The organism is Catenulispora subtropica (assembly GCF_039531675.1).
Taxonomy (GTDB): Bacteria; Actinomycetota; Actinomycetes; order Streptomycetales; family Catenulisporaceae; genus Catenulispora; species Catenulispora subtropica.
Genome location: NZ_BAAAQM010000029.1, coordinates 56251 through 113921, shown reverse-complemented (window position 1 = coordinate 113921; position 57671 = coordinate 56251). Strand labels below are relative to the sequence as shown.

General features: G+C 70.1%; 43 protein-coding genes and 1 pseudogene (1 of these 44 running past the window's edge). 28 read left to right on the top strand and 16 right to left on the bottom strand.

Annotated elements, in window-relative coordinates; all coding sequences use genetic code 11:
* Window positions 1–4 precede the first annotated feature (4 nt).
* Window positions 5–1300 carry an ATP-grasp domain-containing protein gene (locus tag ABD466_RS24565; protein ID WP_344659511.1) on the bottom strand — a complete coding sequence of 432 codons (1296 nt, stop codon included), beginning with the start codon at window positions 1298–1300 and terminating at the stop codon, window positions 5–7.
* A 302-nt stretch (window positions 1301–1602) separates the two neighbouring features.
* Between ABD466_RS24565 and ABD466_RS24560 the strand changes: the two genes are divergently transcribed.
* From ABD466_RS24560 to ABD466_RS24550, 3 genes are all read left to right on the top strand, one after another.
* Window positions 1603–2364 (top strand): aspartyl/asparaginyl beta-hydroxylase domain-containing protein, encoded by a 762-nt coding sequence (locus ABD466_RS24560; protein ID WP_344659510.1) that lies wholly within the window; start codon window positions 1603–1605, stop codon window positions 2362–2364.
* The gene (locus ABD466_RS24555) at window positions 2361–3617 is read left to right on the top strand and encodes a cytochrome P450 (RefSeq protein WP_344659509.1); all 1257 of its coding nucleotides are present in this window, start codon (window positions 2361–2363) and stop codon (window positions 3615–3617) included. The genes ABD466_RS24560 and ABD466_RS24555 overlap by 4 nt, the downstream gene beginning before the upstream one ends.
* A 132-nt stretch (window positions 3618–3749) precedes the next feature.
* Window positions 3750–6815 (top strand): AfsR/SARP family transcriptional regulator, encoded by a 3066-nt coding sequence (locus ABD466_RS24550; RefSeq protein WP_344659508.1) that lies wholly within the window; start codon window positions 3750–3752, stop codon window positions 6813–6815.
* A gap of 101 nt (window positions 6816–6916) precedes the next feature.
* On the opposite strand, the gene ABD466_RS24545 is transcribed toward ABD466_RS24550, so the two are convergent.
* From ABD466_RS24545 to ABD466_RS24505, 9 genes are all read right to left on the bottom strand, one after another.
* Window positions 6917–8062 carry a helix-turn-helix transcriptional regulator gene (locus ABD466_RS24545; protein ID WP_344659507.1) on the bottom strand — a complete coding sequence of 382 codons (1146 nt, stop codon included), beginning with the start codon at window positions 8060–8062 and terminating at the stop codon, window positions 6917–6919.
* Window positions 8059–8820 carry a thioesterase II family protein gene (locus tag ABD466_RS24540; RefSeq protein WP_344659506.1) on the bottom strand — a complete coding sequence of 254 codons (762 nt, stop codon included), beginning with the start codon at window positions 8818–8820 and terminating at the stop codon, window positions 8059–8061. Before ABD466_RS24540 ends, ABD466_RS24545 begins: the two co-directional genes overlap by 4 nt.
* 34 nt (window positions 8821–8854) lie before the next feature.
* Window positions 8855–9892 (bottom strand): MDR/zinc-dependent alcohol dehydrogenase-like family protein, encoded by a 1038-nt coding sequence (locus tag ABD466_RS24535; RefSeq protein ID WP_344659505.1) that lies wholly within the window; start codon window positions 9890–9892, stop codon window positions 8855–8857.
* Between the two features lie 12 nt (window positions 9893–9904).
* Window positions 9905–10060: a hypothetical protein gene (locus tag ABD466_RS24530; RefSeq protein ID WP_344659504.1), complete on the bottom strand. Its 156-nt coding sequence runs from the start codon at window positions 10058–10060 to the stop codon at window positions 9905–9907.
* A gap of 152 nt (window positions 10061–10212) precedes the next feature.
* Complete coding sequence (locus ABD466_RS24525) at window positions 10213–13428, bottom strand: non-ribosomal peptide synthetase (RefSeq protein WP_344659503.1); 3216 nt, start codon at window positions 13426–13428, stop codon at window positions 10213–10215.
* Window positions 13429–13478: 50 nt separating this feature from the next.
* The gene (locus ABD466_RS24520; RefSeq protein WP_344659502.1) at window positions 13479–15908 is read right to left on the bottom strand and encodes a non-ribosomal peptide synthetase; all 2430 of its coding nucleotides are present in this window, start codon (window positions 15906–15908) and stop codon (window positions 13479–13481) included.
* A gap of 25 nt (window positions 15909–15933) precedes the next feature.
* The gene (locus tag ABD466_RS24515) at window positions 15934–19155 is read right to left on the bottom strand and encodes an AMP-binding protein (protein ID WP_344659501.1); all 3222 of its coding nucleotides are present in this window, start codon (window positions 19153–19155) and stop codon (window positions 15934–15936) included.
* A gap of 30 nt (window positions 19156–19185) precedes the next feature.
* The gene (locus ABD466_RS24510; protein WP_344659500.1) at window positions 19186–20148 is read right to left on the bottom strand and encodes a fatty acid desaturase family protein; all 963 of its coding nucleotides are present in this window, start codon (window positions 20146–20148) and stop codon (window positions 19186–19188) included.
* Between the two features lie 55 nt (window positions 20149–20203).
* Window positions 20204–21541, bottom strand: coding sequence for an MFS transporter (locus ABD466_RS24505; protein WP_344659499.1), 1338 nt, complete (start codon window positions 21539–21541; stop codon window positions 20204–20206).
* Between the two features lie 255 nt (window positions 21542–21796).
* On the opposite strand from ABD466_RS24505, the gene ABD466_RS24500 reads away from it, so the two are divergent.
* The 7 genes from ABD466_RS24500 to ABD466_RS24470 all read left to right on the top strand — a co-directional run bounded on the left by ABD466_RS24500 (window position 21797) and on the right by ABD466_RS24470 (window position 35286).
* Window positions 21797–29458: a non-ribosomal peptide synthetase gene (locus ABD466_RS24500; RefSeq protein ID WP_344659498.1), complete on the top strand. Its 7662-nt coding sequence runs from the start codon at window positions 21797–21799 to the stop codon at window positions 29456–29458.
* Between the two features lie 157 nt (window positions 29459–29615).
* Window positions 29616–29831: an MbtH family protein gene (locus ABD466_RS24495; RefSeq protein WP_344659497.1), complete on the top strand. Its 216-nt coding sequence runs from the start codon at window positions 29616–29618 to the stop codon at window positions 29829–29831.
* 100 nt (window positions 29832–29931) lie between these two features.
* Window positions 29932–31152 (top strand): helix-turn-helix domain-containing protein, encoded by a 1221-nt coding sequence (locus ABD466_RS24490; RefSeq protein ID WP_344659496.1) that lies wholly within the window; start codon window positions 29932–29934, stop codon window positions 31150–31152.
* A 318-nt stretch (window positions 31153–31470) separates the two neighbouring features.
* A complete protein-coding gene (locus ABD466_RS24485) occupies window positions 31471–32310 on the top strand; it encodes a DUF6202 family protein (RefSeq protein ID WP_344659495.1) in 840 nt (279 codons plus the stop codon).
* Window positions 32304–33461, top strand: a complete 1158-nt coding sequence (locus tag ABD466_RS24480; RefSeq protein ID WP_344659494.1) for a DUF6421 family protein — start codon at window positions 32304–32306, stop codon at window positions 33459–33461. The genes ABD466_RS24485 and ABD466_RS24480 overlap by 7 nt, the downstream gene beginning before the upstream one ends.
* 50 nt (window positions 33462–33511) lie before the next feature.
* The gene (locus ABD466_RS24475; RefSeq protein ID WP_344659493.1) at window positions 33512–34384 is read left to right on the top strand and encodes a PhzF family phenazine biosynthesis protein; all 873 of its coding nucleotides are present in this window, start codon (window positions 33512–33514) and stop codon (window positions 34382–34384) included.
* Window positions 34385–34392: 8 nt separating this feature from the next.
* A complete protein-coding gene (locus ABD466_RS24470) occupies window positions 34393–35286 on the top strand; it encodes an aspartyl/asparaginyl beta-hydroxylase domain-containing protein (RefSeq protein ID WP_344659492.1) in 894 nt (297 codons plus the stop codon).
* Between the two features lie 984 nt (window positions 35287–36270).
* Here the strand turns inward: ABD466_RS24470 and ABD466_RS24465 are convergent.
* Window positions 36271–37731 (bottom strand): SMI1/KNR4 family protein, encoded by a 1461-nt coding sequence (locus ABD466_RS24465; protein ID WP_344659491.1) that lies wholly within the window; start codon window positions 37729–37731, stop codon window positions 36271–36273.
* A gap of 140 nt (window positions 37732–37871) precedes the next feature.
* On the opposite strand from ABD466_RS24465, the gene ABD466_RS24460 reads away from it, so the two are divergent.
* Together ABD466_RS24460 and ABD466_RS24455 are read left to right on the top strand one after the other, a co-directional pair.
* Window positions 37872–38222 carry a PadR family transcriptional regulator gene (locus tag ABD466_RS24460; protein ID WP_344659490.1) on the top strand — a complete coding sequence of 117 codons (351 nt, stop codon included), beginning with the start codon at window positions 37872–37874 and terminating at the stop codon, window positions 38220–38222.
* The gene (locus ABD466_RS24455) at window positions 38219–39154 is read left to right on the top strand and encodes a hypothetical protein (protein WP_344659489.1); all 936 of its coding nucleotides are present in this window, start codon (window positions 38219–38221) and stop codon (window positions 39152–39154) included. The genes ABD466_RS24460 and ABD466_RS24455 overlap by 4 nt, the downstream gene beginning before the upstream one ends.
* A gap of 143 nt (window positions 39155–39297) precedes the next feature.
* Here ABD466_RS24455 and ABD466_RS44450 read toward each other — a convergent pair whose 3' ends face one another.
* A complete protein-coding gene (locus ABD466_RS44450; protein WP_425558726.1) occupies window positions 39298–39540 on the bottom strand; it encodes a transposase family protein in 243 nt (80 codons plus the stop codon).
* A 26-nt stretch (window positions 39541–39566) separates the two neighbouring features.
* Window positions 39567–39947: a DUF2255 family protein gene (locus ABD466_RS24445; protein ID WP_344659488.1), complete on the bottom strand. Its 381-nt coding sequence runs from the start codon at window positions 39945–39947 to the stop codon at window positions 39567–39569.
* Window positions 39948–40085: 138 nt separating this feature from the next.
* Here ABD466_RS24445 and ABD466_RS24440 point away from each other — a divergent pair, with 138 nt between their 5' ends.
* Window positions 40086–41009 (top strand): alpha/beta hydrolase, encoded by a 924-nt coding sequence (locus tag ABD466_RS24440; protein ID WP_344659487.1) that lies wholly within the window; start codon window positions 40086–40088, stop codon window positions 41007–41009.
* 657 nt (window positions 41010–41666) lie between these two features.
* Here the strand turns inward: ABD466_RS24440 and ABD466_RS24435 are convergent.
* A complete protein-coding gene (locus ABD466_RS24435; protein WP_344659486.1) occupies window positions 41667–42041 on the bottom strand; it encodes a cupin domain-containing protein in 375 nt (124 codons plus the stop codon).
* A gap of 102 nt (window positions 42042–42143) precedes the next feature.
* Here ABD466_RS24435 and ABD466_RS24430 point away from each other — a divergent pair, with 102 nt between their 5' ends.
* The 4 genes and pseudogenes from ABD466_RS24430 to ABD466_RS24415 form a co-directional block, all read left to right on the top strand.
* A complete protein-coding gene (locus tag ABD466_RS24430) occupies window positions 42144–42629 on the top strand; it encodes a MarR family winged helix-turn-helix transcriptional regulator (protein ID WP_344659485.1) in 486 nt (161 codons plus the stop codon).
* Between the two features lie 203 nt (window positions 42630–42832).
* On the top strand, window positions 42833–43165 hold the full coding sequence (locus ABD466_RS24425; RefSeq protein ID WP_344659484.1) for a PadR family transcriptional regulator: 333 nt from the start codon (window positions 42833–42835) through the stop codon (window positions 43163–43165).
* Window positions 43162–43674 (top strand): hypothetical protein, encoded by a 513-nt coding sequence (locus ABD466_RS24420; RefSeq protein ID WP_344659483.1) that lies wholly within the window; start codon window positions 43162–43164, stop codon window positions 43672–43674. The genes ABD466_RS24425 and ABD466_RS24420 overlap by 4 nt, the downstream gene beginning before the upstream one ends.
* A 76-nt stretch (window positions 43675–43750) precedes the next feature.
* Window positions 43751–43894, top strand: a pseudogene (locus ABD466_RS24415) (WhiB family transcriptional regulator); the annotation flags it as partial.
* A 226-nt stretch (window positions 43895–44120) separates the two neighbouring features.
* Here the strand turns inward: ABD466_RS24415 and ABD466_RS24410 are convergent.
* The gene (locus ABD466_RS24410) at window positions 44121–46112 is read right to left on the bottom strand and encodes a cell wall-binding repeat-containing protein (RefSeq protein ID WP_344659482.1); all 1992 of its coding nucleotides are present in this window, start codon (window positions 46110–46112) and stop codon (window positions 44121–44123) included.
* A 547-nt stretch (window positions 46113–46659) separates the two neighbouring features.
* On the opposite strand from ABD466_RS24410, the gene ABD466_RS24405 reads away from it, so the two are divergent.
* The 6 genes from ABD466_RS24405 (at window position 46660) to ABD466_RS24380 (ending at window position 52587) form a co-directional block, all read left to right on the top strand.
* Complete coding sequence (locus ABD466_RS24405; RefSeq protein WP_344659481.1) at window positions 46660–48618, top strand: ATP-binding protein; 1959 nt, start codon at window positions 46660–46662, stop codon at window positions 48616–48618.
* Window positions 48615–49088 carry a roadblock/LC7 domain-containing protein gene (locus tag ABD466_RS24400; RefSeq protein ID WP_344659480.1) on the top strand — a complete coding sequence of 158 codons (474 nt, stop codon included), beginning with the start codon at window positions 48615–48617 and terminating at the stop codon, window positions 49086–49088. The genes ABD466_RS24405 and ABD466_RS24400 overlap by 4 nt, the downstream gene beginning before the upstream one ends.
* Window positions 49089–49101: 13 nt before the next feature.
* Window positions 49102–49473 carry a DUF742 domain-containing protein gene (locus ABD466_RS24395; RefSeq protein ID WP_344659479.1) on the top strand — a complete coding sequence of 124 codons (372 nt, stop codon included), beginning with the start codon at window positions 49102–49104 and terminating at the stop codon, window positions 49471–49473.
* A complete protein-coding gene (locus ABD466_RS24390) occupies window positions 49454–50074 on the top strand; it encodes a GTP-binding protein (protein ID WP_344659478.1) in 621 nt (206 codons plus the stop codon). The genes ABD466_RS24395 and ABD466_RS24390 overlap by 20 nt, the downstream gene beginning before the upstream one ends.
* A complete protein-coding gene (locus ABD466_RS24385; protein WP_344659477.1) occupies window positions 50071–51036 on the top strand; it encodes a GAF domain-containing protein in 966 nt (321 codons plus the stop codon). Before ABD466_RS24390 ends, ABD466_RS24385 begins: the two co-directional genes overlap by 4 nt.
* A 186-nt stretch (window positions 51037–51222) precedes the next feature.
* Window positions 51223–52587 (top strand): acyl-CoA dehydrogenase family protein, encoded by a 1365-nt coding sequence (locus tag ABD466_RS24380; protein ID WP_344659525.1) that lies wholly within the window; start codon window positions 51223–51225, stop codon window positions 52585–52587.
* A 54-nt stretch (window positions 52588–52641) separates the two neighbouring features.
* Here ABD466_RS24380 and ABD466_RS24375 read toward each other — a convergent pair whose 3' ends face one another.
* Window positions 52642–53157 (bottom strand): MarR family winged helix-turn-helix transcriptional regulator, encoded by a 516-nt coding sequence (locus tag ABD466_RS24375; protein ID WP_344659476.1) that lies wholly within the window; start codon window positions 53155–53157, stop codon window positions 52642–52644.
* A gap of 62 nt (window positions 53158–53219) precedes the next feature.
* On the opposite strand from ABD466_RS24375, the gene ABD466_RS24370 reads away from it, so the two are divergent.
* From ABD466_RS24370 to ABD466_RS24350, 5 genes are all read left to right on the top strand, one after another.
* Window positions 53220–54518, top strand: coding sequence for an amidohydrolase family protein (locus ABD466_RS24370; protein ID WP_344659475.1), 1299 nt, complete (start codon window positions 53220–53222; stop codon window positions 54516–54518).
* Window positions 54519–54593: 75 nt separating this feature from the next.
* On the top strand, window positions 54594–54881 hold the full coding sequence (locus tag ABD466_RS24365; protein WP_344659474.1) for a hypothetical protein: 288 nt from the start codon (window positions 54594–54596) through the stop codon (window positions 54879–54881).
* A 95-nt stretch (window positions 54882–54976) separates the two neighbouring features.
* Window positions 54977–55387 carry a hypothetical protein gene (locus tag ABD466_RS24360; RefSeq protein WP_344659473.1) on the top strand — a complete coding sequence of 137 codons (411 nt, stop codon included), beginning with the start codon at window positions 54977–54979 and terminating at the stop codon, window positions 55385–55387.
* Window positions 55388–55478: 91 nt separating this feature from the next.
* On the top strand, window positions 55479–56477 hold the full coding sequence (locus ABD466_RS24355; protein WP_344659472.1) for a LacI family DNA-binding transcriptional regulator: 999 nt from the start codon (window positions 55479–55481) through the stop codon (window positions 56475–56477).
* A 185-nt stretch (window positions 56478–56662) separates the two neighbouring features.
* Window positions 56663–57671 carry the 5' portion of an ABC transporter substrate-binding protein gene (locus ABD466_RS24350; RefSeq protein WP_344659471.1) on the top strand. 314 nt of this gene lie beyond the right edge of the window, so only the first 1009 of its 1323 coding nucleotides appear in the window; its start codon is at window positions 56663–56665; its stop codon lies beyond the right edge, outside the window.

Below are 57671 nucleotides of genomic sequence, written 5' to 3'. Positions count from 1 at the left end.
ACTTTTAGCACAGAGACAGCTCGTGCCCGGTCAGTCGCCGGGCACCGTCTTCGAAACGTAGGTCGAAGGACAGCGCGGTCCGCGCCGCGTCGATGGTGGCCAGCACCTCGTCGTGGTCGCCGCCGAACCCGGAGACGGTGTCCAGCGTTCGCGTGGTGGTTCCGCCCGGGAGGTCGGTGCCGGGACGGACGAAGGCACGGTAGGCCGTGACCCCCGGCAGGGCGCGCACCGTGTCGGTGCCCGTCACGCCTTCCAGCCGGCACGGACGCAATGGCGCGAGGTTGTTGTACTGGAAGTGGACCTTGCCCCCGAAGTCGAACGGAACGACATCCGGGTCGTGCCCGAGGGCCACGAGCGCGGCGGCCCGGACCAGATCCACCCCGCAGGACTCCCGAGCCATCATATTGACGTAGCCTGATATACGGCCATTGACTTCAATGATGCGCGGCCCGTCCACCGTGAGTTTGACCTCGGTGTGGGTCAGCCCGCGGTCGGCGCCGACGGCCTGCAGCGCCCGCGAAACCAGCTCCAGGATTTCCCGCTGCTCGTCGGCGGGCAGATGGCTCGGCCAGATCCGGCCGGTGCCCCGGAACGGAGGGAGGACCGGGGTCTTGTCGGTGATCACCAAGTGGGTGATCCCCCTGGGGGTGCACACGCTCTCCACGGAGACGTAGTCGCCGAACGGTTGACTGGGTCGGCCCTGCAAGAACTCCTCGGTGATGAAAGGCGTCCACCGGCCCGCCGAGTGGAGGTTCTGGAGCAGACGGAACACCTCGGCGCGCTCCTCGGGGGTGTGTACGGCGAACGTGTTCAGGCTCAGCGTCCCCGACGCGGGCTTCACGATGGCCGGAAGACCGACAGCGGTCGTCGCGGCGTCCCAATCGGCGAGTGAAGCGATCGGCGCCGTCCGAATCAGTTCCACCCCGGACTCGCGTAGCGCCTTCCGTTGGCTGACCTTGTCCGTGAACAGCCGCGCGGTCCGTTCACCGGGCCCGGGTACGCCAGCGGACGCGGACAGGACGGCCGCCTGGCGGACTAGGGCGTCGCAGAACGTCAGCACTGCGTCGGGTGCGATGCGGCGGATCAACTCGCCGTCCGCCTCGGGGTGCCCGGACAACGTGTGGACCGCTCCGAGCATCTCCATCACCGGCCGCAACTGCTCGACGTGGACGGATCCGGCGGGCACCAGGAAGACGACGTCCCCCAGGTCGGCCAGGCCGGCGCCGATCTCCCCGGCGGGGACGGCGCCGAGGTCGTAGAGGACCGCGAAACGAAGCGCGGCGGAGCGAGGTGCGTTCATCAGCCGACGGCCCTTCTGCGATGCGAGATGCGACACCCCTGATTGGCATGACGCGACAGGGGGTGCGTGGCCCACTATGTCGGTCCGGTAGCCAGCGGTGGTGCCCTGTTCTAGCAAACTGCCTGCTTGGTGCCGCTGTGGCAGCGGCACCCGCCAGCGGAACTACCGTCGATCTGCCGCCGGTAGTGCCCGCCCCGACCGGGCTGGCGGTCCTAGCGTGGCGGTGGGGTTCTGCCCAGGGCGTCGATCTCCGGCGGCCGCACCCCGTAATCGCCGAGATCGGAAGGAAACGGAGGACAACCGTGACACCGGAGATAGACGAGGCCTTTGCCAAGATCAAGGCAGAATACGGCACTGACTCGCTGGATCGGGTGGAGGAGATGTTGGAGCCCCGACGGCGCTCCACACAACGGCATCCGCTGCAACAGGCGGCCAAGTGGATCCTGCCGGACATCCCGCAGACTCCCTGGCACAGCCCGTACGCCTACCCCGAGCTGCTGCCCGTGGTGCGAGGGCTCGAGGCGAACCACTCCGCCATCAAGTCCGAGTTCGAGAACGCCTGGCTGGGCGAGCCGGATCGCTTCACCGACTACGAGCACTACCTCGTGCGGCAGCGGAACTGGCAGGCCCTTTACCTCTATCGCGACGGCGCCATGGTGAAGGACTCCGCCACATTGGCCCCGACCGCGTACCGGGTGCTTGAGGAGGCCGCCGTCGAGCCCGGGGTCATCTGCCCCCTGCTGGAATCACACTTCTCCACCTTGTTGCCCGGTGCGTCCATCCGGCCGCACTGCGACCTGTGGAACTTCAGTATCAATCTGCACCTCGCGATCGACATCCCGGACGGGTGCACCATCCGGGTCGCCGAGGAGACCCGGGGCTGGGTCGAGGGCGAGTGCCTGTTGTTCGACTACTCCTTCGAGCATGAGGCGCACAACGGCGGCGACCGGGTGCGGACCTGCCTGCTGGTCGATCTCTGGCACCCGGACACCACAGTGGCCGAGCGGGTGGGGCTGACCGTGCTGATGACCGAGATCCAGAAGATGATGCAGGACATGTCGTGAACGCCGTTCTCAGCGGGCCGCTCGTCCCCGCCATCGTCCAGGAATCGCTCGGCCAGATCGACCTCGCCGACCCGCTCTTCCATACCTCGTCGAACCAGCACCGGGTGTTCAAGCTGCTCCGTGACTTCGACCCGGTGCACTGGAACGAGGACGGGACCGAACCGGGGTTCTGGTCCGTGACCCGGTACGAGGACTACGTCGCCGTGCAGAAGGATGGCAAGTCGTTCAGCTCGGCTTATACCAACGTGCTGGGACCGCAGCGCCGGACCGGCGACGAGGGTTCGGGGCGAATGCTCACGCACACCGACCCGCCTCGGCACACGGACCTGCGGCAGTTGGTCAACAAGGCATTCACGCCTCGAGCCGTCGCAGGGCTCGAGCCCTATGTGCGCTCGGTCGTCGGCCGGGCGCTGGACGAGGCGGTCGAGGTCGGCGAATGCGACTTCGTCGAGGTCGTCTCGCTGCTGCCGGTGGCGTCGATCGCGGCCCTGCTCGGCGTGCCGGAGTCGGACTGGCGCCTGCTGCTGACCCTGACGACGGCCGCGTTCGGCTCGGCCGACCAGGAGTTCCGGGCCGCAGCGAACGCAGACGCCCGGGCCACCGCCGCGCAGGCGCACGCGCAGCTCCTGCTGTACTGCCAGGACCTGATGCGGCAGCGTGGTTGCGATCCGAAGGACGATCTCGTCACCGCTCTGGTGCAGGCCCGCGACGCGGGCCGGCTCAGCGAGGAGGACGCCATGCTGTTCTTCGACCTGCTTCTGCTCGGCGGCAACGAGACGACCCGGCACGGAGCGGTCGGATCGCTGCTGGCGCTCGTGGAGTTCCCGCAGGAATGGGAACGGCTGAGGGCAGACCGCGACCTGCTGCCCGGAGCTGTGAACGAGTTGCTGCGCTGGGTGTCCCCGAGCAAACACGTTCTGCGGCGCGCCGTCCGCGACGTGGAACTCAAGGGCCGGTTGATCGAGACCGGCCAGGACGTAGTGGTCTGGCACCACTCCGCCAACCGGGACGAGCGGGTCTTCGACGCGCCCGACCGTCTGGATCTCGGCCGCTCTCCGAACCCGCATCTGGCTCTCGGAGCCGGAGCACACTTCTGCCTCGGCTCAGCGCTGGCGACGCTGGAACTCCGGGCCTTCCTCGACGAGCTCTGCGACCGGGTGGCCGCGGCCACGGTGACGGAGGAACCGGAGCGGCTTGCTTCGTCCGTGATCAACGGATTCAAGCGGGTGCGGGTCGAGCTCAAGCCCCTTTGAACTCACCGAGTCCTGCCGGGCGGTCGGTGGTTCTGCAAGGTCAGGGGATTGATAACTGTTCGTGCGTGATCGCCTACGTCATACTGTCCGGGGGGGGAGTACGGGGAGGACGCGAAGGCGAGGGGGGCTCGCATGCACCATGACGGCCTATCCGAATCGATCTACTTCGGCGTGCTCGGCTCGCTGGAGTGCTTCGATTCGGGCCGTCCGAAAGCGCTGCGCGGTCCGGCTCAGGAGCGGATGGTCGCCTACCTGCTCCTGAGCCGCGGGACCGTGGCGCCGATATCACGGCTGATCGAGGCAGTGTGGGACGAGGACCAGCCGGACACGGCCGCACATCAGGTCCGGAAGATGATCTCGGATCTGCGCCAGCGGCTGCCCGGGCTCCAGGACCGGCTCAGCACGGTCGGTCCCGGGTACCGGCTCACGATCGACGAGAGCGAGATTGACCACGGACGGTTCCTCGCCGGACTGCGGTCGGCCCGGGAGGTGCTCGGAGGGAGCGGGAACCAGATGCGCCGGGCGATCGGCCATCTGACCACCTCGCTCGCGCTGTGGCGCGGCCCACTGCTCGACGGTCAGGGCGGAATCCTCCTGCAGTCCATCGCGAACACGATCGAGGAGCGCAGGATCGCCGCGTTGGAGCAGCTTTTCGACCTTCACATCACACTCGGCGACGAGGGACCAGTCCTGGCCGGGCTGCGAGAGGCCGTGAGCGTGTACCCGACCCGGGAGACGCTGCGCGGCCAACTGATGCTCGCGCTCTACCGGGCCGGCTGTCAGGTCGAGGCGCTGGAGGAGTTCCACCGGTTGCGGCGGGTCCTGGACGATTCGTATGGGGTGGAGCCGGGCCACGATCTGGGCGAACTCTATCAACGAATCTTGAGGGCCGACCCGGCCTTGTCGGCTAGCCGGTCTCCTGCGGTGCTGTCCGGAATCCCGGCGCCGGTCGCCGAGGAAAGCCGTATCGAGGCGCTGAACGATCTCGTCCCGGTGAACATCCTTCCCTACGATCTTCATGACTTCACAGGCCGAACACAGACGCTGGAGCTCATCCTTTCCCTCGCGACCCATCCGGGATCCGGGCCTCGGCCCGTCGTCGTCACCGGAATGGGCGGCTCGGGCAAGTCGGCACTCGTCATCCACGCCGGGCACCAGCTCGCCAGCCGCTACCCCGACGCCCAGCTCTATCTGGATCTTCAGGGTTTCACCCCTGGCGCATCGCCGATGTCCGTACACGCGGCCCTGGCGGTGCTGCTGGGAGCCTTAGGGATTCCCGACGGATCCATTCCGGCTGACCTCCAGACCCGGGCGGCACTATGGCGGAGCACGACACAGCGCATGCGCTTCCTCCTGGTCCTGGACAACGTGGCGGATGCGAATCAGGTGCGTCCCCTGTTTCCGAACTCATCGCACTGCCTTGTCCTGATCACCAGCCGCCGCCTCCTGCCCGACCTCGACGGGGCGGTGCCCGTCAGTCTCGGGATGTTCAGTGGTGCAGAGAGCAAGGAACTGCTGGGGCGGATCCTTGGTCCGGACCGGGTGCGCGCTGAGGCCACCGTCGCGGAGGAACTGGCCGGGCTATGCGGTCACCTGCCACTGGCCATCCGGCTGAGCGCGGCGCGCCTGCAGCGCCGGACCCACTGGAGTCTGCAGCAGCTGGTCGACAAGCTCGTTGAACGTTCCCGGGCACTCACCGAGCTGGCCATCGGAGACCGGAGTGTGCAGGCGTGTCTGAGCATGTCCTTCGAGGTGCTCTCGGCAGGGCAGCAGTCCGCTCTGTTGATGCTGGCGGCTGTGCCCGGCCCCGAGATCGGCGAACACGCGGTGGGCGTGGTGCTGGGAGTGGACCAGTCCGAGGCTGAGGAGTTGTTGGAGACACTGCTCGACGCGCATCTGATTACGCAGCACGCGCCGGACCGGTACTCGTTGCACGATCTGGTGCGGGCCTTCGCTGTCGCGCGCGCTGAGGCGCATAACCCCGGTCTGGCCGAGGATGCGATGGCCCGGGCCATGGGGTACTACGCGCGGGCCAGCGAACAAGCCTGCGCCCTGCTGTTCCCGGGCCGCGCCGGACACCCGGTCCCGATGGAGAGTGCTTCAGCCTCGACACTGCGCCTGATCGACGATACCGCCGCGCTGGCGTGGTTCGACACCGAGTTTCGAGCCATGGCTGCAGCGCTGGCGTTGGCACCGCCGTCCGTCGCACCCGCCGACGTTTATCGACTCGCCCGCAATCTGGTGTTCTACCAGCACATGAAGGGGCTGACCGACGGGCTGACCGAGGTCGCCGAGATTGGGTTAGAGGCGGCCCGCGGGCTCCCCGACGGCCGGTTCGTCCGCATCGCGCTGGCGAATCTGGCCACCGCGCAGTGGTCGGCCGGCCGCCTCACGGAGTCGCTGGTCCCGCTGCGGGAAGCGTTGCAGCTGGCCGAAGCGGTCGGCGACGAGCCCACCCAGATCAGTATCCTCAACCGGCTGAACGCCTGTCACGAACGACTCGGCGAATACGATTACTGCGAGAAGCTGCTGGCCCGGGCGCTGGATCTGCTGGCCGAGAACCCGGCTCCGCAGGAGGAGGCGACGACCCGCAACGCATTGGGCGTGCTGCACCTGGTCCGCGGCGACACTGCCGAGGCCGTCCGCCAGTGCGGGCTGGCCCGCGCGCTCGGCGCGGGGGTCGACGTCGGTACCCGGATCAACGTGCTCAACACGCTGGCCGAGGCCAATCTGGCGGCGTCCGATCTGGACGTCGCGCAGGACTGTCTCACTGAGGCTGCGGATCTGGACACCCGGGCGGGCCAGATCCAGGCCGGTACGAACACCTTGTGCCAGCTGGCCGAGCTCAGTCTGGCGCGAGGTTCTACGGCCGACGCCGAGCGTTACGCCGACTTGGCGATACGTCGGCTCGACAAGGGGGCCACGCTTTCGGTGCACTGGTGCCTCACCTACTCCACCGCTGCCCGGGTCGCGCTGGCCGCGGGCGACCTGGACAGGGCGCGGGACTGCTACGCGACCGCGGCGCAGGCGGCTCAGCAGAGCTCGTACCGTTTCGAGGAGGCCCGCGCGCTGCGTGGTCTGGCCGCGGTCGCCGACGCGGTCGGCGACCGCTCGACGGCCGACGCGCGCCGGGCCAGTGCCGAGCGGATCCTCGCCGAGCTTGGTATCCAGCCGGTCCGACGGGCTCAGTCCTGGTAGGCAGGACCCGTGAACGGACCGCCCCTCAGACGGTTTCGTCTTCGGGGCGGTCTTATGTTGTCTTGTCCGGGCCGCAACGGTCCATGCGGTCCGCGACCGGTTCACAATGACGCCGCTTCCACTTCCACCGGCCCCGGCGGGATCAGCCCGGCTCGCAGAGCATTGACGCCAGCTTGGAACCGGCTCGACGCCTTCAGATCCGTCATGATCTCGGCGATGTGGCGCCTGCAGGTCCGTACCGAGATGCTGAGACGGCGGGCGATGAACTCATCTTTGGCGCCGGTCGCTAGCAGCAGCGCGATCGACTTCTTAAGGACCTCCTCGGCTTCGCCGTACTCCAGCGAATTCGTGGCGCCCGCTTCGTAGGGGACCGCCGTCGACCACAGCTGCTCGGTGGCCCGGTGGATGAAGTCCACTGTCGTCGGCTCGCGGATCACGACGGTCGCGCTGGGGTCGGCCCGGTCCGGCAGGAACACCGTCTCCCGGTCGAACAACAGGATCCTGTCGCTGGCCACGTCGCAGGTCCGCACCTCGCAGCCGGCCTCGCTGAGCCGGTCCAACAGATCCCGGGCGCCGCGCTGCACCCGGGCCGGGTGCTGGAAAAGCAGCCGGACGCGTACCCCGCGCTTGAGCGGTTCGAAACCGAGCACCGCCAGCTCCAGGACCCGGTCGCCCTCGAGCTGACCGGGGAACACCCCCAGGATCTCGGCCGAGCTGCGGCGCCGGCACCCGGCCAGTACGCTGCGCAGCGGTTCGCCGGCCTGGACGACGTCCACGGCCTCGCGTCGGTTCCGCTTGCGCCGGCTGGCGAAGTACACGTCCTTGACCGACAGCACCTGGGCCTTGACCTCGCCGATCCGGTGCTCAAGCTCCTGGATCCGCACCTCCATCGGGCCGGACAGCTCGGCCGCGGCGGTCTCCGGACTCGTCGGCACCAGTTCCTCGACGGTGTCGACGGCCGCGCACACCAGGCGCAGATCCAGCAGCCGGTCCACGGCGTGGCGTGCCTCGTCGGGTCCGATGCCCAGAGCCGCCGTCAATGCGGGACCCCCGTGGCGCGGCATCCGTCCGTGCTCCAGGGCCCATTGATAGACCGCCACCGTCACGGGGTCGAGCGGGCTGGAGCCCTCGGTGGGCGAAGCCGTGCCGGATTCGGGCAGGCATGGCGCCGGATTCTCGCCGGCGTGTGGCAGCGGGCGTGCGGTCGGCTGCTCGGGAGCCGTCGCCGTCGGGGCCGTGATGCTCATGCGATCACCCCGGCTGCCAAGTCCCGGCGTTCGAACGCCGCAGTGATCTCGTGCGCGACCTCGTCCATGATTTCCTCGTCCAACAGATAGAAGTGGCCTCCGGCGAACGTCCGCAGACTGAACCCGGCCGCGGCGAACCGCTCCCATCCCGGCAGGGCGGCCGCATCGACCAGCTGGTCCGAAGCCCCGCCGAGCACCCGGACCGGTACCGGCAGCGGACGGCCGGAGTCGAGCGCGAGGGCGTTCGAGTGGGCCAGCCGGCGGCCCAGGGTCAGGTCGCAGTCCAGGAGGCCGAGGATGTACTGGCGGAACTCCGGCTCTTCAAGGAATTCGCGCGGGGTGCCCGTGCCTAGACGGAGCACCGAGAGCAGTTCTTCCTCGGTCAGGACCGCGCCGTCGTCCTGCAGCCGCGCCGGGTCATACGCATGCCCGCTGAGGACCAAGGCCCGCGCGACATCGGGGTCGGCCAGACTCAGGGCGATCGCAATGGACGCACCGAGGCTGTGCCCGAACAGGACTGTGGGCATCGGGGGCGCGGCGCGCAGTTCGGCCGCTATCGATTCCACCACCTCGGCGGTCCTGGCCGGCAGATCCGCGAATTCCTCGGCGAACCGGCGCTCGCGGCCCGGCAGGTTCACGCCGATCACGTCGAGGTCGGCGGATAGCCGGCGGAGCAGCGGGAGCAGCGCGTTGGGCCCGGCGCCTGAGTGCGGGATCGCCACGACCCGCCCGCGCGCCGTTGCCGGTGCAGGCCGCACGGGAGAGAGGTACAGACCCTTAACGTTCGTGGTGTCAGGCATCGTGGTTCTCATCTGTCGTTCCTTGGGGCTTGTGCGCGGTGAATGAGCAGGGCGCCGGGGCCGTCGGCGGATCGGTGATCTGGACAATAACCGGATCTTGATACACGCCGCTGAGTACGCCAAGGAACACCTCGACCACGTTCTCGAATCCGCGGACCGTCGTCTCACGGGGGGTTATGCGCCGAGCCACCACGTGGTTGCGCAGGTAGGCGAGGGCGGTGCTTCGCAGGTATGCGTAGTGGGCCGCCAGGTATCCGCGTACCTCGACCGTGGTGGTTCCACTGTGGCTCCTGAGCAGACCGGGCGGTTGCGCGACGACCGACGGGTGGACGGCGGCGATTCGTCCGCCGTCCCGGACTAGAGCGCCGACCTCGGACAGCTGCTCGACCGGGAGATCTGTCCAGGCCGCGTCGAAGGGCTCGAACCCCGTTTCGGCGGCGAGCGCGCCGAGCGCGTCCAGGACCCGTGCGCTCCCACTTCCGTCGCGGGCGACGGGACTGGTCAGCCCGGCCCGGACGTCGTGCACACCGTGTAGCTCGGCCGTCCTGGTGACGAGATAGCCGGTGGGGCTTGGTGCGGCGGCGACGAGCAGCCGTTCCTCTGCTTGGAGCCGGAGTACTTCCCGCACCCCCGCCCAGGCCGACAGGCCTGGTGTGCCGAGCACCGAGAACTGGAAGGTCAACGGGAGCCGGTCGGTGCGGTCGACGACGGTAACGTCAGGCCTGCCGGCGGTCACGACGGTGTGGGTGGACCAGCCGCCGTCGTGCACGACCACTGATCCGACGGGCAGCGCCGCGGCCCGAGACTCGACGATCTCGCCGATAGCGGGCCCTGACGGCATCGGGGTGTGCAGGTGCCAGCCGTGCCGCACTGTGCGTTCGGCCTCCGCCCCGACGCACAGGTAGATGTTCGCGACCAGCGCCTGTCCTGGTTTCAGAGGGGCGATCTCCAGCGGGGCGACAGAGAACTGCTCGGCCCGCAGCTCGTCGAACGTCCGCCCGCTCAGCTGGATGGTGAGGAAGTCGGCCATGGCGAGTCCCGCTCAGGCGGCGGTCACGACGACCGTCGGGGACGGGTCGTTGGAGGCCGCCGGGCGGTCCGCCGGGGCCGGGGCCGCCGCGGCCACCAGACCCAGGGCGGTGGCGGCCGCGAGGACCGTGATCGAGGCCGTGACGGAGCGCTTGAGCTTGACATTCATCGGCTTTTCCCCTTGATCGAAGGATCGAAGTTCCCTGACTTCTTCGATGCTCGACAAGGCCGCTCCTCCGGCGTTCCCCTGGCGTTCCCCTGGCGCGCGCGGACGGTCGGGCGCCGCGGGAACGGCCGGGCGCGGACGCCCGGCCGTGCGTGTCAGGACCTGCTGACCAGTGCGGGCCGGGCGACCGCCGCGGCGGCGTCCGCCAGGGACTCGGCCACCCCGGCGACTGTGGGGCGGTCGAACAGGCCCATGAGGTCGAACTCCAGCCCCAGCACCGTGCGAATCCGGTTCACCAGGCGAGTGGCGAGCAGTGAGTGCCCGCCGAGTTCGAAGAACCCGTCGTCCAGGCCGACGCGGTCCAGGCGCAGTACTTCGGCGAAAAGCTCGGCGACGGTCCGCTCCAACTCGGTGCGTGGTTTGCGTCCCTCGGCCGGCGCTCCGTACCTGGGCTCGGCCAGCGCCTGGAAGTCAATCTTGGCGTTCGCCGTCAGCGGCAGGGCGTCCAGCACGACGAAGGCGGCCGGCACCATGTAGTCCGGCAGCTGCCCGGCCAGCGCCGCGCGCAGCTCTGCGACGTCTGGCGACGCTCCGGCCTCGGGGACGACGTAGGCGACCAGCCGCTTGTCCCCCGGGACATCCTCCCGCACGATCACCGCGCATTCGGCGACGCTGGGCCGGGCCAGCACCGCGGCTCGGATCTCCGCGGGCTCAATTCGGAAGCCGCGCAGCTTCACTTGGTCGTCGGCCCGGCCGGCGAAGACCAGGAAGCCGTCCTCGGTCCAGCGTCCGAGGTCGCCGCTGCGGTACATCCGGGCTCCCGGCTCGCCGAACGGGTCGGGGACGAACCGCTGCGCGGTCAGTCCCGGGCGGCCGAGATAGCCGCGGCCGAGCTGCTCGCCGGCGAGGTGGATCTCCCCGAGCACCCCCGGGGGCACCATCGTCAGGTTCTCATCGAGGACGTATACGCCGCAGTTCGGCAGCGGACGCCCGATGGAGGCCCTGGGGTGCTGCGTGAGCGCGCAACCGGATGCCTCGACGCAGAACTCGCTTGGGCCGTAGTAGTTGTAGACGGTGACGTCCTCGGGGGCGTTCCTCAGCGTCTCCCACAGCACCTCGGTCACCGTCTCGCCGCCAAGCATCAGAGTCCGGACTGGCGTGCCCTCGGTCAGCAGGCCGTCGGCCAACAGCTGCTGGGCGAAGCTCGGCGTCACGTCGACCTGCTCGATCCCGTGGTCCCGGACGTAGCGCACCATGCGCGCAGGGTCTCGCCGGGTGGACTCGTCCAGCAGATGCAGCTCATGTCCGGCCATCAGTGCCCAGACACCCTCCCATGAGGTGTCGAAGGACAGCGAGGCGGACAGCGCCACCCGCCGCCGTTCTGTCGGGTCCCGCGGCGCCGGGTAGGTCACCCGCGAGTGGAACGCCAGCTCATTCACCAGCGCGCGGTGAGTGACCGCGACGCCCTTGGGCACACCGGTGGATCCGGAGGTGTAGATCACGTAGGCGACGTGGTCGGGGTGGTACGGCACTGCGCGGTCGGCGTCGGTCGGATCCTGGTCGGACCGATCCGCCTGGACCAGATCGGTCACCAATACCAGACCCGAGGCGCCGGTGCCGAGCCGGTCCGCGATCTGGCCGGTGGTGACCAGGACCACGGGTCCGGCGTCCGCCAGCACGGTGCGGATGCGCTGATCGGGGTAGAACGGATCGACCGGAAGGTACGTACCGCCGGACTTGAGAACGGCCAGCCACGCGACCACAGCGTCGGCAGTTCGGGGCAGGACCACTGCGACTGGGGCGTCGGCGCCCACCCCCAGAGAGATCAGGTGGTGTGCGAGCCGGTTGGCGCGGCTGTTCAGCGTCACGTAGTCCAGCTGCTCCTCGCCCGCCACCAGAGCGAGCCGGTCGCCCGACTCGGCGGCCCGGAGTTCGAAGGTGCCTACCGCCGACGCCGCCGGGAGCGGCATCGTCGCACCGGTGAAGGCCAGCAGCCGGCGCGTCTCGTCCTCGGTGACGGTCGGAATCGCCGACGGTGTGACGTCCGGTGCGCCGACGATAGCGGGGATCAGGGCACTGAAGCGCTCGGCGATCCGCTCAACGGTGGTGTCGTCGAAGAGGTCCAGGGGGTACTCGATCGTCCCCGAGATCCCGGCCGGGGCGCCGTCGGGACCGTGGTGCTCGCGGAAGGAGAACGAGAGGTCGAACTTGGCCACCTCGCCCTTGAGCAGGTGGACCTCGGTCTGCAGCCCTGCCAGCGGAGCCGGCGGCAGCGCGTCGTGCATCTCGACGAAGACCTGGCACAGCGGGTGCACTGACCGCAGCCGGATCGGGTTGACCGCCGTGACCACCTGCTCGAACGGCAGGTCCTGGTGCGCGTACGCTGCCCGGTCGCCGTCGCGCGCCCGGCCGACGAGCTCTCGGAAGGTGGGCGCACCGGACACGTCGGTGCGCAGGACGAGGGTGTTCACGAACAGGCCGACGACCTCGTTCAGTGCCGGGTCGGTCCGGCCGGCGACCGCCGTGCCCAGGGCGATGTCCGTCCCGGATCCGTGCCGGGCGAGCAGGGCGGCGGTCGCGGCCTGCAGGACCATGAACAGCGTGGCCTGGCACTGCCGACCCAACTCGACCATCGCGGCGTGGGTCTCGGGGGAGATGGAGAACCGGGCCTTCCCGCAGCGCGGGCTGGGCGAGGCCGGCCGTGGCCGGTCGAAGGGCAGCCGCAGTTCAGCGGGCAGGCCCTGGAGTGTCCGGCGCCAGAACGCCGACTGCTCGGCGGCCAAAGTGCCGTCCTGCGACGCCGATCCGAGCAGATCCTGCTGCCAGAGCGTGTAGTCGGAGTAGCGCACGGGCAGCGGTTCCCACGCCGGTTCCCGTCCCGCCTGCCGCGCGGTGTAGGCGGTACCCAGGTCTCGGAGCAGCGGGCCGAGCGACCAGCCGTCGCAGAACGCGTGGTGGATGACCAGCAGCATGATGTGCTCGGAGTCCGACAGCCGCAGCAGGGCAGCCCGGGTCGGCAGATCGGCGTCCAGGTCGAAGGGCCGGGCGGCGACCGCGGCTAGTGCGGGGTCTAGGGCGACGCCGTCCATGACAGCGCTGCAGAACTCCGATACCGCTGAATCCATGCGGACCAGCGTCGGCGCGGCCTCGGCGGCCGGCAGCACTTCCTGGCGGAACTGCCCGTCCTGCTCGCGCAGCACGGTGCGCAGGGTCTCGTGGCGTTCGACGAGATCCACGAGGGCGGACTGCAGCGCCGGTTCGTCCAGCGAGCCGGTCAGCCGCACGACGATGGGGATGTTGTGGGTGGCACTCGGACCCTGCATACGGTTCGCGAACCACAGCCGTTGCTGGGCGAAGGACAGCGGGAACATCTCACTCCTCAGCGAAACGATCTTGTCGTCGAGTTCTCGGGGGTCTGGTTTCAGGAACGGCGGACCAGCTTGGGACGGACCAGGCGATCCGCGGCACCGGCGGAGTCGGCGACGAAGGTGCGCTCGGCGAGTTCGGCCACGGCCGCGGCAGTCGGGCGGGCGAGGATGTCACTGAGCCCGATCCTGGGATCGATCTCCTCCCGGACCCGGGTCCACAGCCGCATGGCCAGCAGCGAGTGGCCGCCGAGACTGAAGAAGTCATCGTCCATGCCCACCGACCGCAGCCCGAGCACCTGGGCGAACAGCTCGGCGGCCGTGCGTTCGCGGGCGGTGCGGGGTGCGCGGCCGGGGGCGTCGTCCAGGCCTGTCGTCGTCAGGCCGGCCAGCACCGCCCGGTCCACTTTCTGGTTCTGGGTCAGCGGCATCGCGTCGAGTTGCAGATACCGGGTCGGGATCATGTATTCCGGGAGTTCGTGCTGGAGGGCGTCTCTGATCTCACGCGCCTCGACCGCTCGATCGGCGGTGTAGTACGCGCACAGCGCCGTCGGGCCCTCCGGTGTCCGGAACACCTGCGCAATGGTCTCGCGCAGCGCCGGGATTCGCCGCAGGTGCGTCTCGACCTCGCCGAGCTCGACCCGGAAACCGCGGATCTTCACCTGGTGATCCTGTCTTCCGACGTACTCCAGCGTCATTTCCTCTGTCCAGCGCACGATGTCGCCGGTGCGGTAGAGCCGTTCGCCGTGCGGACCGCTGGTTACGAAGGCATGTTCGTCGAGGTCGGGCCGTCCCAGATAGCCGGTGCTCAACCCGGCGCCGCCGACCAGCAGCTCGCCGGGCACGCCGATCGGCTGCGGGTTGCCCTCGGAGTCCAGGACGTACGCCGTGGAGTTGGCGATCGGCCGGCCGATCGGGACCGGTCCGAGGGGCGCCCAGGTCAGGCGGTGGACGGTGGAGAAGGTCGTGTTCTCCGTGGGGCCGTAGATGTTGGAGACCTCGGCGTCCGGGCACGCGGCGATGGCCGCCGCGAAATGCCGGGGAGAGGCCGCCTCGCCGCCCACGAGCAGCTGGCAGCCGTCGAACACCGCCGGCTCCTGTTCGACGAGCCGGTTGAACAGCGCGGTGGTGACGAAAACGGTGTTCACTCCGTGCCGGACGATCGCGGCGGCCAGCCGGGCCGCGTCCAGCAGCGTGTCCTCGGGGACTAGGACCAGGCTCCCGCCGTTCAGCAGCGCCCCCCACACCTCGAAGGTGCAGGCGTCGAAGGCGGCTGATCCGGTCTGCAAGATGGTGGTCCCTGGGCCGAGCCGGACGTAGTCGGCTGCACAGACCAGCCGGGCGATCGCCCCGTGGTCGACCTGCACGCCCTTCGGAGTTCCCGTCGTGCCGGAGGTGTAGATGACGTACGCGAGGTCTCGTGCGCCGCCTACGGGATCGGTCGGCAGCGGCGGTTCCGGCTCGGGGTGGCCGAGTCCGTCCACCAGGACCACCGGGACGTCCGCGTGTATCCCGGGATCGTCCGTGACCAGAGCTTCGGCGCCGCTGTCGAGCAGGACCGCGGACCGTCGGCTCGCGGGCCATGCCGGGTCCAGGGGGACGTACACCGCTCCGAGCTGGAGCACGGCCACCATGACGGCTGGCAAGGCGGGGGTCTTGCCGAGCAGAAAAGCGACCCGGTGGCCACGGCGCACTCCGTGAGTGCGCAGCGCGCCGGCCAGGCGCCGGGCCTGCTCGGCGAGTTCGGCGTACGTCACGTCGCCGCCGTCGTGGCGGATCGCCGTCCGGTCCGGGCCCTGGGTGACCTGGGCCTGGAAGAGTTCATAGACGGTCTGCGCGTCGGGATACGGCCGGGAGGTCTCGTTCACGAGGGCGAGGGCCGCGTGCTCGGCGAGCGTCAGGATATTGATAAAGTCGACTGTGCTCTCCGGCCGTTCGGCCAGGTGGTTCAGCAGGACTCCGAGATGGCCCAGGATCCGGTCGGCGACGTGGGCGTCATGGACGTGCTCGTGGTAGTCGACGTGCAGGAGCGTTCCCTCGCTGTCGCTTTGCAGCCACAGGGCCAGATCGTGTCCATGCTCCGGCGCCGCAGGGCCGTCCAGGACGCACAGCAGGGCCGGCCGTGCCCCACCGGAGCTCTCCGGCTCCGGCAGTACTTCGGGCAGCCGTTCGGCCACCGCTCGCAGGTGCTCTCCGAGCGTCAGGCCGGCCGGCATCAGGGCCGCGAAGCGCGCGCTGTCGGCACCCGGCGGCCAGGCGGCGTGTCGCACGCCGACCTCGAAGCCGGGGCGGTCCGCGTACTTGCGGCCCAGCAGGAGGGCGGCCGCCAGCAGGTCCTTCGGTGACGGTGCGGGACCAGCGGGGCCGGCCATCCTCAGCGAACGCCGGCTCGTCCCGCACGGTCCGGCCAGCCGGCACGCCTGCCCGAACGGCAACGCCGCCGTGATCTCCTCGTGGTCGTCCACGTCCGTACCCACCTTCTCCATCACAGAGTCCTGATCCAGTCGTCGATCACGCGACCACGATAGGGTCGCCCGCAGCCCCGGAGGGGAACCACGAGGGGCACGTCAGCGGCAGTTCCGGTCGATCCGCGGCGTCGGACCGCGCGCCGACGACCGAGCGGAGGGCGTCCTGCATCAGGGCAGCGAAGCGCCCGATCCGTTCCGCGGCGAACAACGACGGGTCGAAGCCGATCCGGACCTCGGCGCCGCTGCCGAGGAGTTGCAGGTTCACGTGGAGCGGGAACGTCGTCCGCCCGGTGTGCCACCGGTCGCGCATCGGGAGCCCCGACAGATCGCGTATCTCGTCCAGTGCGTGGAAATTCATGAAATTGAAGACCACGTCGAAGGCCGGACGGCCCAGCAGTTGAACGATCCTGGCCTGCGGGAAGGCCTGATGGGGGACGCCCGCACGTTCCGCGGCGGCAACGGCGCCGACAAGCCCGGCCCAGGTCTCCGGCAGTTCGGCGACACGCAACGGCAGGGCATTGACGAACAGCCCGACGGCAAGATCGGCTCCCGGACGGACCGGGCGGGTGTGGAAGCCCAGGCCGGTCACCAGATCGTGCTCGCGTCCAGTCCACTGCGCCAGGGCTTTCACATGGGCCGCCAGCGCTACGGATTTCAGGGGCGCTCCGAGCCGCCGAGCCGTCGCGGACAGCCCTTCGACCTGTGCGGCGTCGAGCTCGAAGGCCAGCGTGCCGCTCGGATTCGGCACGTCCGTCCGCCGGCCGGGCAGCAGCGCGGGCGCGTCGGCCTGGTTCAGCCAGTGCGCCCGGGCCTGTGGGTCCGCCGCGGCGGACCGCTCGGCCCGCACGAATTCGTGCCACACGGTGGCCGGCGGCTCGGGCAGGTCCGGTGAATCCAGTCCCAGCGCCGAGTGGTAGAGGACCATCAGGTCCACCGCCAGCCGGCTCAGGCTCCAGCCGTCGGCGATCGCGTGGTGGACCGCCAGGACGATCCGGAACGATCCGGGCAGCACTGTCACGTGGCACCGCAACAGCCGGGGGGAGCCGAGCTCGAACGGCAGCCCGGCGCGGCGCCCCAGCCAGTCGTCCTGCAGCAGGTCGGCCTGCTCGGGGTCGGCCGCGTGGTCGACGGTCAGCGGCGGCTCGGCGTCCCGCCACAGCAGCTGCGTGGGCTCGGTGAACGTGGTGACATCGAACGCGGCGCGCAGCGCCGGGTGGCGGCGGGCGAGGCCGCTGAGTGCGGTGCGGAAACAGCCCTCGTCGAACGGCGCGTCCACCTCCCAGCCGTCGGCGAGGTGGTAGGCCATCGGGACGGCTCCGGTCGCGGCGAGGAAGACCATTGCGGCCTGGAGCGACGAGGCAGGAAGTGCGTCCTCGACACCGGCCGGGACGAGATCTCGTTCCGGGGGGTACAGAAGGGCGAAGGGGGAGTCAGCCATCGGCTCGGCGTTCTGGTCGTCCCCGGCCGGATTCTCGGCGGCCGCCGCGGACGCGAGCTGCGCGACGATCGCGTTGACCGTCTCATGCGCCAGCAGTGTGCCCAACGACAGGGGCAGGCCCTGGCTCCGGGCCTCGACGACTACGCGCACCGCGATAAGGGAGTCGCCGCCGAAGGCGTAGAAACCGTCGTCGGGGCCTAGGCCCGGCGCGGCCAACTGGGTTCGGAAGATCTGCAACAGGGCGGCCGCCGCGTCTCGGTGTGCCGACTCAGGAGCATCGCCGTCGGAGGTTTGCGGGCTTGCCGGAGGTGGTGTCGGCAGCGGAGCCGCCTTCTGGGAGGCCGCCTCGGACGCCCATGTGCGGCACTGTCTGCGGTCGGCCTTGCCATGCGAGTTGAGCGGGATCGCGTCGACCTGGAGGAACCGTTGCGGTACGAAATGCGACGGGACGCTCGCGCGGAACGTGTCCAGCCCGCTGAGCGGACCGGCGTGCACTGCGACCAGGTACTGGTGTCCGTCCGCGTCCGCGACGGCCACGACGATCACCTCGACCAGGCTGGTGTGCGCTCGCAGAGCGGCCTCCACCTCCTCCGGCTCCAGCCGGCGGCCCTGGATCTTGACCTGGTTGTCGAGCCTGCCCTGGTGGACCAGTTCGCCGGCCTCCACGGTCACCCGGTCGCCGGTGCAGTACCAGGCGTCCGGGCCGGGGCGGCCCTCGTTCTCTCCGGCGCGATCCCGCGCGAAACGTCCGGCATCGTCGGCCGGGTCCAGGTAACCGGAGAACCGCTGCGGCCCTCGGACCTGGAGTTCCCCCTCGTCCGATATCCGGTGGTCGAGGTGCGGCAGGATCCGGCCGATCGGAACACTGCCGTTGCTGCTGTTCGGCCAGTTCGCGCGTTCAGCCGGCAACCGGTAGGCGGTCACCGTGATGGTCAGCTCGGTCGGACCGTAGAGGTTCTCCACGAGGCTGGCCGGTGCCGCGTCGGCCCATGCCCTGGCCTGTTCGAGGGAGAACCGCTCCCCGGCGAACAGACTCCAGCGCACCGTGGGCATCGATCCGGTCGGCAACCCTCCGGCCCGCGCGGCCATCGAGATGATCGACGGCACGGAGTACCAGTGCGTGATCCCCCGCTTTCTGACGAAGGCGACCGGGTCCAGCAGCTCCGCGCGGGAGGCGACGACGAGCGTGGCTCCGCCGCCCCAGGCGACGAACATGTCGAAGACCGAAGGGTCGAAGGTCAGGTCGAAGGTCTGGGAGAGCCGGCAGCCGGGGACGACTTCGTAGCGGCCGATGTTGTGGCGGAGGAAGGCGTCGAGGTTGCGGTGCCGGATCGGCACACCCTTCGGCGTCCCCGTCGATCCCGACGTGAACAGAATGTAGGCCACGTCGTCCGGATCGGTGCGGCGGGCTGGCTCGGTGTCGGCCGGGTCCATGGCATCTGCGAACAAGTCACGCCGGTTCAGCAGGACCGTCGGCACACCGAGCTCCGCCACCGCAGCCTGGTCCAGGCTCCGGTCAGCGACGATCAGATCCAGGCCCGCGGCGGCAGCGACCCGGCGGTTGTGGTCCGCCGGGTGCGCGGCGTTGAGCGGCACCACCGTGCCGCCCGCGCGCAGTATGCCGAGATAGGCCGCGTAGTCGACCGGACTGCGCGATGCCAGCAGCCCGACCTTCGGTCGTGCCGGACCGAGGTCGTGAGCCACTCGCGCGGCCGCGTCGCGCAGCCCGGAATAGGTGACCGTACGGTCGTCGGTGATCAGCGCGATCTGTTCGGGATGCTGGCGGGCGCTCTCCGCGAACCATTCATACAGGGTCTTGACGGCCATCCGAGGGCCTCCTTCCGGAACCGGAATCCCTCATCGGGACCGAGACGGGGCCTGGGCGAAGGCCTGGGAGAGTTCTGTGAGCACATCCGGGCGCGTGCCTTGCGGCGCGCGCAGGGAGCGGATGAAGTCCCGATACGTCCGGTGGTAGTAGTGGTGCCGGCCCTTGAGCCTGCCGTGCAGCTCGCCGAGCTGATGGATCGGGAGGCTGGGCATCAGGTGGTGCTCGACGTGGAAGTTGTTGCCGTTCGTGAACCACGCGGCCAGCCGGTTCGACCGGATGGTCCGGGTGTTCTGGAACACGTCGGTGGTGAGAGTTTGGCACCGGTAGTGTTCCGGGAACTCGATCGCGGCGTGGACCGGGCCAGCCACCGCCAATGGCGCTAGCCAGATCCACAGGGCGAGCCGGCTGCCGGTGACCAGGGTCGCCGCCACAACGGTGACGATCAGCGCGATCATGATCGCGTAGTCCCGGCGGATCCCGCGCATCGCGGTCGGCTTCTCCTCAGAAAGTGTTCGTCCGGCGGCCAGTTTCCCGGCCGTCCAGAAGAACCCGAGGAAGTGCGAGACCATCGAGAACCGGTAGACCCACAGCAGCGTCCGGTGGAATCTGTTGCCGGTACCGGCGCCGTACTGGTCTCCGTAGTCGAAGAACTCCTTATTCTGTGGCGTCCCCAACAGCCGGTGGTGTCGCATATGTGAGGCCTGATAAGCAGCGAACGATGTCAGCAGCGGAAGTCCCAACAGGATGCCGGCCACCGTGTTGGCCCGCATGGTCCGGAACCCGATCCCGTGCAGGGCCTCGTGCTGCAGTTCCACGGCGTGGGCGTACATCAGTCCGCACAGCACGATCCCCGCGGCCGTGCTCCAGGGCGAACCGACGGTGATGAGGCCGACGCCACCGGCTGTCAGGACAGCCAGGATCGCGAGTTTGACGGCGAAGCGGCGTCCATCCGCACGGCGCACCAGGCCGACTTCACGCCGGATGTCCTCCATGGTTGTTCCTTTCTCAAGGGCGCGGATCTCCGGCCGGAGCGGCGGCGCCGCCCGATCACGTCGCCGACGGCGCCGCTTCGGGAATGTCGCGCATGCCGCGCAGCGGAGAGAAGATGACGAACAGCGACACCGCCCACGCGCCGAGCACGCAGACCAGCACCGTCGTCCGCAGACCGAGCGCCGTGCCGAGCGCGCCGCCGAACAGCGAGCCGAGCGGGAGGCTGCCGTAAGCCAGCCACAGGTAGGCGGAGTTGACCCGGTTCAGCAGGCGTGGCGGGCAGACGGTCTGGCGGTAGGAGATGGCTGAGGCGTTGAAGAAGGTCACCGCTGCCGCGTAGGCGGCCGTGCCGACGGCGTACAGGGCGACACCCCAGCCCGGCCGCGCCAGCGGCATCAGCAGGTAGAAGGGGCCGGGGACCGCCATCGACAGCCAGATGATCCGGGCGCTGCCGACCCGCCGCGACACTCGCGCGGCGAGACCGCCGGCGACAAGGCCGCCGACCGCGCCGCCGGTGAACGTCAGCCCGATCGCCACCGGAGCCGCGTGCAGCGTCCGGGCCAGATAGGCGACTCCGATGGCCGAGACAGCGATCACGAAGAAGTTGGAGAGGCTGGTGCAGATCAGAAGAGCGCGCAGGACCCGTTCGTGCAGGACGTAGGCGAGCCCGCTCTTGATCGAGGCACGAACCGTCTCGGGCTCGTCGTCGGCCGTCTGGGTCGCACCCGTGCTACTGGCCGCGTCGGGCTCATCGCTGGGCGCGGTTGTGCCTGCCGGTTGCGCGGGTTCCCGGATCATGCGGAGTGCCAGAGCGCTGATCGCGTAGGTGGTCACATTGCCATAGAGGGCGCGGGACGCGCCGACCACACCGGCCAGCAAGCCGCCGATGGACGGGCCGATCATCTCGGCCAGGGACTCGCTCATCCCCAGCTTGCCGTTGCCGTCCACTAACTGGCTGCCCGAGATCAGCTTCGGCAGCTGGCTGCGGTAGGCCACGGTGAACAGAACCGTCAGGAACCCGGTCGCTGTGACTACCGCATACATCGACCACAGGTCGAGCAGGCCCGCCAGGCTCAGCACCGGGAGGCTGGTCAGCAGCACCAGCCGGGTCAGATCGCAGCAGATCATGATTCTGCGCTGGTCCCACCGGTCCGCCAGCACGCCGGCGGGCAACGAGAACACGAGGAAGGGCAGCCAGCCGAAGAACGTCAGCAACGAGACGTCGAACGTGCTCGCGCGCAGCTCCCGCAGCGCGATCAGCGGCAGGGCGACCAGGGTGATCTGCGGTCCCACCGCTCCGGCCGTCTGACCGGACCAAAGCAGCAGGAAGTCGCGGTTGCGCCACAGCGAGCGTGGCGCCCGAGACTTGTCTTCGACGAGCGTTGCCTGTGACATCGGCCCTAACGTTCCTTTCCCAGCCGCGAGTCTTCCGCCCAATGGAAGAGCCACCCCGCGTGCTCACTGTGCCAGTGGGCCGGACCGGGAAAGCCCGGCGTCGGCGAATGTGCCGCCGATGTGCTTGCCGGTGCCGCGGACCGAGCTTCGGCGTCAACACCTGCCGTGCAGCTTGTTGCCGGGGTCCGGTGATTGTGCGGTCGGCGGGTGGTGACCGAGCCTGCTAGCACACCGTCCGCTGACGTTCGGCCGGCGATGCCGGTCCGACCCGCCGCGATCAGGAGCGAACCCGTGACCGAACTGTCCTATGCCCAGCGCCGGCTGTGGTTCCTCGACCAGGCAGAGGGCCCGTCCGGTGCCTACAACGTCCCCGTGGCACTCAGAGTCAGCGGTCCTGTGGACCCTGAAGCCCTTCGGGCAGCGTTGCGGGATGTCGTGGTCCGGCACGAACCGCTGAGGTCGTTTTTTCCGGGGCGAGCTGGCGAGCCCGAGCGGTCCGTTCTCGCTCCCGAGGACTGTGCGCCCGAGCTGACGGTAACTGACTTGGCCGAGGCCGATCTCGCCGCAATGCTCATGACAGAGCAGGCCCGGCCCTTCGACCTGTCGATCGATCTCCCGATGCGCGCGAAGCTCTTCCGGATCGCTGCCGACGAGTATGTTCTGTCGCTGGTGATTCACCACATCGCCACCGACGCCTGGTCCGATCAGCCGCTGCTGCGCGATCTGTCCGAGGCGTACGCCCAGCGGCTTCGCGGCGAGGAGCCAGAATTCCGGCCACTGGCAGTCGATTACACGGACTACGCGCTGTGGCAGCGCGACCTCCTCGGCGACCCGGACGACGCGGCCAGCCTGGCGGCCCGGCAGCTCGGATACTGGCGCACGACCCTCGCGGACCTGCCCGAGGAACTGGAGTTGGGCCGCGATCGGCCGCGTCAGGGGGAGTCCGGCCATCACCGGGCCGGCACCGTCCGCTTCCGGATCGGTGCGTCCGTCCATACCGCGCTCGCGGAGCGCGCCCGATCGGTCGGCGCCTCGACGTTCATGGCGGTGCAGGCCGCGTTGGCCGCCGTTCTGTCCCGGCTGGGCGCCGGCGAGGACATCGTCCTGGGCACAGTGGTCACCGGACGGTCCGACGAGGCACTGGAAGACCTCGTCGGCTTCTTCGTGAACACGCTGCCGCTGCGGACCGACGTGTCCGGCGACCCGCGGTTCACCGAACTGGTGAAGCGGGTCCGGGCGGCGGACCTCGGGGCGTTCGGCCACCAAGACGTGCCTTTCGACATGGTGGTCGAGGCGGTGAACCCGCCGCGCTCGCCGGGGCGCCATCCGCTGTTCCAGGTGATGTTCGGCTGGCAGCCCGATACCGTGGCCGGGGCGGACGGAGCGTTTCCCGGATTGCGGACCGAGACCGTCGCCGTGAACGGGGCGGTGGCCAAGTTCGACCTCACCTTCGGGGTGACCGAGCTGTCCGGGAACGCGGGTCTGCGCGGCGCGATTGAGTACGACACGGAGCTCTTCGACCGCGAGACGGTGGAAACGCTCGCCGCCCGGCTCGTCCGCTTCCTGGAAGCCGTGGCCGCCCAGCCGGACCTTCGCGTCCGCGACGTTGACCTGCTCGGCGAACGGGAGCGCGCGCTGGTGCTGCGGGACTGGCAGGGTGTGGAGAAGGCGCTTGAGGCCGAGGGCCTGCCGGGCATGTTCACCGATCAGGTGGGGCGCACCCCGGCCACCATCGCTGTCGAGGCCTCCGACGCGGTATGGAGCTACGCGGACCTCAACGAACGGGCGAACCGCCTCGCGCACCTGCTACTTGCCCGCGGCGCCGGTCCTGAGTGCCGGGTCGCGGTCATGGTGCCGCGTTCCGCAGCCCTGGTCTCGGTCATGCTGGGCGTCTTCAAGGCTGGTGCGGTGTATCTGCCCATTGACTCGGAGTACCCGGCGGACCGGGTCGCCTACATCCTCGCGGACGCCCAGCCCTCGCTCGTGGTGACCGTCGAGGACTTCGTGGACCGTTTTCCGGGCTACGAGACCATTGTGCTGGACCGCGCCGACACGATCGGGGATCTGGAGCGCCGCCCTGTCTCCGACCCGGCCGTCGCCGACCTGTCCGCATCCCTGACCCCGGACTCTCCGGCCTACATCATCTACACTTCGGGTTCGACCGGCCGGCCCAAGGGCGTGCTGGTGACGGCGCTGGTCCTGATGAACCTGCTCTCCTGGCAGGCCGCGGAGATCCCCGCCAAGCCCGGCGCGCGGGTGTCGCAGTTCAGCGCGATCAGTTTCGACGCCTACGAGCAGGAGATCCTTTCCGCGCTCTTCACTGGACGCACCGTCGTTGTCCCGCCCGAAGATGTGCGCCGCGATCCCGCCGCGTTGGCCCTGTGGCTGGACCGGCAGGGCATCACCGAGTTCTTCGCGCCGGACCTGGTGGTCCGGGCCGTGTACCAGGCCGCGCGCGAGCAGGACGTCGCACTGGACCGGCTCGAGGCCGTCATGCAGGGTGGCGAACCGCTGCACCTGACCGACGACGTGCGCGAGTTCCACCGCAGGCGGCCGAAGGTCGTCCTGCACAACCACTACGGCCCTTCGGAGACACACGTCATCACCGGCCTCACGCTTCCACGGGACCGGGAACGTTGGCCGGCCGTGGCACCGATCGGGCATCCCCTGTGGAACTGCCAAACCTATGTGCTGGACACCGAACTACGTCCGGTCCCGGTCGGCGTAACCGGCGAACTCTACCTCGCCGGGGCCAACCTGGCACGCGGATATCTCGGCCGGCCCGGGCTCACCGCGCAGCGCTTCGTCGCCAACCCGTTCGGTGGGCCTGGTAACCGCATGTACCGGACCGGCGATTTGGTGAAGTGGGATCGTCAGGGCCGCCTCGTCTTCGCCGGACGGGTGGACGACCAGGTCAAGATCCGCGGCGTGCGGGTCGAGCCGGGAGAGATCGACGCGGTCCTGTGCCGCCACCCCGCCGTCGCCAAGGCGGCGACTCTGGTCCGCGAGGACCTCCCGGGCGACCGCCGGCTGGTCTCCTACGTGGTCCCCGCCGGAACCGAACGTCCCCAACCGGCGGAACTGCGTGCCCACGTCGCCGCAATCCTGCCGCCGGCGATCGTCCCATCCGCCTTCGTCGTGCTTGACGTCCTGCCGCTGAACTCGAACGGCAAGCTGCACCGCCAAGCCTTGCCCGCCCCCGAGTACGAGACGGCCGCCGGGAGCCAGCACCCTGCCACCCCGATAGAAATCGGGCTGTGCCGACTGTTCGCCGAGGTCTTGGGCGTCTCGCGGGTCGGAGTCGACGACTCCTTCTTCGAGCTTGGCGGGCATTCGTTGCTGGCGGCGACGTTGGCCGCACGGGTGCGCGCCGAATACGGGGTCGAATTCGGGGTGCGGTCGGTCTTCGAGGTGCCGACGCCGAGCGCCATGGCAGCCCGCCTCGGGACCATCCCGGCCGCGAAGGACGCAGGCAGGCCACTGGGTCCCGTCGAGCGTCCGTCGCGGATCCCGCTGTCATCCGCCCAGCGCCGATTGTGGTTCATCGAGCAGTTGGAGGGGCCCAGTCCTCTCTACAACCTGCCGCTTGTTCTGGAGCTGATCGGACCGGTCGATGCCCCTGCGCTGCGGGACGCGGTGGGCGACCTCATGATGCGGCACGAGAGCCTGCGTACTGTGTTCGAGAGCGCGGAAGGGGAGCCCTACCAGCGGATTCTGCCCGCGAGCGGCGTGCGGCCGGACTTCCACGTCCAGTCGGTCGACAGCTCGCAGCTCAGGGCCGGGATCACAAGAGCTTGCGAGTATGTCTTCGACATCTCCACGCGGCCTCCGCTCCGGGCCGAACTGCTGTCGGCCGGCCCGCGCGAGCATGTCCTCGTCCTGCTAGTCCACCATATCGTGGCTGACGGGTCCTCCTTCGGACCGCTGTCCCGTGATCTGGCCCGGGCGTACAGCGCCCGGACACGGGGCGAAAGCCCTGATTGGGCGCCGCTGCCCCTTCAATACGCGGACTACACGCTGTGGCAACACGAACGACTGGGCGCCGAGGACGATCCTGACAGTGTTCTGGCAGCCCAGTCCACGTACTGGCGCCGGATGTTGAACGGACTGCCCGAAGAACTGACGCTGCCCGCCGACAGGCCGCGTCCGGCGGTGGCTGGGCACCGTGGCGACGTGGTCCTGTTCGACGTCGGCGCCGTTACTCGCGAGCGGGTCGAGGAGCTGGCCCGCGCCCAGGACGCGACCGTGTTCATGGTGCTCCAGGCCGCCCTGGCGGTGCTCCTGAACCGGCTCGGCGCCGGGAGCGACATTCCCGTCGGCACGGCCGTGGCCGGACGCGCGGAACCTGCGATGGAGAACCTCATCGGTTTCTTCGTCAACACCCTGGTTCTGCGCACCGACACCTCGGGCGAGGTGACGTTCGGCGAACTGGTCGCCCGGGTCCGCGAGGCGGACCTGGCCGCCTTCCACCACCAAGATCTGCCGTTCGAGCGTCTGGTGGAACTTCTCAATCCGGCGCGCTCGCGCGGGCGGCACCCGCTGTTCCAAGTGATGCTGCTGTACCGCAACACCGCCGATCCGGAGTACGCGATGACGGGCCTGACCGTTCGCGAGGTCGCCGACGTGGGAGAGGGCACCGCGAAGTTCGATCTGCTCTTCGGCTTCGAGCCCGATCCGGAGACTGGAGGGCTGCGTGGCGCGTTGGAGTTCGCTGCGGACCTCTTCGACCGTTCGACGGCGCAGGCCATCGCCGACCGGCTCGGTGCGCTGCTCACGGTGCTGGCGGCCGAGCCCGGTACGCCGGTGTCCGAGGTGGACGTGCTGCGGCCCGACGAGCGTGCGGAACTGCCACGGCTCGAGAATGGGCCGGTCCGCGAGCTGAGCGCCCACACTTGGCCGGAGATGTTTGCCGCCCAAGTTCGGCGTACTCCGCACCAGCCTGCCGTCGAGTACGGCGACGAGATGCTGAGCTACCAAGAACTCGCCGACCGCGCCAACCGGCTGGCCCGCTTGTTGGTGGAACAGGGCGTCGGACCGGACCGGATCGTCGCCGTCGCCTTGCCGAAGTCGGTCGACCTGATCGTGGGGATTGTCGCGACGCTCGTCGCGGGTTCAGCATATCTGCCGTTGGACGTGGCCTATCCCCCGGAGCGGCTGGCCTACATGCTCCAGGACGCGGACCCGGTGCTCGTGCTTACGGACCGGCAGCAGGCAGATCGGCTTCCCGTCGGCAGCGGCCCGCGGCTGCTGATCGACGAAGCCCTGACGAGCCGGTACTCGCCGAAACCCGTAGGCGACCAGGACCGGACGTCTCCGCTGACGCCGGAGCATCTGGCCTACGTGATCTACACCTCGGGATCGACGGGTCGGCCGAAGGGCGTCGCGATGCGCGGCGGGGCGTTGGCCAACCTGGTGGCTTGGCACGCACAGGCGGTGCCCCCCGGGCCGGGAAGCCGGGTCGCACAGTTCACCGCGATCAGTTTCGACGTTTCGGTCCAGGAGATCCTCGGGACGCTGGCGATCGGCGCCTGTCTGGTGGTCCCTCCGGAGGAGGTCAGGCGCGAACCCGCACGGTTGGCGCAGTGGCTGCGGGACCGCCGCGTCAGTGAGCTCTTCGCCCCCGACCTGGTGATCGACGCGATCTACGAAGCTGCGGCCGAGGCCGGCCTGGACCTCGCGGAGCTGGCCGATGTGGCCCAGGCCGGTGAGGCCCTGATGCTCTCCGAGCGCCTCGCGCGGTTCCACGGGCAGCCCGGGCACCGCCTGCACAACCACTATGGTCCGACCGAAGCGCATGTGGTGACGGCATACTCGGTGCCAGCCGACCCCGGGGACTGGCCGCCTGCCGCGCCGATCGGCCGGCCCGTCTGGAACACAGGCGCCTACGTGCTTGACGACCGTCTGCGGCAGGTTCCGGCCGGGGTCGTCGGCGAGCTTTACATCTCCGGTGCCGGGCTCGCCCGTGGTTATCTGCGCCGTCCGGGACTGACCGCGCATCGGTTCGTCGCGTGTCCTTTCGGGGCGCCCGGGGAGCGCATGTACCGGACGGGCGACCTCGTGATCCGGCGCGCCGACGGCGAACTTGTTTTCCGTGGCCGGGTTGACGACCAGGTCAAGATCCGAGGGCTGCGGGTCGAGCTGGGCGAGGTGCGCGCGGCCGTCGACACGGCCGCGGGCGTGGCGCAGTCGGCGGTGATCGTGCGCGAGGACCCCGCCGGCGGTAAGCAGATCGTGGCCTACGTGGTCGCGGAGCCGGGGGCCGAGCCGGACCAGGACAGCGTGCGCCGCCATGTCGCGGGCGTGCTGCCGCAGCACATGGTCCCCACGGCGGTCGTGGCGCTGGAAGCGCTGCCCCGCACGGTCAACGGCAAACTCGACCGCGCGGCTCTGCCCGAGCCGCAGCCGCGCGTCGGCGGCGTGGACCGCGAACTGTCGGACCTGGAACGGGTCCTGAGCGAGATCTTCAGCCAGACGCTGGGGCTGGAACATGTGGGGCCCGATGACGGCTTCTTCGACCTGGGCGGCCACTCACTACTTGCGGCCCGGCTGGTATGGCGGATCGGCGAGCGGCTCGGCACCCGGCCTGCACTGAGCGCCGTGTTCGAACACGACTCGGTCGCCGCCTTGGCCGCGCACCTGGCCGCGGGCGGGGAGACCGCCGGGACCGCCGAACCGTCGGGAGCGGACCTGCTGGCCGACGCAGTCCTCGACCCCGGCATCGTTCCGTCCGGCGGCCTCGTCGGCCGGACCGAGCGGCCCTCCGCAGTCCTTCTCACGGGGGCAACCGGCTTCGTCGGCGCGTTCATTCTGCGCGAGACCCTGGAACAGACCGATGCCGTCGTCCACTGCCTGGTGCGGGCTGGCGACGCCGAGGCGGGTTTCGCCAGGATCCGGTCGGCCATGCGGCAATACGGGTGCTGGGATGACCGGTGGACGAACCGCGTCGTCGCGGTCCCTGGCGATCTCGCGGCCCGGCGCTTCGGGCTGACGGAGCTGGAGTTCGACGACCTCGGCGCCCGGATCGACGTGATCTTCCACAACGGCGCCCGGGTCAACCACGCCGAGCCCTACGCGCTGCTCAAGCCAGCCAACGTGGTCGGGACCGCGGAGGTCCTACGGCTGGCGGCCCGGAGCCGAGTCAAGCCGGTGCACTACGTTTCGACTGTCGGCGTCCTGGCCGCCCGCGACGGGGATCCGGACGTCTTGCCCGAGGGCTGGGTCAGCGACCCGGATCTGCTCGGCCACAGCGCCTACGCGCAGAGCAAGTGGGTCGCGGAGTCGCTAATCCGGCAGGCGTCGGAGCGTGGCATCCCTACGGCGACGTACCGGTTGTCCCGGGTCGTCGGCGACTCCCGGTCGGGCGCTGTCAGCACCCACGATGCGCTCTGGCACTATGTCCGGGCCTGCGTGGCGATCGGCGCTCGTCCGGAATGGGAGACCTCAGACGCCGACCTGGACAACATGGCGCCGGTCGACGTCGTGGCCCGGGCTTTCGTGCATCTGGCGGTGCAGTGCGGCGCCACCGGCCGGGTCGTCAACCTCACCGGTCCGCAGTCGGCCCGCTGGGACGACGTGCTCGACTACGTCGAGAGCGCGGGCTATCGGCTTGAACCGATGCCCGCCGGACGGTGGAACCAGCGCGTCGAACTGGCCGCGCGGGCGGGCGGACCGGATGGTGTCGCGTCGCTGACGGCCGTGGCCGTACTCAGCGAAGGGCACGGCGACAGCCAGGGGCGCCTGCCCACCGACTACGCGCGCGACGGCCTCGTCGCCGGCCTGGCCGGCAGCGGCGTCCGGTTCCCGGTCGTCGACGAGGCGTCGGTCCGCCGGAGTGTGGAGTGGCTGGCCGGAACCGGGTTCCTGCCGCCCGCGGTCCTGGCCGCCCCGGTGGTCGCCGGGGTGGAGGCAGGGCGATGACTGCCATGCAGTTTGCTGACACCCGCGAGCCGTTGCCCCGGTGCGCCCGGCAATGACAATGGAAACAGGGGAAGTCGGATCGACTTTACTCGACGGCGAAATCCCTTACGGAGCGCGAACTGCGCCGGAAGACTCGGACCCGGAAAGGAATGAATTCATGCTTAACCCGTTCGACGACGAAGAAGGTGAATTCCTCGTGCTCGTCAACGGCGAGGGCCAGCACAGCCTGTGGCCGCAGCGCATCCAGGTCCCGGCGGGCTGGGAACCGGCCCACGGACCGGCCTCCCACGCCGAGTGCCTCCAGTACGTCGAGACGAACTGGACCGATATGCGGCCACTCTCCCTCGCCCGCGCCGACAGGAAGGCGGGCTGAGCAGCAACCCCGGCCGATCCGGCCCCGGCTCCGCTCCCGTGCGGTGCGAGCCGAGGCCGGACGGCGCCGGATCGTCTGATCGTGCTGCCCGGAGGACACCATGACCATTACCAACGACACCTACTTCGCCACCCAGCTCGCCAAACACCGCCGTCGGCGCAGCCTGACGCAGATCGAGTTGTCGGGGCTGTCTGCCGTGAGCGTGCGGGCGATCCGGAATCTCGAGCAAGGCAAGGTGGCATTGCCGCGCAAGGACACGGTCCGGCTGTTGGCCGATGCCCTGCGGCTGACCGGCGAGGAGCGCATCTCCTTCAGCATGGCGGCCGCCTGCCACCGCCAGACCGCTCCCGTGGACACGCCGCTCGCGCCGATGGCCGGGCCGCCGTTGCGTGGCCGCGCGGCCGAACTCGACATCCTGCTGCGCCAGCTCGCCGCACCGCAGGGCCGGGTCGTCTCGATCACCGGCTTCTGGGGCGTGGGCAAGACGCGGCTGGCGGCCGCCACCGCGCAGGCGTTGCGCTCGGGGCAGGCGGCCCCGGTGTTCTGGCTGTCCCGCCGGCCCGATGCAGACGTCGCGGCCGCGCATCTGGCCGGACTCATCGGCGACCAGGACACGGTGCTCGTCCTGGACGGCGCCGACAACGGGGCCGATGGCGCGGTCAGCCACGAGGCGGTGTGGGCGCTGCTCCGCGACTGCCCGCGGCTGCGGATCCTGCGGACCTCCCGGTCGGACGACAACGGCTTCCAGCTGGCACTGACGCCGCTGCCAGTCCCGCGCGCCGACGACCGCGCGTCGATCGAGGCGTCCCCCGCGCTGAGGATGCTGCTCGATCTCATCCCCGGCTTCCCCGCGCCGGATGCGGTTTCCGACCGCGTACTGTTGAAGCTGGCCGAGGTCTGCCGGTCTCTGGACGGGCTGCCGGGCGCGCTGGCCGCTGCGGCGGCCTGGTACGGCATCGTGGGCCTGGACCAGCTGGCCGAGATGGCACGCAGCGAGCCGGAGCTGTTGGCTTCGCACCCGGCCGAGGACGGCGAGGACCCCGAGTCGGTGATCCTCGGCATGCTCGGGGCCCTCGGCGCCGAGCATCGGGAGTACCTCTCCGGGCTGGCGTCGCTGCCGGGCTCTTGGAGCGTGCACGAGGCAGCCGAGCGGCTCGGGGTCGCGCGCGTGCGCTTGGCCGGAGCGGTGCACGCCTTCCGGCAGATCGGGCTGATCCGTTCCGAGCCCGACGGTGCCGGGCCGCTGGAGTTCGGCGTGCTGCGCCTGGTGCGGGCCATCCTGCAGCCGGCGGCACATCGGGACCGGGCTGGCTCCCGCTGACCCGCTCGGTCCAGCCTGCCTACCCGCCCCCGACTCACCCAGCCTCCCTACCCGACCCCACCTGCCCCGGCCGCCGCCGGAGGGAATCGCCATGCTGATTCCCTCCGGCGGTCTTCTGTTTTCCGGAACCGATGACAAGTGCCGCCGCAGAGCATTCCTGCCATGCAGGAACATGCGGCAGGACGGGCGTTGTCGCTTGGGTATTTCGAGCGCGAACCTAGTCCATAGAATTGACGTAGGAATTCGGATGTGCGAAAGCGGCGCGGTTTCCCTGCCGCCGGGCGGATCCGATCTCCGCCATGGGATCCGGGAGAATCTGTGAATAACGACCGAACAGTCCACTCCACATCCGCGGCGCTCGACGCTCGCATCGCCCAGATCATCGATGCCGCCGGCCTGGACCGGGACGGGAACCGGTTCTTCGGCGACGCGCGGGCCGCCGACCGGGTCGACCCGGTCGGCGCGCTCCGCCTGGCCCACCAGTGGCTGGCCGTCACCAGGGCCTTCATGTACACGACGGTGTCGAGCCTGGGCGTGGCCGCGCTCGCCTTCCACCGCGGCGCCGAACCGAGCCGGGATGTGTTGGGTGCTTACCAGACCGCTTACAAGGTCATCGGCGACGACTTCGCCAACTTCGCTCCGGAGTTCAGCGCCGTCAGCCCGGCCGGCGTCGCCGGCGTTCACTACCTGTGGTGGTCGGACACGATCATCGCGCCGCTGGAAGGCGCCTTGGGGCCGGAGCCGGCGGCCGGGACCGATGTCCTCCCCGAGGGGGTGAGCGGGCTCGTGGCCCTGATGGACGAGCTGGCCACCTCCGAGCTCGGCGCGGCGGTACAGCTACGCGTCGTAGAGACCATCGCGCTGGACATCGCGGTGGCCTTCCGTCGGGCGTACGCCAAGGTCGTCGTCGATGGGACCAAGCTGTTCGGCGCCGACGGGGCCTTGGACTGGATCGATTCGCACATCCGCGCCGAGACCGGCCACGCCAAGTCGGTCAGCGACGAGGACGCCGGGATGACCGTGGCCGCCGCCGACGAGCCGGCGCAGGCCGAACTGCTCGCGCTGACCGAGCGCTACTCCCGGGCCTGGTACCTGGCCTTGGAGGACTTCGCTGACGCGCTGGTCCCTGTTGATGCGCTGGCGGGTTCGCCGTGCTGACCGCGACGGCGCCTGGCGGCCCGCTTCTGGCGGCGTCCGCCGATCCGGTCGCGGTGGTGGAGGCGATCGACAAGATCAGGGCCCGCCTGGCCGACCGTCGGGGATCGTTCCACGATCCGGAGTTCCTCCTCGATCTGGCCGAGCGGCTGGCCGGCGAGCCGGTACTCGCCGGCGACCCGGCCGTGCGGGCGTTCGTCGAGGACTGCCGCGACTATGGCTCCGAGGCGCGCCTGACCCGGACGAAAGCCTTCATCAACCTGGCCACCGGGAACACGATCTTCTCGCTGTTTGACGCCTCCTACTTCCGGTCACTGTCGCTGGAGTACCTGCGGTACCGGCTGCTACCGGCCGATCCCGCACTGACCCTGCGCTATCCCAGCCCTACGAAGCCGGTTGTTATTGAAGAGGCGACACGGGGCTTCGACTCCCGCGTGGTCGTGGCGCTGTTCCCGGAGAACCACATCGACGGGATACAGACCCCTGAGGATTCGGTCTTCTACTTCATCGACAAGTTCGTCGAGCGGCACTTTCGCCTCACCAGGCCGTTGATCCGCGAGGTGATGTCGCCCGACTCCTTCCCGCTGCTGCGGGAGGCCGGCGAGCGGGACGCCGAGCGCGCCTCGTCCTGGTGGGTCCGGCTGCACGAGTACCACCACCGGCAGGGCGACATGCCGATCCCGGAGTATCTGGCGGCCAAGAGCTACAAGCCGTTGGCCGGACTGGAGGAGCTGCGTACCGACGTTTCCTCGATGCTCGCGTGCCTGAACGACGCACGCCTGCCCCGCGAGGACGCACTCTTGACGTACGAATACATCCTCGCCGAGCGGCTGCTGCGGTACGCGATCGAGGGCATCCCTCGCCCGAACTACGACGCGGTCGCCTCGCAGTTGCTGTTCAACTACCTCTCCGAGGCAGGCGGTCTGGAGTTCGCCGACGGCAAGCTGTGCGTGACGCCGCGCATGCCCGAAGCACTGACCGTGTTTCTCGGCGAGATCGAACGGATCGAGGCGGAGATCCACCGCGAGCCGGTGGAACAGGTCCGGGCCCGACTGCTGGACCTCACCAACCGGTACACCGAATTTGACGAGCAGTACCAGGACTATCGGCACATCCCGTTCTTCGCCGAGGTCAAGCAGCGTCTGGGCGTCTGAGCCGCCGGCCCGGCCATCGCCCGATGCGAAATCGACAGATCGGAGTGTCCATGACCCAGAGTGCGACCGCGGCCGTTCCAGCCGTGGAGTTCCCGTTGTACCAGATCGACGCCTTCACCGACCGGGTCTTCTGGGGCAACCCCGCCGCGGTGTGCCCGCTAGACGCGTGGCTGCCGGAACCGGTCATGCAGGCGATCGCCTGGGAGAACAACCTGCCCGAGACCGCGTTCCTGGTCCCGGCCGAGGACGGCTTCGAGCTGCGCTGGTTCACCCCGACGCAGGAAGTGGACCTGTGCGGCCACGCCACGCTCGCCGCGGCGCACGCCGTCCTGAACCGGCTGCGACCGGGAACCCGTGAGGTGACGTTCCACTCGGCGAGCGGTCCGCTCGTCGTGCGGCGCGAGGGGTCCGGGCTGCAGATGACCTTCCCGGCGCTCGACGTCGAGCCGGCCGACCCCCCCGAGGCGCTCCTGCGCGGCCTCGGTGGGGTCGAACCGGCCGCAGTGCTGCGGTCCATGGACTGGATCGTCGTCCTCGACGACGTCGAGCAACTGCTGGCGGTGGAACCGGACCTGCCGCTGCTCGCTCGCCTCGATCTGCGCGGAGTAGTCGTCACCGCACCGGCTCGTGAGGCCGACTTCGCCTCCCGGTTCTTCGGCCCGAAACTCGCGATTCCCGAGGATCCGATCACCGGCTCGGCGCACTGCGCACTAGTGCCCTACTGGGCCGCGCGCCTGGGCAAGGACACCCTGCGCGCGCACCAGTTCTCACCCCGCCTCGGCCAGGTCCGCACCATCGAGGTCGAATGCGTCGCCCGCGGCGACCAGGTGCTGCTCAACGGCTCCACGCGGGCGTACCTCGAAGGGACCGTGCGCCTGAGCGCGCAGGACCTCGACCAGCCTACGACCAGAAAGCCAATGTGATGAGCGTCATGACGCACGGCACCGCCCCGGCGCCGGCACCCGCGGCGGCACCGAAACGGACCACCAAGATCACCAGCCTGGACCTGGACGCCGAACGCCTCGCGGAAGACCTTCGCCGCGCCGAGGGCTTCGCCTACAACGACTCGTACAGCGAGTTCATCTGCGGCGCATGGCGCAGTTGCATGCTGTGGAACCGCTCCGGCGACCTCGCGGATACACGCCTCGAGGACTTCTCCGGCCCGGGTCGTATCACCCCATACGGTGCCCAACTGCCGTACCTGTTCGAGGTGATCGGCGACGTCTTCCAGACGGAGTCGCTGAAGTTCGCCCGTCTGGCCCGGCTGACTCCCGGTAGTGTCCTGGTCCCGCATCGCGATTATCTCGAGCTCGAGGACGACTTGATCCGCATCCATCTGCCGATCCAGACCTCGCGTGACTGCTACAGCTCCGAGGACGACACGATCTACCAGATGAGACACGGGGAGCTGTGGTTCCTCGATGCCACCCGGCCGCATAGTGCCGCGTCGTTCACGGACCGGGACCGAGTGCACCTGATCCTCGACTTCGCAGTGGACGATGTCTCGGAAGTCTTTACGGAAGGTTTCGAACAAACCTGTCTGGATCTGCATGGGCTGAGTGGCGGCGAGGTGCCCCCTGACAACATCGTCACGCGCGCAGAACTACTGCCCGGTGAGCGCGAATCCTACGTGGCACTGGCCGGAGTTCTCTCCACGGAAAACTACGAGGACGTGCTGGCGATGGTAATCAAGAAGTTCTTCAAGTCCGAACTGGCTGTCACGGACGTGTTCGGCTGGTTCGGCAGGATCGCGGAGGCTAGCGGCCAGCCGGAACTCGTCGCGCGGGTCCGACGGCACGAGGAGCACTGCCTGGTTCGGCGGTGAGCTACGAGGGAGCCGTTCATTCGGAATCGGCGGTGACCCTTCAGGCTCGTAATATGACGGTACGGCAAGCCCGTCTTCGGGGCTTGCCGTACCGTCACAACTCGGCGTGCGATCGCGATGAAGTCGGGTACGAGCTCGAGACTCAGGTCCCGGGGGCTTCAGACGCTGTGGTCGACGTACATTCCTTGGACTTCTCAATTCGGAAGCGTGCGGTGTCCGCGTCACTGTCGCCCTTGCCTTGTCCGGTACTACGTCTGCCCGTGGGCCAGCGCTCATCGGAGCCCTTTGCATCGTGGCAGCGGTTGCTTCGTGCCCCAAGAGGCAGTGGCCCGGGCCGTGGCAGCGCAACAACCGGCTCGACCTTCTCCCGGGTCGATGCAACCTGCCGAACCACTACGCTGAAGCGGTAGCACGCAAAGGGTCAAGGCAAGATCATCCGTGCGGCAAATTGCCGCACGGGCCGTCATGCAGCGGGTCTCGGCCGTCATCCACTGTCATCGACTCGACATGTATTGTCCGATTCAGCCCGTTGATCTGGTAACGGCTTCGCAACTTCTTGAGTTCGAGTCCCACGCGCCCTACCAATCACACGTCCCTGACCTGGGTCTTTATGGAACACTCCGGGTCAGGGGCTTCTTTTTGCCGCACCTGGCGCGTGGCCACGGGCCCTGGCGCTGGCCATGATCTGCCCGGCGCCGACGAACACCCCGCGCGGCTTCGCAGCCGGTGAGGTGAACGGCGTGAAGTCGATCTGGCCGACTACGAGCAGTGGACCGCGGCCCGCGACCCGACCGTACGGGTACTGAGTCGCGGTGACGCTGGCGCTGGCTCAAACGGATGGGACGGCTGCTGGACGCCGGCGGACATGCCGTCGGGTCCGTCGATGGTCCACCTGCGACGGGCAGGTCCTTCTCGCGGGAGATGCGAACGAAGTCCCGCTCGGCCGCGATGCTGTCGTGGCGCGAGCCCAGAGGATGAGCGGGGTCACTCCCATAAGAGCTGGGCATCGCCGGTCGTTTCGTCGTAGACGTGGTAGGAGTACCGGCCGGCTTCAAGGTGGTCGGCGAAGCGTTCCAAGACGGCGAGCCAGTTCGGGGCGCGCACATCGTCGGGGTCGGGTTCGCAGCCCTGGTCGGAATACAGCAGCCGGCCCGGGACGCGTCCGGGATCGAGGTCGAGCACGACATAAGAGCCGTCGCCTTCGACGAGCAGTGGCACGCACGCGTGCCACTGCTCGTCCCAGTCCATGCCATGACCGCCCTGCAACTCGGGAAGTCGTGCCACGTCCCAGTGCATGCAGCCGTCCCAGTCCGCGCCCAGGATGTCGACACTGCGATGGATGAGGCAGGAGGCGGCGAAGTCCTCCGGCAGGCGGTAGCCGAGTTTCGCCTCGGTCACCTGGATCTCCGAACGGGTGGCCGGGGCGCCGAGCCCGCCGAGCAGGGCCGGCGCACGGACGGCGAGCTCGGCCTCGATCCGCCGCCAGGCCTCGGCGACCGCCGCGGGTATCGGCGAGGTCAGCGCATCGTCCTCAGGTTGTGGCGCGCTGAGTATGAGGGCCTCCGCCTCGGCGCGGGACTGCGGCGGCAGCTTGGCCGCGGCGTCCAGGCGCAGCTTCAGCGCGTGCGAACTGTCGCGCACGAAAGTCCACAGCTCCGCGTCCAACTGCTGCGCGTACTGCTCCCCGGCCGCGCGGACCTCGTCGACCAGGTCCGGTCCCCGGGACGCCGACAGGTACGACACGGGGTCCAGGCGCAGCGAGGCGATCGCGATGCGCACCGCGACCGGCACGGCCTCGGCGGCCAGCGTCGTCAACGGTCGCGCCATCAGTCCGACCGGTACCCCGTCGGCCGCCACGGACTCCAGCGCCTGACAGGCGGCGAGGTGGTAGACGGCGTCCAGCTTCGCCATCGTCGCCGCCGCCTGCTCGGCCGGCCCCCTCCCGTCCGCGGCATACTCCGTCAACCGGGTGATCGCCTCGTGGGCGTACTGCGGGCCGAGACCGGCGTAACCGGCGGCGAAGTTCAGCACCGCTCGCATGCTCGCGGCGGCGAACCGGGCGCGCGCAGCCGGAGCATGCTCGGGGTCCAACAGCCCCAGCGCGATCGCGAGCGCCAACTCCTCGTAGTCCTGGTTCGGCGTGTACCAGTCCGGATAGGCGGCCAGCAGCGGGTCGGCGGCCCGGTCCGCAAGGTACCCGCGCACCCGCGCTGCGGCCTGCGGGGACTGCTCGGGAACCAGTGTTGCGATCGCCCGCGCCACCTTCGGACGGTTGTCGGTGCCGTGATCCAGCAGATGAATCAGGATCGCGCCGATCTCGCCGCGCCGCTTCGGCTCCGCGACGAGCCGCTTCCGCGCCGTCGCCACAGCCAGATCCACGTCGTTCACCGGGCCCTGCGGCAGCAACCCGGCCACGGGGCAGTTCCCGTCACGATGCACTTCCACGACCACTCCTCCAAGTCATTCAGCCTCACGCCGCCTTCGAGGTGGCCCTCATGCTGGTGAGCGATCCTATGGCGCTGAATCAACAGTCGGATTCCGCGAAAGCCTTGCCCATAGGTCGATGAACTACCTATTGTTCGGCCATGACACAGCGTGCGCTGCAGGAACCCACCCTCCTCCTGCTGACAGCGTTGGCCGATCAGCCGCGGCACGGCTACGCGATCGCGCAGGAGGTCCTGGCGATCTCCGACGGCCGGGTGCGGCTGCGCACCGGAACCCTCTACACCGCATTGGAACGCCTGGTTCAGGAAGGACTCATCGAGGTCGACAGCGAGCAGACCGTGGGCGGACGCCTGCGCCGCGCCTACCGCCTGACGCGGCTGGGCGGCGGGGTGCTCGCCGCCGAGGTCGAACGCCTCCGGGCGACCGCCGCAGAAGCCGAACGCCGTCTCGCCGTACCAGGTTCGCCCCGTTGGAAGGAAGTCACCGCGTGAGCCCGAACGACTCACCGCCGGTCTCCGGCCCGTCCCACGCCGAACGAGGCCGCCACGAGGCTGCCTCGCATGCCACTGCGAGGTTGCTGTGGCTGTATCCGGCGCGATATCGGGCCGACCACGGCGACGAGATCATGTCCCTGCACTGTGATGCTCGCCTGGCTGCCGAGGGACGCATAGCGCGGGTCCGCGAGGATCTCGACCTCATCGCCCACGCGGGACGGACCCGTCTCAGGATCTCCTCGGCCTTCGCTTCGGGCCGAGCGCTGGGATCGGCCGCACCCTGGTTGGTGGCAGGCGCCGCAGCCTCGGCGGTCTACGCACTCACACAGTCTGCGACGCTGCACAACGGCCGCCACCTTCCGCCTGTGACCGCGGCACTCAATGGTCTGCTTCTGGTCGCCTTGGCGCTCGCCGTCGCCGGATTCTGGGCTTGGGCCAGACCACTGACGGTCCTGGCCGGCGCGGCGCTTGCCGGCGTCATGGCGTTTGAAAGCCCGGTGCTGCACTGGCACAGCTCCCGGATCGACTTCCTCGCGGTGACCGCATTGCTGGTGCTGTGCGCTCCTCCGGACATCCGGCCGACCAGCCGTACCGACAGAGCGGCGATGCTGGCCGCCGCCGCCGCGGTCGCCCTGCCGGTCGCGACGTGGAGCCTGGGCTTGGAAGTGCACCTGCCCGGCTACCTCCCCACCACCGACCGCGGACCGTGGACCCTGCTCGTCATGGCCGTGGTGGCGTTCATCGCCCTGCTCCGAGTCCGGAAGCAGCCGGCCATGCTCGCGGGGGCGATCGTGGCGACGCTTCCGTGGCTGTGGAACATCGTCTTCTTGCCGGACCTGGTGGGCGACGGACTCATCCTCGCCGTCATGGCGCTGATCGGCGCCCTCTTGAACCGTCCCGGCCGGGATCAGCTCCTCGACGCGTCCTGAGCCGGCAAGCCGGCAAGCCGGCGGGCGGGTGCAGACCACTGAGCGAGGGCCAACATGACGCTGCTGGTCAGGGTTGCTGGTGTGGCAGGGTTTGTGGGTGTTCGTGCTGTTGGTGGGCGGGTGTCCGGGTTCTAGATCGTCTGTCAGCGGCTTGTTTCGAGGTTGGTCAGCACGAGCAGGGTGCGTAGCAGGGCTGTGGCCCGTGCGGGGTTCAGCCGGAGCCGGGTGAGGATGCGCCAGTTCTTGAGCGCGGCGAAGCCGTGCTCGACGGGGGCGCGGGCGGCGGCGACGACCTGGTTGGGGTACCCACCTGCACCAGCTCCTCCCGAAGCTGGGCACCAGGAAGTGTGCCACCTGCGCGACGCCTTGACGGCGCTGAGCGGCAACCCTGACTCGCGCAGGCCAACGGATATCAGCGAGCGGGCGTTATCCGGATCGTCGCCTCGCGCGCGGCGTCAGCCGCGACCAGCCCCGCGGCTACCGCTCCGTACTTCCCGATGAACGCCTGGTCGATCCGCTCGGCCCGCTCGGCCGGGCCGGGCTCGCCGGTGTGGAGGACCACGTCGCGGGTGACGTCCCCGAGGCGGATCCGCCCGCGGGGATGCGTGCGTGCCGCCTGGTACCAGCGCGAAGCGGGTCCCCTGTAGGCGCGGACGTACAGCTGGCCGTCGGCGACGGCCATGCCGATCTCGACGCCGTTCCGGGCTTCGTCCCCGACGGTCAGGACGAGCGAGGATCGGCAGGCAAGCAGGGCGAGGTCGTCCGGATTCCAGCCAGGCGTATCGGGTGTCATGCCATTCAGTGTGAACCCGCACCGGGCGGACCGCATTACTGAATCGCAGGTGTGCCGTCATCTGACTGCGGCGTCTTTGCTGACGTCGGGCGAAGACTGGAGACCAGACAGGAACTATGAAACGAGGAGTGCATTCTTATGAGCAGGACTTCAGTGACCTTTGACAGCGCCGGCATCACAATCGCCGCGCATCTGTATCTGCCGGCCAACGCGGCCCCCGTCCGCCTGCCCGCGGTGGTCGTGGGGCACCCGGGCACTGGGGTCAAGGAGCAGACGTCCGGATTGTATGCGGGGCAGTTGGCCGAACGCGGTTTTGCGACATTGGCATTCGACGCGGCCTATCAGGGTGAGTCCGGCGGGACGCCGCGCGGGTTGGAGGATCCGGCGCAGAGAATCGAGGACTTCAAGGCGGCCGTCTCTTATCTGACCGCCAGGGATGAGGTCGACGCCGGCCGCATCGGATTGCTCGGGGTGTGCGCCTCCGGCGGCTACTCGCTGGCTGCCACCGCCGGCGACCACCGGGTGCGCGCCGTGGCGACGGTGTCGACGGCCGAGCCCGCCCGCCAGTTCCGTTACGGTGCCGACGGCACGCAGTCCCCGGCTGTCTTCCAATCGCTGCTGGATGCCTCGGCGCAGGCCCGCTCCGCCGGCGCCCGTGGCGACGACCCCGGCGTGATGACGATGTTCCCGGACACGGCGGAGCAGGCCGGTGCGCTCGGCGGCGCCCACGGTGTGGAAGGCTGGGAGTACTACTGCGGCGCGCGCGGATACCACGAGCGTTCCGCGAAGTTCCTGGCCTGGGAGAGCATCGACAAAATGGCGTCAAGCGACGTCTTCTACGCGGTGCCGCTGATTGCCCCGCGCCCCATGCTCCAGATCCTGGGGGAGCGGGCCGTGACCGCGTGGATGGGGCTGGAGGCGCACCGCCGGGCCGCCGGTCCCGCTGAGGTGCACTGGATCGCGGGCGCCAGCCACGTTGACATGTACGACAAGCAGGAGTACATCGGTCCTGCCGTGGACAAGCTCACCGAGTACTTCACTGAGAACATGGCCGCCGTCTGAATGGCGGGTCCATGAACCTTGCCGAAGTCGGGCGGCGGCGCCGCCGCCCGACGTGCGATGGAGATCGCGCCGACATGAATCAGCTGCTCGGGGTGGTGTCGGTTTCGAGGTACGTCAGGACGAGCAGGGCTCTGAGCAGGGCGGTTGCCCGTGTCGACATGACGAGCGGCGATCCGCTCCAGCATCACGGCATCCGCCATGAGGGCGAGCGTAGGAAGCACGCCAGAGGACGCGGGCCGCAACCACCACCAATCACCCTGGCGGACGATCTACACCACAGACACCCGCCCATGCCCATGACCAGTACGAGAACCCACGAACCCGGCCAAGCCAGTCCCCTGATCAGCCGTTTCAGGATGGTGGCTCTTCACTGTGCCCGCCCGCCGCATCGCACCGCCTCCTGGACCGTGGGAGTGGGCATTCGTCCCTCGATCGCCACGTAGGTCAGACGTGGCAGGTAAGTGCGGCGCACCTGCCTTTATACGTGCGGCCATCTCCTGGGAGGCGACGACGAAGTCCGTGCCCGATCCGCGGAACCAGCTCAGGCAGATCGCGGCGTCCGGGGCCGGGCAGTCGCGCATGACATCCCACCAGCCGCGATCACGGGCTCGGCGCTCGTGCAGCGCCACCTGGCCATCTCGGTGACGTCGTCCAGCGTCACTGTGCCCACGGCGGGGCGAAGGAGTTCCCGCCGACAGTCGCGCGCATTCCGACGCTGGTCACCGCCGTGACTCGGGCCGGGTTCTGCGGGCACGCGTTGCGCAGTTGCAGGACGGCGTGCGCGGGCACGACGATCGCGTCGCCGGCCGCGGCGAGCACGTCCTCGCCGGCGACGGTCGCGGACACTCGGCCTTCGACGACGACGAAGACCTCTTCGCGGTCCATGCTGTGGACCTCGCTGTGGACCCCGGGCGCGAGTTCCACGGTCCAGACGGCCAGCTCGGCGCTGCCCCGGGACGGGACGGCCAGCGGCCGGAAGGTGAAACCGTCGCGCTCGAAGGTGGGCGCGTCGGCGAGGGTGGTCAGGGGCATGGCTTCTCCCGAGTGTTATGGTCAACCTCATTGACTACTTCACCCTAGGGTCCGGCCGAGAACAAGTCAACTGGATTGACTACTTATTCAGAGGGAACCACCATGCCGCAGAGTCCCGACTTCACCGATCCGCGCCCGGGCCAGGTGCCGCTCCTGATGGCGGTCGCGTATCGCACCATGACCGACCGGTTCCACGCGAGGCTTGCCGACCTGGGGCGGGAACCGCTGCGTCCGGCACACGGATACACCTTCCGGTACCTGGCCTCGAACCAGCAGGCCACCACCGTCACCCTCGCGGCGCACCTCGGCGTGACGAAGCAGGCCGCGTCCAAGACGGTCGCGGAGCTGGAGGGCTGGGGCTACCTCGAGCGCCGGCCGCACGCCAGCGACAAGCGCGCACAAGTCCTGGCGCTGACGCCCCGCGGGCATGACTATCTGAAACTGGCCGATCGCCTGTGGGCGGAAGTCGAGAAGGAACTGGCCGAAGTGATCGGCGCCGAACGACTAGCCGCACTCGACCACGACCTGCGGGCCTACATCACGGCTATCCACGAAGACCAAGCGGTACCGCTACGGCCGGTATGGTGAAGGCTCCCCAGATCGGGTACCTCAAGTAGCTGTTGGTGCGCCGCGATGCTTTGAGCCGCCCGGACCACCCCGACGCCGCAATCGCTTAACGGGGCGTCTTTTCCGTTGCTCCGCCGAACAGCCCCGACCACCTTCGAACATCGCCTTCGAGCTGGGACTTCAGGTTGTCGACATAGGGGTGTCAGGGGTCTACAGTCCGAAGCATGGGAGCGCGACGTCTCCGTATGACCGCGACGGTGCTGGATGTCCTCAGTCTCCTCGCCGCCGCCGCGCAGGACTCCCCCGAGTGGGGGTTGTCCATCTGCAAGAAGACCGGTTATGGCACCGGCACCGTGTACCCGGTCTTGGAGCGCCTGCTGGATGCGGGCCTGATCTCGGCGACGTGGGAGGAGCCGCAGCCCGCCGACCGTCCTCGCCGCCGTTACTTCGAGCTGACCCGGGCCGGATCGGCCGCGCTGCAGGCGGAGTGGGAGGAGCGTCGCCGGCGGAACCTCGTCTGGGCTCCTCGTCCCGGCGCAGTGGGGGAGATCTCATGAAGGAAGAGGTGGCTCTGCCCTTTCCCTTCTTCGACATCCTCGACTGGTTCTTCACACCGGCGAAGCCGCCGAGAAGGAGGGCGTGGGCGGGTCGGCGCCTGTGCGGGCTGGCCGGTGGTATCGCCGGTTCCAGTCGGGCCGCGCTCCGCTCCGACTGGTCGGCGGTGCTCGCGGAGTCACCGACTGACGAGACGGTGCGCACGGCGATGGGGATGGTCGTCGCCGCACTCCGGCTGCGGGCATCCGACATCGCCAAGGCGTGTTGGCGGCCGGCGGATCACGTGCTGGCGTCGAGGACCTTGTCGAACATCGTCGTCGCCATACCCACGGTGGCGGTCATGGTGATGCTGTTCCGGTACCAAGGCTGCGTCGGTGTGCTCACCAACATCGAATCGATCGCCGTGGTCGGTGCCGCCTTTCGCGGGCTGATCGTGCTCGGACGGTGGTGGCGGGCCGTCGCCCCGCCGGAAAGGGAAGCGCCGTGTCGGCCGCCGCGGCGCGGGTCATGAGTCCGTCTTCTTGCGGAGCGCCGGGAGGCGCTGCAGGTCGGCGAGGCGGTAGAGGTGGGGGCCGTCCGCGCCCGGCTGCGCCACGTGTCCGGTCCGGGCGGCGTGCGCCGCCCATGCGTTGACTCTGCCCGAGGTCTACGGCGTCTGGGGCGGGGTGGGCGAACTCGAACGACGGGCCCTCGCCCGTCTCTCATCGGCTGCTTCGCCAGGCTGGCCGTGATCCGGCCTTCGGTCGACTTTGGGTAGGCGAACGGTGATGCTGAGTCCGTACATGCGAGGCCAGTCTGGCGCCAAGCGTGTCTGGTTTCCGCCACACCGACTTCGTCGGCGCCGGTGCAGCAGAGCCCTGGAACGGAAGACGAAGCGGCCGGGCCGCGAGGCGCACACCTCGCGGCCCGGCCGCTTCTCCGCGTTGCTCAGCTCACGTCCGGGCCGCCGCCCGGACCTCAGTGCTTGGCGACGTTCGGGGTCGCCAGGTGCGGCGCGGTGGCGGGGTGGACGGGGGCGGTCTTGGAGCCGGTCGCGGTCTGGATGTCCGCGGCCAGCTGCTGGTCGACGCGCAGCGGCAGGGCGTTCGGGCCGCCGAAGACGAAGCCCCAGTTCGCGGCGCCGCGGTTGGCGTCGATCAGGGCGTCGTCCTGGGCGGTGAGGCCGACCGCCGGGTCCACCAGCAGCAGCGGGCCGTGGTGGTTGCCCATCAGGGCGCCGCCGGACAGCGAGTCCGGCCAGTTGGCGCCGGTGGCGACGCCGATGGTGCCGAAGGTGCCGAAGATGTCGTGCGCGACCAGGTACGAGGTCTGGTAGCGGTCGGCGCCGACGAGGGCGTCGTAGCCGGACCAGCCGGCCCCCTTGAGCGCGTTGTTGGCCGCGCCGCCGATGGCGGCCACGTAGCGCAGCTGATGGTCGACGGCCTTGCCCTGCAGGTACTGGTCGGTGACCGCGGGCATCTTGTCGCCGTCGGTCAGGACCACGACCATGCCGGAGTAGGCGCCCGCCGCGGCACCGGCCGACAGCGCGTCCGGGTAGTTCGCGCCGGTCGCCACCAGCACGTCGGTGGCGTTGGGCTCGGCGGTCTTCGCGATGTTCACCGCGGTCTCGTACCGGTCCTTGCCCGAGATCCGGTTCACCGTGTAGTGCAGGGCCTTGAGCTTGGCCTCGACCGCCGGGGAGATGGCCGCGGTGCCGCCCAGCAGGTACACGGTGCCGCCGCCGGGCAGCACGCGCTGGAGCTCGGCCTGCGTCTCCGCGGAGAGCACCTTGGTGTCGGTCAGCAGCAGCGGGCCGTGCTCCTTGGCGGCCAGCGCCGAGCCGCCCAGGGCGTCGGCGGGCAGGTCCGAGCGGGACAGCACGACCGCCTTCGCCTGCTGGCGGGTGTCGTTCGCGGGCGCGCCGTTGGTCCGCCAGGCCTGGTGGGACGCCAGCACCGCGGTGTCGATGCGGTCGCTGCCGGCGAACCGGAAGACGAAGCCCGGGTTGTCGGTGCGCACGGCCAGGCCGCCGCTCAGCGTCGAGACGCTCTTCTCCAGAGCCGCGCTCGGCGCCGCGGCGCCCAGCGCGTCGGCCAGGACCACCTGGTAGGTGCCGTCGGCGGCGCCGCCGGCCGGGGTGGCGCGGTTCTTGTACTCGAAGGCGACCGTCTTGTTGTCGGCCTCGAAGATCGGGGCCGAGTGGGCGCCGGTCTGCGCGGTGATCTGCTTCGGCGTCGACCAGGCGCCGCCCTGCAGCGTGGTGGCGAACAGCTGGGTGTCGTCGTTCGCGTCGGTGCGGACGAAGACGATGGTCTTGCCGTCGGGCGAGATGGTCGGCGCCGAGCCCCCGGTCTTGGCGTCACCGGGGGCGACGACCTGGGCCACGACCTGCTTGCCGTCGGCGCCGTACGAGACCACCGAGACGCCGGTCTTGTTCGAGGCGTCGGTGGTCTGCAGCACGATGCTGCCGGCCTCGTCGGCCGCGACGTCGGCGTTGCTCAGGCCCAGGCCCGCCGGCGGCGTGGCGACCAGGTCGAAGGTCGGGTGCGGGGCGTCCGCGGAGTCGCCGTTGGCCAGCGCGCCGACCACCTTGGCGGTGGCGCCGGTGCCCTCGGTCCAGTACACGACCTCGCTGGAGACGTCCCAGACGGTGTGCGAGGGCGCCGTGCCCTGCGCGATCTTGATGGCGTGGGAGCCGTCGTAGTCGGCGGTGTAGACGGCGTTGTCGGCGCCGATGTAGGCGAACCGGCCCCCCTGGCCGGCCCACGAGACGTCGTGCGCACCGGCCGGCAGGGCGATCTTCCCGCCGCCGACGACGTTGATCGCGCCGTTCGCGGTGACGGTGACCGGGCTCGGCGCGGTGCCGTAGGTGGTGGCGTGCGCGGCGCCGCCGGCGGCCAGCGCGGTGCCGATGGAGGAGGCGACGATCGCGGTGACGGCGAGCGGCTTCCGGGTGAACTTCGTGGACAACTGAGTAACCCTCCCCGGGACGAACGTCGACACGGTGTTCGACGTCACAAGAGGGCGCAAGAATACACACCCGATGTGGTGGGTTCGCACCCAGGTTATGGGGTGTGGAGGTGCGGTGGAGGCGGTGTGAAAGCCCGCCGCTTCCACCCTCGCGTGAGCGCTTCCGGCGTCGGGTCGCCGTCACGGCCCTCCGCGGGCGATGCCCGACTATGCGTGTGGTGTCGAATTCTGCGTCATCATGCTGCCAGGTGCTTGTAATGACCCGTTTATGCGCTCGATGATCCGACGCTGATACCCGCATCCGCTCGTGCGTTCGATTTCGCCGCCGAACCGCTGTTATCCCATGAACCTCTTATCCATACCCTAAGATACCGTGCTCGGTGAGGGGCCGCGGTAATGGGTCAGAATGTTCGAAGGGGCTCTCGTATGTCAGATTTCTGATACGTTCTTCGAATTCAGGCCGGATTCCCGATCGCAATCTCAGAGGAACACAGGGTTGGCATATGGCTTCCGTGCAAGCTGGCAACCGGACCGGTGGTGATCTCCGGTGATCACGGCGGACGGCGTCGAGGAGGCGCCGCGGATCGGGCCCGGGGCGCCGGGCCGGCACGCGGCCTGGGGAGTGGCCGGGGAGCGCCGGACGGGCGCGCGGCGGCCGGCCGCCTGGGTGGTGGCGCCGTCGGTGTGCTCGGCGGTCCTCGCCGGAGCGGCCGTGGCGATCGTCGTCGACGGCGCGCAGTCCGCGGGCTATCACATAGGCGGCGGCACGATGGTCGCGGTCTGGGTCCTCGGCTTCCTCATACTCGCGGTGGTGGTGGGGACTCTCGCCTTCGCCGGCCGCTCGGCGCGTGAGGACGAGCTCCGCCACCGCGCCCCCGGCTCTCCGGCGTACGCGCCGCAGCAGTACGCCCACCCGCAGCCGGTCCCCCCGGCGCCCCCGATGCCCGCGCCCCCACCGGAGGTCGCGGCCAGCGCCGCCGAGGCCGCCGCCGTGATGGCCGCCGTGAACGCTCCGGCGAACCCCGCGGGGACCTCGACGGCGGTCGTCTCCGAAGAGGGCGTGGACCTGCAGGTCATCTTCGCCCAGCTGGTCCGCCGGCTGCTGACCCTGGTACTGCAGCAGATCAACCGGCTCGACGAACTGGAGAACGAGGTCGAGGACCCCAAGCTCCTCAAGTCCCTGTTCGGCATCGACCACCAGGCCACGCAGGTCCGCCGCTACGGCGAGAACATCGGCGTGCTGGTCGGCGCCATGCCGCAACGGCAGTGGACCCAGCCGGTGCCCGTCACCGTGGCCCAGCGCTCGGCGGTCTCCGAGACCCCCGACTACCCGCGCGTGCAGGTGATCCCGCGGGCCCCGGGCCGGATCCACGGGCACGCCGTGTCCGACGTCATCCACATCCTGTCCGAGCTGGTGGAGAACGCCACCAACTACTCGAACCCCAACACCAAGGTCACGGTCGGCGCGCACCGGGTGGCGGCGGGCCTGGCCATCGAGATCGACGACCACGGCATCGGGATGGAGCCGGACCAGATCCGGCGCCTCAACACCCTGCTGCGCGACCCGTCCGGCGCCAACGTCCGGGACCTGCTGTCCCAGGGCCGCATCGGCCTGTCGGTGGTGGCGAAGATGGCGCAGCGGCACGGCATCGCGGTCGAGCTGCAGCCCAACGTCACCGGCGGCACCATGGCGCTGGTGGTGATCCCGGACGCGCTGCTGGCGCCCGAGGAGCAGCCGGCCGGCGACCGCGGCAAGCCGCGCCGCGGGGTGGACACCACGCAGCTTCCCGCCAAGCCGGCGCTGGCGCCGATCGCCGCCGACCGGGCGGCCCAGGGGGCGCCCGGTTCGTTCAGTTCCGCCGGTTCCGCGGGTGCCGTCGGTGCCGTCGGTGCCGCCGGTCCGGCGAGTCCGCCCGGATCGGCCGCCACCTTGTCGCCGGTGGTCTCGCCGCTCCCGCCGAAGCCGCAGCCGCCGGGCCGGTCCCCGTCCCGGCCCCGGCCCGAGCCGGTCACGACGCCCCGCCCGGTCACCGGCCGGTACGCCGCCCAGCCGGCTCCGCCCGAGGTCCCGCCGCCGCTGCCCCGGCACGAGGAGCCCGGGCCGGAGGCGGGTCCGGCGCTGCTGCCCGACGGCCGTCCGCAGCTGCGTCGCCGCACCCCGCAGGGCCACATCTCCGCGCGCCTGCTGCAAGCCGACGACACGCAGCCCCAGTACGGCGCGGGCGCGCTGTCGCCGACGATGATGTCCGACTTCTGGCAGGGGCTGTCGGCCGGCTCCGAGGGGACGCCGGCGCCGGTGCCTCCCGGTCTGTCCTTCCCGTCGTTGTCCGACCCGGCCGCGGGGCGACGGCCGGAGTCCGGCCGGGTGTGGGCCCCGGCGCCCGGACCGGATCCGTCCGCACCGGCTCCCGCGCGACCCGCGGCCCCGGACTACGCCCAGGACTACGCGCCGGATTACGCGCCGCACGACCGCCCCACCGTGAACCGTCAGGAGTGGAACCAGTGACCTCCCACACCGAAGAGACCCTCAGCTGGCTGATCAACCGGATGCTGGAGAGCATCCCGGCGGCCCGCAGCGTGCTGCTGATGTCGACGGACGGGCTGGTCCGCGCCTTCACCCCGGGCCTGACGAAGGATGAGGCCGACACCCTGGCCGCCGCCGAGAGCGGCATGTGGGGCATCGTCACCGCGATCGGCCAGACGGTCCGGGCCGGCGGCGTGCGGCAGGTGGTGGTGGAGCTGGACGGCGCGTTCCTCTGCGTGGGCGCGGCCGGTCCGGGGACGTGCATCGGCGTGCTCGCGGACCGGTCGGCCGACCCGCGGCAGATCGGCTTCGAGATGCAGCGCTGTGTCACCGGGGTGGTGAAGGAACTGGCCACCGCGCCGCGCGCCGGCAACCCGTTCCAGCAGCACCAGCCGGCGTCCCGGCCGTACCCGGAGGCGGATCCCCTGGCCGCGTCCCAGGTGCGGTCGTGAGCCGGGCGCGATCGTGAACCGTGGCGATCCCGGAGCCTTCGTCGACCAGGCGGCCGGCCGCCTGATCCGCCCGTACGCGGTGGCCGGCGGGCGCACCGCGCCGCACGCCGACTTCCACCTGGTCACCCATGTGGTGGCCACCGGCCGGCCGCTCGACGGCCTGGGCCCGGACCACGACGACATCCTCACGTTGTGCCGCCGCCCGATCTCGGTGGCCGAGGTCTCGGCGCTGTCCGGCCTGCCGCTGGCCGTGACCAAGATCCTGCTGTCCGACCTGCTCGGCCGGCGGGCCATCGACACCCGCGCGCCGGTCCCGGTCTTCGACCGCGCGCGGCCCAGTACGGACCTCCTGGAGAAGGTGCTGGATGCCCTCTACAAACTCTGATCTGCCCGGCGGCCTGAAGCTGCTGATCGCCGGCGGCTTCGGCGTCGGCAAGACCACGCTGGTCGGCGCGGTGTCCGAGATCGTGCCGCTGACCACCGAGGCCACCATCACCGAGGCCAGCCGCGGGGTCGACGACGTGGCGCTGACCGGCGGCAAGACCACCACCACGGTGGCGCTGGACTTCGGCCGGATCAGCATCGCCGACGAGTACGTGCTCTTCCTGTTCGGAATGCCGGGCCAGGAGCGGTTCTGGTTCATGTGGGACCAGCTGTGCATCGGCGCGCTCGGCGTGATCGTGCTGGTCGACACCCGGCGCATCGAGGACTCCTTCGACGCCGTGGACTACTTCGAGCGCACCGGCATCCCGTTCGTGGTCGCGGTGAACGAGTTCGAGGGCGCGCCGTACGCGTACACCGCCGCCGAGGTCCGCGACGCGCTGCAGCTGCGGGCCGAGGTGCCGGTGGTGATGTGCGACGCCCGCTCCCGCACCTCGGCCGTGAACGTGCTGATCGGCCTGGTGCGCCACCTGCAGACCGCCGACCACCGGACCGTGCGGCCCGCCGAGCCCCGCCCCGCCGTGCACGAAGGAAGCTGCATATGACTGATCGAGACTTCGAGACCCCGGCCCTGCGGCTGGGCCGGCCGGCGCCCTCGGACGCCGGCGCCCGGGTGGCCCGCCAGCGCGAGCTCGGTCTGGCCAGCGTCCCGGACACGGTGTTCGACGAGGTGGCGCGCACGGCCGCGGAGAGCACCGGCGCCACCGCGGCGATGGTGAACCTGGTGGGGGAGCGCGGGCAGTACTTCGTGGGCCTGTACGGCAAGGAGCCGTCCTCGGGCGAGCCGGCCTTCCTCGGGGACCCGGGCCGGTTCATGGACATGGACCAGGGTTTCTGCGTGCACGTCGTGGGCCGTAAGGCCGCGCTCACCCTGGACGACGTCTTCGAGTTCTCCCGGTTCCGCGGCAACCCGGTGGTGGACGAACTCGGCGTGCGCAGCTACATCGGCGTCCCGCTGATCGACGACGACGGCACGGTGATCGGCACGGTGTGCGCGATCGATCCGGCGCCGCGCAGCGAGTCCGAGGGCAACTCCTGGGGGAACCAGGGCCTTCAGGTCCTGAAGGAGGCCCGGGACCGCGTCCTGGCCGAGATCGGCGGACGCCAGAAGATCGGCGGGGTGCTGGCCGCCGCCGACGGCCCGGTGATGATCACCGCCAGCCCCGGTCTGGAGGTGCTGTACGCGAACGCGTGGCATGAGCAGCTGTTCGGCGGTGTCGAGCAGCTCGGCGCGCCGGCCCCGGAGGTGTTCCCGCACCTGGCGCCGGTCGGCATCCTGGCCATCATCGAGCACCTGGAGCGCGGCGGCGAGCCGATGGTCACGCCGCCGATCCCGTTGAACGGCCCGGCGACCGCCACCATCGCGTTCGCCGCGGTGCCGGTGCGGGTGCCCGGGCAGGAGGCCGCCGTCCTGACCTTCGGGCTGACCGACACGGACGCCGTCACGTGCCTGGCCCGGGCCAAGGAGATCGCCGCGGATGTCGAGGATCAGACGGATGCCCCCTGATACAGCGGGCATTCCGGACGGGAACAGCGAGGGCGCGCCGGGGGCACCGCATATACGGAATCGAACACTGTCTTGCCAAGCATGGATCACTTGGTAGATATATACGTGCGTGGTCAGCGCCATCAGTGTTCGCTGATACGTTCGCACGGGATCGCCTTCGGTGAGGAGAAAGCAGTGTCAGCCCTCATGCACCAGGTCTTCACCAGCGACCGGCACGACGCGCTCCGCGAGGAGGTGCGGGCGTTCGCCGACCAGGCGGTGCGCCCGCGCGTGGCGCGCATGGAGGACACGCGCGACGTCGATCACGAGCTGTCGGCGGCGATCGCCCGCCGCGGCTGGATCGGCGCGACCATCCCGAGGGAGTACGGCGGGATGGAGGCCGGCCACCTGGCCAAGACCATCATCATCGAGGAGCTGTCCCGGATCTCCGCGGCCATGGGGGCCATGGTCCAGGCCTCGCAGCTGGGCGTGGCCAAGATCCTGCACTTCGGCACCGAGGCCCAGCGCCGCCACTGGCTGCCGGCGATCGCCGACGGCCGCTGCCTGCCCACCATCGCGGTCACCGAGCCCGAGTCGGGCGGCCACGTGCTCGGCATGTCCGGCACGGCGGTCCGCGACGGCGACCACTACATCCTCAACGCCCGCAAGGTCTTCGTCGGGAACTCCCACGTCGGCCACGTGCACGGTGTGGTCGTGCGCACCGGCCCGGGATCCAAGGGCCTGAGCGCCTTCCTGGTCGAGTACGACCGGCCCGGCGTCCGCCTGGAACCGCTGGAGCCGACGATGGGACTACACGGCTTCAGCTTCGGCGAGATCGTCCTGGAGGACTGCCGGATACCCGTGGAGAACCGTCTCGGCGAAGAGGGCCAAGGCCTCGACGTCGCCTACTCCTCCAGCATCCTGTACGGCCGGCCCAACCTGACGGCGGTCGCCCTTGGCATCCACCAGGCGATCGTCGAGGACACCGTCGAGTACTGCCGGCAGCGCCGCCTCTACGACGCGCCGATCTCGGAGATCTCCTCCATCAAGGTCCGCCTCGGGGACATGCAGTCCCGGCTCATGACCGCGCGCCTCGCCGCCTACCATGCCGTCTACATGCTCGACCAGGGCCTGCCCTGCGACACCGAGCTGATGAACGCCAAGCTCATCAACGTCGAGTACGCCATCGAGTCGGCACGCTCCGCGATGGACGTCATCGGCGCCCGCAGCCTCCAGACCCGCTATCGCATCGAGCGCTATCTGCGCGACGCCTACCATGTGCTGGCTCCCGCTGGTACCGCGGACATCCAGCGTCTGCGGCTCGCCGAGGCGGCGCTGAGTGTGGAGCGGGGGCAATGGTCGCAGAGGTTCGCGCAGGAGGTGCGGGGGCGGGCGACGGAACGGATCGCCGAGCGGGTTCCCGACCATGGTCCCGACCACGTTTCCGAGCGGGTGCCCGGAGTGCGGGCCGCGGCACAGGCGGCCGCCGCGGTGCGGACGGCGGCGGTCGAGCCGGAGACCGCCGGAGGTTCGCGGCGGGGGCGTGGGGCGCTTGGATGGCGTTCGCGTTAGGAGTGGTGACCGCGCTCAGGCCCGCGCACCCGGCCGCCGCGACCGCGCGGCCGGTCAGGCCCGCGACTCGGGCGCGGGCCGCGGCGGCGCCGGAATCGCCCGCAGCGCCTCGGTCGCGGCCGTGATCACGTCGGCCGGCAGGCCCGCGAACACGGCGTCGTGGGCCGCGGTGTTGGCGAGGATCGCGCGCTCGGCCACCGCCACACCCTCCGGTGTGAGGCGGACCAGGGTACTGCGCCCGTCGTCGGGGTCGGGTTCGCGGTGGACCAGGCCGTCGGCGGCCAGGCGGTTGATGACGTTGCTGGTGCCGCCGGTGGACAGCATCAGGGCGTGGGTCAGCTCGTTGGAGCGCAGTCGGTAGGGGGCCCCGGAGCGGCGCAGAGTGGCCAGGATGTCGAAGGCGGCCACGGTCAGGCCGAGGCCGGGGAGCACCGCCCGGGTGGCCGCGTCCAGCCGGCCGGCCAGGACGAGGACGCGCTTGGTCAGCTCACTGGCCGGGCTCAGCGCTGCCGGGAGCTCGGTGCGCCAGGCGGCCAGCAGCTCCTCGACGCGGTCCGGATCGCTGGTCACGCTTGACAGCCTAGACCCCTTCCGGGATAGCTTTAGGGAAAGCTTTCTATGAAGGGATCTCGATGACCGCCTCCCGGCTGCTCGTCTCCGATATAGCCTGGCTCGTCGACTTCGACGCCGACCCGTCCGCTCCGCCGGTCGTCCGGACCGGCGTCGACCTGCTCGTCGAGGACGGCCGCGTGGCCGCGGTCGGCCCGCAGCTGTCCGCGCCGGACGCGGAAGTCCTGGACGCCTCCGAGTTCCTGGTGCTGCCCGGCTTCGTCGACGCGCACCGCCACCTGTGGCTCACCGCCCTCCGGGCGCTGACCGCCGACTCCGACCTCGGCGCCTACCTCGAACTGGTCCTCGGCCGCCTGGCCCCGCGCTACACCCCGGAGGACGTGTACACGAGCACGTATTTCGGTGCTCTGGAGTGCCTCGACGCGGGCATCACCACGGTGCAGGACTTCGCGCACATCATGTACACGCCCGAGCACGCCGACGCCGCCGTGGCCGCGCTGACCGACTCCCGCGTCCGCGCCGTGTTCGGCTACGGATACCCGGCCATGGACGCCGCGGCCCGCGACCTCGCCGACGTCCGCCGCGTCCGCGAACAGCACTTCGCCTCCGACGACGCCCTGCTCACGATGGCGCTGTCGCCGGCCGGCCCGTCCTACGCGCCGATCGAGACGGTCCGCGAGGACTGGAAGCTGGCCCGCGAGCTCGGCGTGCCGGTCACGGTGCACGTCGCCTCCGGTCCGGTGGCCGCGCGGCCGGTCGCCGCCCTGGACCGGGAGGGCCTGCTGGCCGCCGGCACCGTCTATGTCCACGGCAACTCCCTGCCCGACGACGAGCTCGCCCTGATCGCCGCGTCCGGCGGCGCCGTCGCCATCGCGCCGGCGGTCGAGGCGCAGATGGGCCACGGCGCCCCGATGATCGGCCGGCTCCGCGCCGCCGGCGTCGGCCTGGGTCTCGGCGCCGACGCGGTCACGGCCGCCGCCGGCGACATGTTCACCCTGATGCGGGCCGCGCTCGTCACCGGCCACCTGGGCGGCGGCGCCCGGCCGACGACCGCCGACGTGCTGCGCGCGGCCACCCTGGGCGGCGCCGAGACCCTGGGCCTGGCCGACCGGACCGGCTCCCTGCGCCCCGGCAAGCGCGCCGACCTGCTGCTGCTCCGCGCCGACGCCCCCAACCTGGTCCCGCTGCACCACGACCCGGTCGGCGCCGTCGTCTCCGCGGCCCACACCGGCAACGTCGACACCGTGCTCGTCGACGGCCGGGTGGTCAAGCGCGGCGGCGCGATCGTCGGGGACCCCTCCGCCTTCGCCCGGCATACCCTCGTGAGCAGCGCGGAGCGGATCGTCGGCGGCCTCCGGTAACACCTGGCCGCAGACATCTGCGCTTTTATACACTCGATCGCGGACATCGGTCACTGCCACGAGGGGGACGTGCACATGCCGGATCTTGTCGTCGACGCCGACGCGCTCGAGGCGTTCGGGGGACAGCTCGAATCCATCCGGTCCCGGATGAACGCGGCGCGGGACTGGACGCACCAGTACGACGGCCAGATGGGGGCCGCCGAGGTCGAGGACGCGCTGCACAGCTTCTCGTCGGGGTGGCGGGACGGCCGCAAGGAGATCGACGGGTCGCTCAAGGCCCTGTCGGACATGCTGACGAACTCCGCGCAGACCTTCCGCCAGACCGACGTGGACCTGAAGAAGCCGCTGGAGCAGTCGAACTAGCCGGGCCGCGGGCCGGGCCCTCGCGGACCGGCCCGCGACCCGGGCACAGCTGGCGGTAGCCTGTCAGCTGCTTGTCAGCAGTGTGGAGGGGACCCGTGACCGACCAGTCGATGTACTACGCGCCCGCGCCGTCGCAGTACCAGCAGGTGCCGCAGCCGCCTCCGCCGCCGGCGAAGAAGAAGCGCGGTTTCTGGGCGATCTTCTTCATCGTGCTGTTCAGCCCGTTCATCGCGCTCTACTACTTCTTCAAGGGCCTGTACTGGGTCTTCGCCTGGCTGATGACGCCGGTCGCGCTGGTCGTCCACTTCGTGGCCTGCGGGCTGGGCCTGATCTGGTACACGCCGGTCAAGCTGTTGGCCTCCGGCCGGTCCAAGCACCGGATCCTGCAGCCGCGTTACCCCGCCTTCCCGCCGTTCTGGAGCGGTGCGTACTGGGTACGGCTGCGCGACGGGGTCAAGGCGACCTGCGAGTTCGGCGTCGCCGTCGCGTCGATCTTTTCCAGCTGAACCTGCGCCGCATCGAGTACGGTGACGCCCGATGCCCCGGTGGCGGCGGGCACGTCGTACGGTTCGTTCGGTCCGCAGGAGGCGACCCTACTTGAACGTTTCCCCGGAGCCCCGGGCCAAGCGCGCGACCATCGAGGACGTCGCGAAGCTGGCCGGGGTGTCGCGCCAGACCGTGTCGCGCGCGGTCAACGACAAGGCGGAGATCGACGCCGAGACCAAACGGCGGGTGCTGGAGGCCGCGCGGACGCTGAACTACCGGCCCAGCCGGTTCGCCCGCGGCCTGATCCGGCAGGACACCACCACCCTGGGCCTGATCATCTCCGACATCGGCAACCCGTTCTTCCCGGAGCTGGCCTCGGGCGTGCTGCGCGCGGCGCAGGCGCGGGACTGGCAGGTGGTGCTCTACGACACCGGCGAGGACCCGGAGCGCGAGGTCCGCGCCCTGACCGCGCTGGCCGACCAGGCCGACGTCGGCGCCGGGTTCCTGCACTCGCCGGCGGTCCTCGCGCACGCTGTGCGGCTCGGCGTGCCGTTCGCGGTGCTCGACCCCGGCTGGGACACCGGCTCGGCGCCGGGCGTGGGCATCGACGTGCCCGGCGGCGTCCGGCTCGCGGTGGAGCACCTGGCCGCGGCCGGGCACCGGCGGCTGGGCATGGTCGACGGTGCCGACGACCCGCGCGACAAGCGGCGCGTCAGCTTCCTGGCGATCGCGAAGGAGCTGGGTCTGGACGTCGACGAGGACGCGGTGGAGCGCGCGCCCCGCACGGTCGAGGGCGGCGCGGACGCGGTCCGGGCGCTGCTGGCGCGGCGGCCGGGGATCACGGGCGTGTTCACGTACAACGACGTGCTGGCGGTCGGGGCGGTGCGCGGGCTGAAGGCCGCGGGTCTGCGGGTGCCGCAGGACTGTGCGGTCGTCGGGTTCGACGGCCTGCCGCTGGGCGAGCTGGTCGAGCCGCCGATCACGTCGGTCTACGTCGACATCCGGCGGATGGGCGAACTGGCTGTGGCCGCCGCCGCCGAACTTCTGGCGGGGCGGACGCCGGAGCCGGTGATGATGCATCCTGAGCTGCGCGTTCGCGGCTCGGCCTGAGTCGTTCGCAGCCCTCTGCGGCGGCCGATGGGGGACGCCGGCATGTATCCCTTCTGATAAGAGGTCTTGACGAGACTGTGTGATCTGGCCCACGCTTACTGCCCGTGAGCGCTCCCGTGAGCGCTCACGGGCACCGGGTGAGGCTGGGCTCCCCGGGGTTCACTCCTCACCCCAGGAGGCAGCGGATGTCGAAGCGAGCGTTTCCCCGTCGTCACCTAGCACCAGCAGTCGCCGTCACCGTCTCGGCCCTCGTCCTGTCCGCCTGCTCGGCGGCCGGCGGCTCGGGCTCCGCAGCCTCCTCAGGAGGCGGAGGCGACGCCACCACCATCACGTTCCTGACCTTCGAGACCCCGAACCTCACCCCGGCCTACTGGGACGCCGCCATCAAGCGCGTCACCGACAAGTACCCCGGGATGAAGGTCAAGCGCCTGGTCTCCCCGACCGCCGACCGCACCGGCTACGCCAAGCAGCTCAAGGCCTCCGGGCAGTTCCCGGACGTGATGATCGCGGTCACGCCGACCGGTTTCGCGCAGGCCGGCGACCTCTACGCGTGGCAGCCCGGTGAACTCGGCGACTTCGAGGTGCCGGACGGCGGCGCCATCGGCGGCAAGGTGTATCAGCTCCCGGCGAACACCCAGACCATCCCGATGGTCTACTACCGCAAGTCGATGTTCACGAAGGCCGGCATCGCCGGCCCGCCGGCCACCTACGCCGAGATGCTCGACGACGCGGCCAAGCTCAAGGCCTCCGGCGTGCTGCCGTTCCAGGTCGGCGGCGGCTCCGACGCCTTCGCCGCGGTGCTGCCGCTGTCCGCGACCGTGGCCACCCAGGTCTACCGCCAGGACCCGAACTGGCTGGTGGACCGGCACACCGGCAAGGTGAAGTTCTCCGACCCCGGGTTCGTCGACGCCCTGCGGCGGGTCGGCGACCTGGCCGCCAAGGGCTACATCGACCGGTCCGGCCTGTCGCGCAACTACGCCGACAGCCAGAAGGCGTTCCTGGACGGCACCGGCGCGATGTACCCGATGGGCGTGTGGTTCGCCTCCGCCGCCGACGCCAGCCCGATCAAGGACGACATCGGGGTCTTCGCCTGGCCCACCGACGACGGCAAGACCGTCATGCCCGCCTACACCGGCGGCGGCCTGGAGGTCAGCGCGCACGCCAAGAACCTGGACGCGGCCAAGAAGTTCGCCC

Bases quoted from the DNA above. Each gene is read 5' to 3' on its own strand.
- ABD466_RS24445 (WP_344659488.1), bottom strand. From the start codon at position 39,947: ATGACACCCGATACGCCTGGCTGGAATCCGGACGACCTCGCCCTGCTT.
- ABD466_RS24505 (WP_344659499.1), bottom strand. From the start codon at position 21,541: ATGTCACAGGCAACGCTCGTCGAAGACAAGTCTCGGGCGCCACGCTCG.
- ABD466_RS24510 (WP_344659500.1), bottom strand. From the start codon at position 20,148: ATGGAGGACATCCGGCGTGAAGTCGGCCTGGTGCGCCGTGCGGATGGA.
- ABD466_RS24525 (WP_344659503.1), bottom strand. From the start codon at position 13,428: ATGTTCCCGCTGTCCTTCGCCCAGCAACGGCTGTGGTTCGCGAACCGT.
- ABD466_RS24520 (WP_344659502.1), bottom strand. From the start codon at position 15,908: ATGGAGAAGGTGGGTACGGACGTGGACGACCACGAGGAGATCACGGCG.
- ABD466_RS24370 (WP_344659475.1), top strand. From the start codon at position 53,220: ATGACCGCCTCCCGGCTGCTCGTCTCCGATATAGCCTGGCTCGTCGAC.
- ABD466_RS24495 (WP_344659497.1), top strand. From the start codon at position 29,616: ATGCTTAACCCGTTCGACGACGAAGAAGGTGAATTCCTCGTGCTCGTC.
- ABD466_RS24430 (WP_344659485.1), top strand. From the start codon at position 42,144: ATGCCGCAGAGTCCCGACTTCACCGATCCGCGCCCGGGCCAGGTGCCG.
- ABD466_RS24475 (WP_344659493.1), top strand. From the start codon at position 33,512: ATGACCCAGAGTGCGACCGCGGCCGTTCCAGCCGTGGAGTTCCCGTTG.
- ABD466_RS24530 (WP_344659504.1), bottom strand. From the start codon at position 10,060: ATGAATGTCAAGCTCAAGCGCTCCGTCACGGCCTCGATCACGGTCCTC.
- ABD466_RS24440 (WP_344659487.1), top strand. From the start codon at position 40,086: ATGAGCAGGACTTCAGTGACCTTTGACAGCGCCGGCATCACAATCGCC.
- ABD466_RS24390 (WP_344659478.1), top strand. From the start codon at position 49,454: ATGCCCTCTACAAACTCTGATCTGCCCGGCGGCCTGAAGCTGCTGATC.
- ABD466_RS24420 (WP_344659483.1), top strand. From the start codon at position 43,162: ATGAAGGAAGAGGTGGCTCTGCCCTTTCCCTTCTTCGACATCCTCGAC.
- ABD466_RS24425 (WP_344659484.1), top strand. From the start codon at position 42,833: ATGGGAGCGCGACGTCTCCGTATGACCGCGACGGTGCTGGATGTCCTC.
- ABD466_RS24550 (WP_344659508.1), top strand. From the start codon at position 3,750: ATGCACCATGACGGCCTATCCGAATCGATCTACTTCGGCGTGCTCGGC.
- ABD466_RS24365 (WP_344659474.1), top strand. From the start codon at position 54,594: ATGCCGGATCTTGTCGTCGACGCCGACGCGCTCGAGGCGTTCGGGGGA.
- ABD466_RS24460 (WP_344659490.1), top strand. From the start codon at position 37,872: ATGACACAGCGTGCGCTGCAGGAACCCACCCTCCTCCTGCTGACAGCG.
- ABD466_RS24470 (WP_344659492.1), top strand. From the start codon at position 34,393: ATGACGCACGGCACCGCCCCGGCGCCGGCACCCGCGGCGGCACCGAAA.
- ABD466_RS24435 (WP_344659486.1), bottom strand. From the start codon at position 42,041: ATGCCCCTGACCACCCTCGCCGACGCGCCCACCTTCGAGCGCGACGGT.
- ABD466_RS24500 (WP_344659498.1), top strand. From the start codon at position 21,797: ATGCCGGTCCGACCCGCCGCGATCAGGAGCGAACCCGTGACCGAACTG.
- ABD466_RS24385 (WP_344659477.1), top strand. From the start codon at position 50,071: ATGACTGATCGAGACTTCGAGACCCCGGCCCTGCGGCTGGGCCGGCCG.
- ABD466_RS24490 (WP_344659496.1), top strand. From the start codon at position 29,932: ATGACCATTACCAACGACACCTACTTCGCCACCCAGCTCGCCAAACAC.
- ABD466_RS24535 (WP_344659505.1), bottom strand. From the start codon at position 9,892: ATGGCCGACTTCCTCACCATCCAGCTGAGCGGGCGGACGTTCGACGAG.
- ABD466_RS24380 (WP_344659525.1), top strand. From the start codon at position 51,223: ATGCACCAGGTCTTCACCAGCGACCGGCACGACGCGCTCCGCGAGGAG.
- ABD466_RS24515 (WP_344659501.1), bottom strand. From the start codon at position 19,155: ATGGCCGTCAAGACCCTGTATGAATGGTTCGCGGAGAGCGCCCGCCAG.
- ABD466_RS24565 (WP_344659511.1), bottom strand. From the start codon at position 1,300: ATGAACGCACCTCGCTCCGCCGCGCTTCGTTTCGCGGTCCTCTACGAC.
- ABD466_RS24545 (WP_344659507.1), bottom strand. From the start codon at position 8,062: ATGAGCATCACGGCCCCGACGGCGACGGCTCCCGAGCAGCCGACCGCA.